This window comes from Tannerella forsythia (assembly GCF_001006485.1).
GTDB lineage: Bacteria > Bacteroidota > Bacteroidia > Bacteroidales > Tannerellaceae > Tannerella > Tannerella forsythia.
Genome location: NZ_JUET01000010.1, coordinates 57,672 through 103,383 on the forward strand (window position 1 = coordinate 57,672; position 45,712 = coordinate 103,383).

The 45,712-nt window shown below is 48.5% G+C and carries 38 protein-coding genes and 1 tRNA gene (1 of these 39 running past the window's edge); 14 read left to right on the plus strand and 25 right to left on the minus strand.

The annotated features are described in order from the left end of the window. The 4 genes in view from Tanf_RS00685 to rfbC are tightly spaced (at most 13 nt apart) and all read right to left on the minus strand, a layout consistent with a single transcriptional unit that may run on beyond the window. On the minus strand, nt 1-705 hold the 5' portion of the coding sequence (locus Tanf_RS00685) for a glycosyltransferase family 2 protein (protein ID WP_046824534.1). It extends 465 nt beyond the left edge of the window; 705 of the gene's 1,170 nt are visible here — the first part of the coding sequence; its start codon is at nt 703-705; its stop codon lies off the left edge, out of view. A 4-nt stretch (nt 706-709) separates the two neighbouring features. After that, nucleotides 710-1,333, minus strand: coding sequence for a recombination mediator RecR (gene recR / locus Tanf_RS00690; protein ID WP_014225441.1), 624 nt, complete (start codon nt 1,331-1,333; stop codon nt 710-712). A gap of 4 nt (nt 1,334-1,337) precedes the next feature. Then, on the minus strand, nt 1,338-2,486 hold the full coding sequence (gene rfbB / locus Tanf_RS00695) for a dTDP-glucose 4,6-dehydratase (protein ID WP_046824535.1): 1,149 nt from the start codon (nt 2,484-2,486) through the stop codon (nt 1,338-1,340). Between the two features lie 13 nt (nt 2,487-2,499). Beyond that, nucleotides 2,500-3,057, minus strand: coding sequence for a dTDP-4-dehydrorhamnose 3,5-epimerase (rfbC, locus tag Tanf_RS00700; protein WP_041591257.1), 558 nt, complete (start codon nt 3,055-3,057; stop codon nt 2,500-2,502). Nucleotides 3,058-3,183: 126 nt separating this feature from the next. Here rfbC and Tanf_RS00705 point away from each other — a divergent pair. Beyond that, nucleotides 3,184-3,254, plus strand: a tRNA-Cys gene (locus Tanf_RS00705). 225 nt (nt 3,255-3,479) lie between these two features. Continuing rightward, complete coding sequence (locus Tanf_RS00710) at nt 3,480-5,099, plus strand: ABC-F family ATP-binding cassette domain-containing protein (protein WP_014225438.1); 1,620 nt, start codon at nt 3,480-3,482, stop codon at nt 5,097-5,099. Here the strand turns inward: Tanf_RS00710 and pncB are convergent. The 6 genes from pncB to Tanf_RS00740 form a co-directional block, all read right to left on the minus strand. After that, the gene (pncB, locus tag Tanf_RS00715) at nt 5,096-6,310 is read right to left on the minus strand and encodes a nicotinate phosphoribosyltransferase (RefSeq protein WP_014225437.1); all 1,215 of its coding nucleotides are present in this window, start codon (nt 6,308-6,310) and stop codon (nt 5,096-5,098) included. The two genes, Tanf_RS00710 and pncB, sit on opposite strands and share 4 nt — an antisense overlap. A gap of 133 nt (nt 6,311-6,443) precedes the next feature. Then, nucleotides 6,444-7,973 carry a ribonuclease Y gene (gene rny, locus Tanf_RS00720; RefSeq protein WP_014225436.1) on the minus strand — a complete coding sequence of 510 codons (1,530 nt, stop codon included), beginning with the start codon at nt 7,971-7,973 and terminating at the stop codon, nt 6,444-6,446. 113 nt (nt 7,974-8,086) lie between these two features. Then, nucleotides 8,087-8,392, minus strand: coding sequence for a cell division protein ZapA (locus Tanf_RS00725; protein ID WP_014225435.1), 306 nt, complete (start codon nt 8,390-8,392; stop codon nt 8,087-8,089). 2 nt (nt 8,393-8,394) lie between these two features. Next, entirely contained in the window at nt 8,395-8,730 is a 336-nt protein-coding gene (locus Tanf_RS00730; RefSeq protein WP_052299267.1) for a coiled-coil domain-containing protein, read from the minus strand. Nucleotides 8,731-8,805: 75 nt separating this feature from the next. Further along, nucleotides 8,806-9,006 carry a winged helix-turn-helix domain-containing protein gene (locus Tanf_RS00735; protein WP_014225433.1) on the minus strand — a complete coding sequence of 67 codons (201 nt, stop codon included), beginning with the start codon at nt 9,004-9,006 and terminating at the stop codon, nt 8,806-8,808. 187 nt (nt 9,007-9,193) lie between these two features. Continuing rightward, nucleotides 9,194-10,714: a bifunctional ADP-dependent NAD(P)H-hydrate dehydratase/NAD(P)H-hydrate epimerase gene (locus tag Tanf_RS00740; protein ID WP_041590840.1), complete on the minus strand. Its 1,521-nt coding sequence runs from the start codon at nt 10,712-10,714 to the stop codon at nt 9,194-9,196. A 196-nt stretch (nt 10,715-10,910) separates the two neighbouring features. Here Tanf_RS00740 and Tanf_RS13725 point away from each other — a divergent pair, with 196 nt between their 5' ends. The 10 genes from Tanf_RS13725 (at nt 10,911) to Tanf_RS00790 (ending at nt 29,909) form a co-directional block, all read left to right on the plus strand. Then, entirely contained in the window at nt 10,911-12,011 is a 1,101-nt protein-coding gene (locus tag Tanf_RS13725) for a hypothetical protein (RefSeq protein WP_140230660.1), read from the plus strand. Nucleotides 12,012-12,100: 89 nt separating this feature from the next. Next, the gene (locus tag Tanf_RS00750) at nt 12,101-14,362 is read left to right on the plus strand and encodes a monovalent cation:proton antiporter family protein (protein ID WP_046824536.1); all 2,262 of its coding nucleotides are present in this window, start codon (nt 12,101-12,103) and stop codon (nt 14,360-14,362) included. 215 nt (nt 14,363-14,577) lie between these two features. After that, nucleotides 14,578-18,423 (plus strand): DEAD/DEAH box helicase family protein, encoded by a 3,846-nt coding sequence (locus Tanf_RS00755; RefSeq protein WP_046824537.1) that lies wholly within the window; start codon nt 14,578-14,580, stop codon nt 18,421-18,423. Next, nucleotides 18,411-19,139, plus strand: coding sequence for a hypothetical protein (locus tag Tanf_RS00760; protein ID WP_014225426.1), 729 nt, complete (start codon nt 18,411-18,413; stop codon nt 19,137-19,139). The genes Tanf_RS00755 and Tanf_RS00760 overlap by 13 nt, the downstream gene beginning before the upstream one ends. 44 nt (nt 19,140-19,183) lie before the next feature. After that, nucleotides 19,184-22,405 (plus strand): carbamoyl-phosphate synthase (glutamine-hydrolyzing) large subunit, encoded by a 3,222-nt coding sequence (gene carB / locus Tanf_RS00765; protein WP_014225425.1) that lies wholly within the window; start codon nt 19,184-19,186, stop codon nt 22,403-22,405. Between the two features lie 422 nt (nt 22,406-22,827). Continuing rightward, on the plus strand, nt 22,828-23,025 hold the full coding sequence (locus tag Tanf_RS14990) for a hypothetical protein (protein ID WP_155642575.1): 198 nt from the start codon (nt 22,828-22,830) through the stop codon (nt 23,023-23,025). An 815-nt stretch (nt 23,026-23,840) separates the two neighbouring features. Beyond that, the gene (locus tag Tanf_RS00770) at nt 23,841-26,906 is read left to right on the plus strand and encodes a SusC/RagA family TonB-linked outer membrane protein (protein WP_140230659.1); all 3,066 of its coding nucleotides are present in this window, start codon (nt 23,841-23,843) and stop codon (nt 26,904-26,906) included. Nucleotides 26,907-26,918: 12 nt separating this feature from the next. Beyond that, the gene (locus tag Tanf_RS00775) at nt 26,919-28,109 is read left to right on the plus strand and encodes a RagB/SusD family nutrient uptake outer membrane protein (RefSeq protein ID WP_046824539.1); all 1,191 of its coding nucleotides are present in this window, start codon (nt 26,919-26,921) and stop codon (nt 28,107-28,109) included. Nucleotides 28,110-28,508: 399 nt separating this feature from the next. Continuing rightward, on the plus strand, nt 28,509-29,408 hold the full coding sequence (locus Tanf_RS00785) for a hypothetical protein (protein ID WP_046824541.1): 900 nt from the start codon (nt 28,509-28,511) through the stop codon (nt 29,406-29,408). Nucleotides 29,409-29,435: 27 nt separating this feature from the next. After that, on the plus strand, nt 29,436-29,909 hold the full coding sequence (locus tag Tanf_RS00790; RefSeq protein ID WP_046824542.1) for a PH domain-containing protein: 474 nt from the start codon (nt 29,436-29,438) through the stop codon (nt 29,907-29,909). Nucleotides 29,910-30,060: 151 nt separating this feature from the next. On the opposite strand, the gene Tanf_RS00795 is transcribed toward Tanf_RS00790, so the two are convergent. From Tanf_RS00795 to rplM, 9 genes are all read right to left on the minus strand, one after another. Beyond that, on the minus strand, nt 30,061-30,585 hold the full coding sequence (locus tag Tanf_RS00795; protein ID WP_236684348.1) for a PepSY-associated TM helix domain-containing protein: 525 nt from the start codon (nt 30,583-30,585) through the stop codon (nt 30,061-30,063). A gap of 47 nt (nt 30,586-30,632) precedes the next feature. Beyond that, a complete protein-coding gene (locus Tanf_RS00800; RefSeq protein WP_014225414.1) occupies nt 30,633-31,178 on the minus strand; it encodes a hypothetical protein in 546 nt (181 codons plus the stop codon). Nucleotides 31,179-31,206: 28 nt separating this feature from the next. Next, entirely contained in the window at nt 31,207-32,430 is a 1,224-nt protein-coding gene (locus Tanf_RS00805) for a DUF4857 domain-containing protein (RefSeq protein ID WP_014225413.1), read from the minus strand. Nucleotides 32,431-32,453: 23 nt separating this feature from the next. Beyond that, the gene (locus Tanf_RS00810; protein ID WP_046824544.1) at nt 32,454-33,128 is read right to left on the minus strand and encodes a hypothetical protein; all 675 of its coding nucleotides are present in this window, start codon (nt 33,126-33,128) and stop codon (nt 32,454-32,456) included. A 6-nt stretch (nt 33,129-33,134) separates the two neighbouring features. Beyond that, nucleotides 33,135-34,010 (minus strand): ABC transporter ATP-binding protein, encoded by an 876-nt coding sequence (locus tag Tanf_RS00815; protein WP_046824545.1) that lies wholly within the window; start codon nt 34,008-34,010, stop codon nt 33,135-33,137. A gap of 134 nt (nt 34,011-34,144) precedes the next feature. Then, the gene (tsf, locus tag Tanf_RS00820) at nt 34,145-34,969 is read right to left on the minus strand and encodes a translation elongation factor Ts (RefSeq protein WP_046824546.1); all 825 of its coding nucleotides are present in this window, start codon (nt 34,967-34,969) and stop codon (nt 34,145-34,147) included. A gap of 17 nt (nt 34,970-34,986) precedes the next feature. Further along, nucleotides 34,987-35,847 (minus strand): 30S ribosomal protein S2, encoded by an 861-nt coding sequence (gene rpsB, locus Tanf_RS00825; protein WP_014225409.1) that lies wholly within the window; start codon nt 35,845-35,847, stop codon nt 34,987-34,989. A 141-nt stretch (nt 35,848-35,988) separates the two neighbouring features. Further along, nucleotides 35,989-36,375, minus strand: coding sequence for a 30S ribosomal protein S9 (gene rpsI / locus Tanf_RS00830; RefSeq protein WP_046824547.1), 387 nt, complete (start codon nt 36,373-36,375; stop codon nt 35,989-35,991). A gap of 5 nt (nt 36,376-36,380) precedes the next feature. After that, nucleotides 36,381-36,836, minus strand: coding sequence for a 50S ribosomal protein L13 (rplM, locus tag Tanf_RS00835; RefSeq protein ID WP_046824548.1), 456 nt, complete (start codon nt 36,834-36,836; stop codon nt 36,381-36,383). 543 nt (nt 36,837-37,379) lie between these two features. On the opposite strand from rplM, the gene Tanf_RS00845 reads away from it, so the two are divergent. After that, complete coding sequence (locus tag Tanf_RS00845) at nt 37,380-38,582, plus strand: exo-beta-N-acetylmuramidase NamZ family protein (protein ID WP_046824549.1); 1,203 nt, start codon at nt 37,380-37,382, stop codon at nt 38,580-38,582. Nucleotides 38,583-38,585: 3 nt separating this feature from the next. On the opposite strand, the gene Tanf_RS00850 is transcribed toward Tanf_RS00845, so the two are convergent. The 6 genes from Tanf_RS00850 to Tanf_RS00875 form a co-directional block, all read right to left on the minus strand. Then, nucleotides 38,586-41,213, minus strand: a complete 2,628-nt coding sequence (locus tag Tanf_RS00850) for a carboxypeptidase regulatory-like domain-containing protein (RefSeq protein WP_046824550.1) — start codon at nt 41,211-41,213, stop codon at nt 38,586-38,588. A 5-nt stretch (nt 41,214-41,218) separates the two neighbouring features. Then, complete coding sequence (locus Tanf_RS00855) at nt 41,219-42,076, minus strand: GLPGLI family protein (protein WP_014225404.1); 858 nt, start codon at nt 42,074-42,076, stop codon at nt 41,219-41,221. Nucleotides 42,077-42,164: 88 nt separating this feature from the next. Further along, a complete protein-coding gene (locus Tanf_RS15215; RefSeq protein ID WP_046824551.1) occupies nt 42,165-42,413 on the minus strand; it encodes a hypothetical protein in 249 nt (82 codons plus the stop codon). 115 nt (nt 42,414-42,528) lie between these two features. Then, on the minus strand, nt 42,529-43,383 hold the full coding sequence (locus tag Tanf_RS00865) for a GLPGLI family protein (RefSeq protein WP_014225403.1): 855 nt from the start codon (nt 43,381-43,383) through the stop codon (nt 42,529-42,531). Between the two features lie 88 nt (nt 43,384-43,471). Beyond that, nucleotides 43,472-43,717 carry a hypothetical protein gene (locus Tanf_RS15220; RefSeq protein WP_046824552.1) on the minus strand — a complete coding sequence of 82 codons (246 nt, stop codon included), beginning with the start codon at nt 43,715-43,717 and terminating at the stop codon, nt 43,472-43,474. A 115-nt stretch (nt 43,718-43,832) separates the two neighbouring features. Continuing rightward, nucleotides 43,833-44,663, minus strand: coding sequence for a GLPGLI family protein (locus tag Tanf_RS00875; protein WP_014225401.1), 831 nt, complete (start codon nt 44,661-44,663; stop codon nt 43,833-43,835). 429 nt (nt 44,664-45,092) lie between these two features. On the opposite strand from Tanf_RS00875, the gene Tanf_RS14645 reads away from it, so the two are divergent. Further along, nucleotides 45,093-45,404 carry a hypothetical protein gene (locus Tanf_RS14645; protein WP_140230657.1) on the plus strand — a complete coding sequence of 104 codons (312 nt, stop codon included), beginning with the start codon at nt 45,093-45,095 and terminating at the stop codon, nt 45,402-45,404. The last annotated feature ends 308 nt before the right edge of the window (nt 45,405-45,712 follow it).

Here is a 45,712-nt window from a genome sequence, read left to right on the forward strand (position 1 = left end):
ATAAGCCGTGCTTTCGCCTTTGTAATGCAAGATACGCTCGGGAATATAATAATTTTTATAACCGCCGAGAATGATTCGGTACGACAGATCAATGTCTTCACCGTACATAAAAAACGACTCGTCGAACAGTCCTATCCGATCGAGCGCCTCGTGACGCAAGAGCATGAACGCCCCTGACAGTACCTCGACTTCATGCTGCTTATCGGGACTAAGATACGGCAAACTGTAAGCCGCATACCGGCGGGAATGCGGAAAGAGTTTCGAGAGACCGAACAACTTGCAGAACGCCACCCACGGCGACGGAAAGCTGCGCTTGCTCTCGGGCAAAAAAACGCCCCGGCCGTTAATCATCTTCACCCCGACCGCACCGGCTTCGGGATGTCCGTCCATAAAATAACACAACGTGCGCAGACTGTCTCCTACGATCGTATCGGGGTTGAGCAGCAACACATATTCGCCCCGGCAAATACGAAGCGCCTGATTATTCGCACGGGCAAAACCGGAATTATCCGTATTTTCGATAAACCGCACATCCGGAAAACGGGGACGCAGGTATTCGATCGAACCGTCGGTCGAAGCATTGTCTACGACCCATATCTCGGCATCGAAACCGTTCGTAGCCACCAGCACCGAACGCAAGCATTGCTCAAGCAAATACTTTACATTATAATTTACGATGACGACCGACAGCTTCGTTTCGTACATAACATTATAATTTGATCGATTCGTTAAAATCCACCCGGTTCAGGATCGAGCGTCCCAACGTCACCTCGTCGGCATATTCAATCTCGTCTCCCACTGAAATGCCGCGGGCGATAACCGTCACCTTCACCGGATAAGCCGACAGTTTGCGGTAGATAAAGAAGTTCGTCGTATCGCCTTCCATCGTTGTGCTGAGGGCAAACATGACCTCTTTCACCTCGCCCGAAGCCACACGCTTCACCAAGCTGTCGATTTCGAGATCGGCCGGCCCGATCCCGTCGATCGGCGAGATGATTCCGCCCAGCACATGGTAGAGACCGTGAAACTGCGACGTGTTCTCTATCGTCATCACGTCTTTGACATTCTCCACCACGCACACCGTCGAACGGTCGCGCAACGGGTCGGCGCAGATCGCGCAGTAGCCCGAATCGCAGATGTTATGACACACCTTGCAATACTTCACGTTACGACGTAAAGCGAGCAGAGCCTTCGAGAAACGCTCCGTATAGTCCGGCTCCCGACGCAACATATGCAAGGCCAATCGCAGAGCCGTCTTCCGCCCGATTCCCGGAAGCGTAGCCAACTCGTTGACGGCATTTTCCAGTAAAGCCGAAGGATATTGCTGATTCATCACGTTATTTCAGCTCCCGTCCGGCATACATCTGTTCATAATACCTGACATAATCGCCTTGGGTGATTTCTCCGATCCAGTCCTGATGCTCCAGATTCCAGCGCACGGTCTTCACGATACCGGCATCGAAACTTGTCTCGGGACTCCATCCCAACTCGCGGGTGATCTTCGACGGGTCGATCGCATAACGCTGATCGTGCCCGAGACGATCCTTGACGAACGTAATCAGGTCGTCGTTGATCCAGTCGACCGACCAGCGCCCGTCGGGGCCCATCTCCTTTTTCTTGAGCACCTCACGATATTCGGGATGCTCGGTCATCAGTTCATGAACCGTCCGAATAATCGTCCGCACAATGTCAATGTTTCTCCGTTCGTTATGTCCGCCGACATTGTACACCTCACCCGCACGGCCACGATGTATCACCGCATCAATCGCCTTGCAATGGTCGGTGACGTAAAGCCAGTCGCGCACGTTCGATCCGTCGCCGTAGACGGGTAGTCGCTTTCCTTCAAGGATATTCTTGATGATGAGCGGAATCAGCTTTTCGGGGAAATGATACGGCCCGTAATTGTTCGAACAGCGCGTAATGCTGACAGGCATCTTATACGTGTCGTGATAAGCCGAGACAAAATGATCGGCGCTTGTTTTCGAGGCGCTGTACGGGCTGCGTGGCGAAAGAGGTGTTTCTTCGGTGAAATACCCCGTTTCACTCAAGCTGCCGTAAACCTCGTCGGTCGAAACCTGATGGAAGCGTACACCGGGCGTCCACGCCGGATAGCCGGCCTCGTCTTTACCCGTCACCCACGCCTTCCGCGCGGCATCGAGCAGGTTCTGCGTTCCGAGAATATTCGTTACGAGAAACAGTTGCGGGTCTTCGATGCTCCGGTCCACATGACTCTCGGCCGCAAAATTGACGACGTAGCGTATCGGATATTTCTCAAACAATCCTTCCACTAAGGCGCGGTCGCCGATATCGCCTTTCACGAAGTGACAGCGACGGCCGTCAATATCATCCTTGATCGTTCCCAGATTGCCCGCATAGGTCAGCATATCAAGCACAATAATCTGCGCCTCGGGATACGTGGCGAGCATATATTTCACAAAATTTGCACCGATAAAACCGGCACCGCCAGTCACTAAATAAGTTCCCATCAATCGCTATGTTTTAATCTTCAAAATTTACCTCGGCATCTCCCAGAAAAGGTAACAGACGGTCTTTCTCCGACGTAACAGCCGGAGCACCCTCTTCCATGTTCCATGCTATGCCGATTTGAGAATCGTCGTATCGTATTCCCCGCTCATGACTCGGCATATAGGGGTTATCGACCTTATACGTAAAGACGGCCGTCTCGCTTTTCACATAAAAACCATGCGCAAATCCTTGCGGGATATACAACTGACGTTTATTCTCGGCCGACAGTTCCACGGCTACATGCCGCCCGAACATCGGAGAGTTGCGACGAAGATCGACCGCCACATCGACGACCGTACCCACGATCACGCGCACCAATTTGGCCTGTGCATAAGGTGCCAGCTGATAATGCAGTCCGCGCAGCACACCCCGCGACGAGCATGATTCGTTCTCCTGTATAAAATCCACTTTTCCGATATACCGCTCGAATTCCTGTTGTTTGTAGGCTTCCATGAAGTATCCTCGTGCATCGGCAAACACGTAAGGCTCTATCATCCACACACCGGGTATATCCGTCTCTATGAAATTCATCTCCTCTTCTCTCGATTTTTTTTTTCGAGAAACAAAGATAAGCACTTTTCCGGCAATCGGGCAAAAGAAATTTCAAAAGATTTTTGTATATCCGAAAAATGCCGTATCTTTGCACCGTGAAATGTTGGTTCCTTGGCCGAGTGGTTAGGCGCCGGTCTGCAAAACCGTTTACGGCAGTTCGATTCTGCCAGGAACCTCACCAACATCACATCGTGATGATGACGGTATAGAAAATGGTCCGTTTCGAAACATAGGGTTCGGCGGACCGTTTTCATGTCGGGCCATAGAGTGAAGCCGCCCCACCTGCTCAACTCTATTTCAGCCAGATAAGTAAGACCTTTTCTGCAGAAAGAGCATTATTGGCTTTGCCGTTCCCATGGCTTTTTACTATCTTTGCTCCCTCAAAAAAAACAGAAGCACTCATGATTACAATTAGCGGTTTGGATGTTCAGTTCGGTAAACGAACATTGTTTCAGGAGGTCAATCTCAAATTTTTGCCGGGCAATTGCTATGGCATCATCGGGGCGAATGGCGCCGGCAAGTCGACCTTTCTGCGTGCCATCAGCGGGGACCTCGATCCTACACGCGGAACCATTTCGCTCGGGCCGGGCGAACGGCTGTCCGTCCTTGCGCAGGATCACTTCGCGTTCGATGATTACACCGTGCTCGACACCGTACTGACGGGGCATACCACGCTTTGGGATATCATGAGCGAGAAGAATGCGATTTACGCCAAAGAAGATTTTTCGGACGAGGACGGTCTCCGCGCCTCGGAGCTGGAAGAAAAGTTTGCCGAGATGGAAGGCTGGAATGCCGAAAGCGATGCGGCAGCGTTGCTCAGCGGACTGGGAATCGAGGAAGCGCTCCACGACAGGATGATGAAAGATCTGAGCGGTAAGCAAAAGGTACGTGTCCTGCTGGCGCGTGCCCTGTTCGGCAAACCTGACAACCTGCTGCTCGACGAACCGACGAACGATCTCGACCTCGAGACCGTGGCATGGCTTGAAAATTACCTCTCCAACTTTGAACATACGGTACTCGTTGTCAGCCATGACCGTCACTTTCTCGACTCCGTCTGTACCCATACGGTCGATATCGACTTCGGCAAACTCAAACTTTTTGCCGGCAATTACAGCTTCTGGTATGAATCGAGCCAGCTTGCCCTGCGCCAACAGCAGCAACAAAACAAGAAAGCGGAAGAAAAGAAGAAAGAACTGGAAGAATTTATCCGCCGTTTCAGTGCGAACGTAGCCAAGTCGAAACAAACGACAAGCCGCAAAAAGATGCTTGAGAAACTAAATATCGAAGAGATTCAACCTTCGTCGCGCCGTTATCCGGGTATCATTTTCACTCCCTCGCGCGAGCCGGGCAACCAGATTCTCGAAGTCAGCGGCCTGACGAAAACACTCGACGGAAAGATACTGTTCAAAGACCTGAATTTCAATGTCGAAAAAGACGATAAAGTTGTTTTCATCAGTCGCGACCCGCGTGCCATGACCGCTCTGTTCCAAATCATCAATGGGGAGGAAGAAGCCGACTCGGGTACATTCAAATGGGGACAGACCATCACGACAGCCTACTTGCCGCTCGACAATGCGAAATATTTCAATTCGGACTACAATCTGCTCGAATGGCTCGGACAGTTTGCCAAAGATACGAACGAAGTTTTCCTGAAAGGATTTCTGGGACGTATGCTTTTCTCGGGCGAGGAACTGATGAAGAAAGTAAGTGTACTCTCGGGAGGGGAAAAGATGCGCTGTATGATCTCACGTATGATGCTCAAAGACGCCAACACGCTCATCCTCGACACACCGACGAATCACCTTGATCTCGAGTCGATTCAGGCCTTCAATAATACCCTGACCAACTTCAAAGGCAATGTACTTTTCGCCAGCCACGACCACGAATTTATTCAAACTGTGGCTAATCGCGTGATCGAACTTACCCCCAATGGCAATATCGACAAGATGATCGAATACGACGATTATATCTCCGACCCGAAGATTGCCGAGATGCGGGCGAAGCTGTATGAGGGAAGCTAAACGATGCCCCCTTTCATATGCAGGGCGGCCATAAACCGTTTGATCACTTCCGGCTTACCCGTATATTTGCCTTTATCTTCACTGATCTTACATGTTTCATTATAAAAATCCCACGATTCCGTAATCTTCACTGCTACTAATTTGATGACGATATTCATCGGCCTGATGCCGGGAAAATCGTTCGTAAAATGTGTACCGATACCGAATGAAGGCTGGCATTTATCTGCGGCATAACGATGTATGGCTATAGCTCGCTCCACATCGAGCGCATTGCTGAACGTCACCTGTTTGGTGTGCGAATCGATGCCGAGAGACTGATATTTTTCGACGATCTTGTCAAGCTGTTCAAAATTATCACCGCTGTCGACACGAAGCCCTTTGAAGAGATTGGCAAAATCTTCCGAGAAATTGAGACTGAAGATATCCCACCCGAAACTGTCATAGAGATAGGTTCCCAATGCCCCTCTGAACGTATGTCTCCAGGCTTCCATTGCCATAAAGTTAGCCATCTGCGGACCATACATCCCTCCGATAGCGCAGACAAATTCATGGGCCATCGTCCCAATAGGTAAAAGATCGTATTTCATCGCAAGATAGACATTGCTTGTACCGACAAATTTGCCGGGGTAATGATGCGCATGTTGGCAATCTCTCATCGCCCGAACCACAACATCTTCGGCCTCGAACGAAGCCCGTCTTCTCGTCCCGAAATCGCTGTAAACGCAACCGGCCGACAGCAACCTTTCGGCCTTCGCATAACTTTTCGTATAATACGTTTCGTAATCGAGCGTCTCAACCTGTCCGGTAAATAAATAGTACAATTCGGAGATGATCGCGAGAAGCTTAACCTCGAGCAGAATCGTATCCGACCAATATCCTTCGATTTCGATATGCAGATGCCCTTCGTCATCCTGCCATGCTTTCACCCATTCGCGGTTGAAACGAAATCCGCGGAGATAACGGTAAAACCAGTCCGGAATGTAATAACATTTACGTTTCATAAACGCCACCTCATCCTCTGTAATCACCACATTCTCCAACAAAGCGATCTGACGGTTCACTTCGTCGGCAAAACCTTCGGGATAGACGGTTTCATTCCGGTCGACAAATACATACTTGACCTGCGCCCTCGGATAGTTATCGATTACGGCACAGCACATCGTCATCTTATAAAGATCGTCATCTGTAAAGTGATTGATTATTTGTTTCATCCTGTTGGTTGAGTACATGAATTAAACATTCTTCCGCAAAAGAGATCGAATTCAAAAAAACACCTCCGAAGGCCGTAGAACGTCCCCCTCGGAGGTATCTAATTACTTATTTTTTTTAAAAGAATCTTTCTGTTTATTTTGCATAGCTGACAGCACGCGTTTCGCGAATCACGGTGATCTTCACCTGACCGGGATACGTCATCTCGTCTTGAATCTTCTTGGCAATCTCGGTCGAGAGGCTTTCCGTATCTTTATCGGTAATCTTATCGGCACCGACAATCACCCGCAACTCGCGACCGGCCTGAATGGCATACGTCTTTAAAACTCCCGGATACGAAAGGGCCAATTGTTCCAAGTCATTGAGGCGTTTGATATATGCTTCCACAATCTCGCGACGTGCTCCCGGACGCGCTCCCGAAATAGCATCACATACCTGAACGATCGGCGCCAACAGGGTCTGCATCTCCATTTCATCGTGATGAGCGCCCACCGCATTACAAATGTCCGGTTTCTCCTTAAATTTCTCACACAATTTCGCACCATAGAGAGCATGCGGCATTTCAGGCTCATCATCAGGCACTTTTCCTATGTCATGTAACAATCCGGCGCGACGTGCTTTTTTCGGGTTCAGTCCCAGTTCCGCCGCCATGACGGCACACAAATTCGCCGTCTCACGCGCATGTTGCAGCAGGTTCTGTCCGTACGACGAACGATACTTCATCTTTCCGATCATCCGTATCAGTTCGGGATGCAACCCGTGGATACCAAGGTCGATCGCTGTTCGCTTTCCGGTTTCCACCACTTCTTCTTCCACTTGTTTGCGCACCTTATTAACAACCTCTTCGATACGTGCCGGATGAATACGTCCGTCCTGTACCAACTGATGCAAAGCCAGACGAGCGACTTCACGACGCACCGGGTCAAAGCCGGAAAGCACGATGGCTTCCGGAGTATCGTCTACGATGATTTCGATGCCGGTAGCCGCTTCGAGAGCGCGAATGTTACGGCCTTCGCGTCCGATGATTCGTCCTTTGATTTCGTCCGAATCGATGTGGAATACCGTTACTGAATTTTCAATCGCCGTCTCGGTCGCCACGCGTTGTATTGTACGGATAACGATTTTTTTCGCTTCCATATTAGCCGTCATCTTGGCTTCTTCCATGATTTCATTCACATAGGAGGAAGCATCCGTTTTAGCCTCATCCTTAAGTGATTCTATCAAGCGTTCTTTGGCCTCATCGGCCGACAGGCCGGAGATTGTTTCCAGATGGACAATTTCCTGCTGGTGCAATTTCTCCATATCCTGTTTTCTTTTCTCAATGACTTGCAGCTGGTTATTCAGGTTTTCCTTGACAATATCGACCTCCGACATCTTCCGCTGCAATTCCTCCTGACGCTGAGTGAGCGCCATTTCGCGCTGTTTTAACTTCGATTCGCCCGACTGTATTTTGGCATTACGTGCCGTGACCTGTTTCTCCAGATCTGTTTTCAATTGCAGGAACTTTTCTTTTACTTCCAGCATTTTGTTTTTCTTCATGACCTCCGCTTCCTTCTCCATCTCTCGGAGGAGTGCTGTGCGGCGAGATTTCGCAAGGAATGTCATTACGATCCAGGCCAACAGCCCCCCCACGAAAAAAGCAATCATCATCCATATCCAATTCATTCCATCTACTGTTTAATTGTTATAAAAAAGCACATTTCCGGCATGTCTCTTCATGCCAACCCTGTGTGCATAGACTTTTATATTCTCGTTTCGAATAACATAGAAGTGAAAAGTCATCTCTCTTTCAGATAATGTTCCAGTCTCTCCGTCCATTGTTGTATCTTTTCTACGAAAGGCTGCGTATCGTTTTTTTCTTCCAGCGGAATCATATCCATCGCCAGCTGGACGGCAACCATCGCCAAGAGGTCTTTATCGTCCAATGATTTGGAGAAATAGGCCTTCCGCTGCAGATACATCTGCTGCACCCGTTTGGCTGCTTCACGGGCCCTTTGTTCCGTCCGTTCATCACCTCGCCTGATCTTCACCGGATATTGTTTCCCCGCAATCTCCAGGTGTATGATAAACTCGTCTCCTTTCACTGTTATCCGTTTAGTAGTGCCAAGCACCTATCTACTTCACGAACTAATTCCGACAACCGTCGCTTCGCCTCTTTTTTCTCTCCTCCATCGGCAAAGGCAATGCTTGTGGCAGTCAGCATGTCCGTATATCTGGCATTCAATATCCGGTATTCTTCTTTCATCTGCCGTATGGTTTCGCTTAAGTCTTTGATTTTTTGATCCTGCTCATCACACAATGTGAGCAAGTCCTGCAACCTGACATCCAATACAGCACACAATTCCATTTCTTTCCCGGCCATCTCGTACCAAAATTGCAACAAAAGTAAAAAGAAGTATTTAAAGATACAACTTTCCGTCATTTTTTTTACCGACAAAATGAAAAAAGGGCTGCCTGACAACCAATCAGACAGCCCTTTTTCTTACATGTTACGGAACTACGACAGCCAGAAGTAAATTTCGGAATCTTTTTCTTCCGATTCCAGCTTTCCTTCCTTAGCCAACCAACCAATGGCGGCAAACAATTCTTTATCCGCTCTCAATTTTGTCTCTTTTTTGAGTTCTTTCACACTCATCCGGCCCGCCTTACTCAAGGCTCTCCATACAAGACCGGCATTCGTTCCAATTAACTTAACCATAGCTGTTTTTTCTATATCTTTATTAATGGGTACAAAAATACAACAAAAAAAGAAATCATCGAATGATCAGATATCTCAAAACAGTATTTTTTAACATTACCGCCCGAAAAACCTTTTATTTTTTTGTATTTTTGAATTATCGACAACTTTTTTAAATAAACAATGCAAACCTTTTTCCGTATTTCGGTTACTCTTCCTCATGTTGCAAACGAAACGCCTTTCCCAACATCCGGATGATGTCGGAAGCGATCAGACTTTCGTCCGACAATCGAGCTACGGCCAAATCTCCGGCCATCCCATGCAGAAAGACTCCGACAACGGCAGCTGTTTCGGGTTCGTATCCCTGAGCCATCAGACCGACAATCACACCGGTCAACACATCTCCGCTGCCGGCCGTTGCCATACCCGGATTACCTGTGGTATTGATGTAAATATTCCCCTGCGGCGTACAGACTGCCGTATAGGCACCTTTGAGGACAATGCATTGCGTATGTTTCATAGCCATTTCGGCAGCTTTATGGAGTCGTTCATATCCGTTGACACTATCCCCGAGCAGCCGGTCCAGCTCTTTCGGGTGAGGCGTCAAAACGGTACGCGGGGGCAACAGAGAGAAGAACTCTTTATGTTGTGCCAGGATATTCAACGCGTCGGCATCAAGGAGCAATGGCTTTCGGAAAGTCTTCAACAGTTGCTCCAGCATCTGCACGGTCTGCTTTTCCGTTCCCAATCCCGGTCCGGCGGCGATAGCGTCATACCCGTCCGTATCGGGGAGCACCGAGACACGGTCTGCATCTGCATCGAGGCTGAGCATAGCTTCGGGAAGGGCTGTCTGAAGCACCGTCTCTCCTCGTTGAGGGAGATGAACCGTCAGCCTTCCGACACCGCTGCGCATGCAGGCTCCGGCAGCCAGCAAGGCCGCACCCATCTTGCCCTTGCTGCCGGAAATCAGCAGGGCATGCCCGAAGTCGCCCTTGTGAGCAAACACATTGCGCGTACGGAGAATACCCGTCATATCTTCATCTTTAATCAGCATATAAGGTGTTTTTGTCCGTGCCATGATATCCGGATGCAATCCGATAGGCAGTACTTTCCATCGGCCGACATACGCAGCATTCTCGGGCAGTACCATGGAGAGCTTCGGAAATTCGAACGTGAATGTCATATCGGCCTGAATAATGCTATCCGGATCATTCTCCCGATTATCTTCTCCAAAAAGTCCCGACGGGATATCGATCGAAACGACCGTCGCATCAGACTGGTTAATATAATCGACGACGGCCGCATATCCGCCGCTCAACGGCCGGTTCAATCCGGAACCGAACAGCCCGTCGATCACCACATCATGTTCAGAAAGTATGGGGGGCGTAAAATCTTCGATCACTTCGTTCAAAAGTATTTTCCCATCCGCAAGTAGACGCTGCTTGTTGGCCTCGCAGTCGGGCGAAAGATGGCGTCCGGGATTAAAAAGATAAACTTCGATCCGGTAATCGTCTTCGGCCAATAGACGGGCGATAGCCAAAGCATCCGCTCCGTTGTTTCCCTGTCCGGCAAAGACAATGACGCGCGACTGTTTGGAGTAGAGACGCCCAAATTCATTGACGAAAGCCGTGGCCGCACGTTCTACCAAATCGACGGAAGCAATCGGTTCGTGATCGACCGTATATTGATCAAGCTCCTTTATTTTCGAGGTTTCAAATATTTTTATCATATCGGTTATAAACTTTTGAGCACCCAAAGATACGGCATTTTTTACGTTGGGGCGATGAAGAATACGCTAAATCGAAAGCGATTTTAACTATTTTTGTGAGTAAACTAATTTATATTTGTCGGGTCTAAGACAACAAGAAAACCGCAGTTTTCTTTAAAAGAACAGGAATATGAATTATTTTAAAAGACAGAACGTCATGAAAAAGTTAATCATTATGGTAGGCTTGGGATGGATGATCGGCCTGTTAAACGTGCATACGGCAGACGCTCAACACGTAACGACAATCATTCATGTTAATGTAGACCGTCAGCCGGCATGGGGACCTGTCGGTTACGATTATGTAGAGTATTATTATATCCCGGAGTTGAATATCTATTTCGATGTGGAGAACGAGCTGTTCTACTATCGTCATGGCAGGGGGTGGATCGAAAGTCCATACTTACCGGCACGCTATGCGAGATACGATTTTTATTCACTGTATAAAGTGGTATTGAACGATGTGATCGATCCGTGGCGATACAACCGCCACCATCGCCGTCGGTACGCGCGCTACCGCTACAATTACGCACAGATTCCGATCTTTTACGTGGACGACTACCGCTACGAGTATGCGCGATATAATGCCTGCGCATGGGTAGAGCCTCGTTACATGGAGAATCGTTCGTATTATGAAAACGTAGAGTTACGGAGCAATCGGAGCACCGAATCGCGTGTATCGTCGGACGAGAGACGCGGAGGAGCAAGCAGTCGCAGTGAAAGCAGCCGGATATCGAGTCATCGCAATTCCGATACGGAACGTTATGAAGAAAGGAGCTCTTCCGGATCAAATCGGAGTATGCGCAGTTCGAGAGAAATCTCGTCGGGTAGCGATCGCGGCCGTTCGTCGGGTGTATCGTCGGAAGGACGTCGTCGTTCCGAGGACGATTTTTCGACCAATACACGCAGCCGAAGCGAACGCAGCTCAGCAACGAGTTCGAGTCGTAGTGATCGATCGGCCGACTGGTCGACCGGTAATGACCGGAGTCGTTCGTCGGAGGCATCGTCCGAGAATCGCAGAAATCGTTCCGGAAACGATGTATCCTCTTCTACACGCTCCAGCAGTAGCCGTAGCAGCAGCAATTCATCCTTAGACAGCCGCAAAGGCCGTTCCGGCGATGATTCGTCAAGTTCCATGCGCAGCAGCAGAAGTGAGTCATCTGTGAGTAGTCGGAGCGACGAAGGCAGCCGGAGTCGTTCATCCGAAAGTCGATCGTCCGAGAACCGGTCGGAACGATCCGGTTCGGGCGGAAGAAGATAAATCGTCTCTCCCGATAAAGATGTGAGGTAGTGCATTGGTAAATCGGTTTTTTTGCTTATTTTTGCATTTCTGAAAAACAGAATAAACATATGCATCTACCTACATTAATATCCGATCTGGTCGTCATCATCATTGCGGCCGGTTTGATGACCCTCCTCTTCAAGCGTCTTAAACAACCTGTGGTACTGGGTTATATCCTTGCCGGCGTATTGGCGGGACCGTCCATCCAATTCATTCCCACTGTGTCCGACACGGTCAATATCAATACATGGGGGGAGATCGGAGTCATTTTTCTGCTGTTCAACCTTGGCCTCGATTTCAGCATCAAGAAACTGATGAAAGTAGGGGGGACGGCTATCGTGAGCGCTATGACGGTGTTAATCGGAATGATGACGACGGGATATTTAGTGGGGACGGCTATCGGGTTAGACCGAATGAACTGTATCTTCCTCGGGGCGATGCTTTCGATGTCGTCCACCACGATTATTTTCAAGGCTTTCGATGAAATGGGATTGCGTAACAAGCAATTTGCCGGCGTAGTGTTCGGTATCCTGATCGTCGAAGACATTTTCGCGGTGCTGATGCTCGTGCTACTCTCTACATTGGCTGTAAGCCAAACTTTTGAGGGCCAAGAGTTATTGCTGAGCATGACGAAACTGGCGCTTTTTCTGGTTGGATGCTTCGTCTTCGGGATCTATTTCATTCCTTCAATGCTGAAAGCGTTGAAAAAAATCCTTAACGATGAGATGCTGCTCATCATCAGTATCGGGCTTTGTCTGGGGTTGGTTTACGTGGCCGACTGGATCGGTTTCTCGTCGGCATTAGGCGCATTCATGATGGGGGCCATCTTAGCTGAAACAATCGAGGCCGAGCATATTGAGAGCCTCGTCAAACCGGTCAAAGATTTGTTTGCGGCCGTCTTTTTCGTATCGGTCGGAATGTTGATCGACCTGAATATCTTGTGGGAATACAAGTGGCATGTAGCTGTACTTACTATCGCGGTGATGATCGGACAGTTATTCTTTGGCAGTTTCGGTGTGTTACTTTCGGGAAAGCCTATCAAGACGGCTATACAGAGTGGTTTCTCGCTCACTCAGATTGGTGAGTTCGCTTTCATCATCGCCTCACAAGGTATCGCGCTCAAGGTTATGGAGCCTCACCTTTATCCGCTCATTGTCGCCGTTTCGGTGGTGACCACCTTTTTCACGCCTTATCTGATCCGGTTAGCCGAACCTGCATATAATGGGATTGAGAGAGCTTTACCACCGTCATGGAAACAATTTCTGGATCAATATACCTCCGGTTCCAACACGATCCGCCACCAGAGCGAATGGCGAAAATACCTGCGCTCCATGAGCCGTATCGTAGGAATTTATCTGGCCGTAACACTCGTTCTGATCTTTGTCTGGTTGCAACTTGTCGCGCCGCTCATCCGTCAATTCCTGCCCGGACAAAACGGTAACATTCTCGCACTCGTCCTGCTCATCGCCCTGATGGCTCCGCTCTTGCGCGCCATCATGATGAAGAAAAACCGCTCGAAAGCCTTCCGCCATCTCTGGAACGATAGCAAATACAATCGCGGTCCCTTAGTCTCGCTCATCGTGTTGCGTATCATCGTGTGCATGGGCCTCGTAGCTATCCCCACTTCGGCACTGCTCAGTACGAAATGGGGCATTGTGCTCGTCGCTTCGCTGAGCGTCATCGCCATTATGATCTTCTCCAAACGCGTCAAGAAACATTCCATCCTTATGGAACGCCACTTCGTCAGTAACCTTTCGGCACGTGAGGCGGAAAGCGAACGACGTGCCCCTATCCGGCGCGACTTCGCCAATCATCTGCTCGAACGCGACCTGCACCTGACCGATATTGAAGTGCGTCCCCATTCACCCAGTATTGGTAAAACACTCAAAGAGCTAAATTTCAGACAGAAGTGTAACGTTAATATCGTTACCATTATACGTGGCGAACGGCGTATCAACATCCCCGGCGGAGACGAATATCTCTATCCGCTCGACAAACTTATCATCGTCGGGTCGGACGATGACATCCTGCACTTCCACGATTACATTGCCGAGCGCTACCATCAGGCCGATCAAGAACGACGCGAAGAGGAAGCCGATGAGATGAATATCGAACAGTTTACGATTTCCGAAGGCTCGCGGCTCATCGGCCTGTCCATCCGCGAGTCGGGCATCCGTGACAAGGCTCAATGCCTCGTCATTGGTATTGAACGCGGAAAGACGTCGATCAAAAACCCGCCGCCCTCCACCGTTTTCGAAGAGGGAGATATCGTGTGGATTGTCGGCGAGCGCCGCAAAGTCATCCATCTGAGCGAAGGAAAAACCCTCTGAAAACAATAAATCTTCGTGTTGAAAAATAATTTCGACTACCGGACGGATAAGCAAAAATATTTGTTTAGCTTTGTCAGCCAAAAAGGGACCGACAGGTCGGAAAAGCCGCCCGAAAACGGCTACCGGTCAAAGACCTCCCGCAAGGGTAATCGGCATACAACCGATTCGCCTTGATGATATACATCGTAGAATTTTCGTCTGATTATTAATATAACATGATGATATCGTATAGAGAAAGTCTGCGCCGGTTGCGCAATCCGTCTTTCGAGAACATACGGGCTATTGCCCGAAACTTTATCCCTGCTGCGGATAAAGACAACGCCATTCCCGCTTCGTCCTCTTTCTCCGCCTCCGACCAGGACATGTTAACAGACCTCTGCGAAAACGGAGTCTTATGGAAAACGAAAATCGATAAAACACTCGAAACCATACCCCGCAAAATCTTTCAGGACGACGTGTTCGAAATCATCGACTGGCAATGCGGCCAAGGGATTCACACGGTTTGTTTTTTCGACTTCCTTAAAAAGAACGGTATCGAAAACCGCGTGCGTAAGATTACCCTTATCGATTCCTCGCGCGAGGCCCTCGAGCGTGCCGTCTGGCACATCAGTCCCTACATGGACGACCCCGACCGGATCAGCTGTGTCTGCAAATCCGTAAGCGAAGTCCGAAAAAAAGAGATCGAAACCCGACAGCCGATTACGTTTCATTTCTTTACCGATGTACTTGAGCAACCGGAACTCGATCTCAAGCGTATCGCCGAGCTTGTCGGGTACGGCATACACGGCAAACATTATTTCTTCTGTACAGGAAACCTCATGCATAACAACCGGCGAATCGATGCATTCTACCATTACTTCGACTCGCCCGAGACCTTAGCCGACGAGGAGCTGTATCCGAATGTCCGACAGTCAAACGGCATCAAGATCAAAGCCTTTAAGCTTGAGAACAGCAACTTCAACCTCAAGTACGTCAATTACTATCCTGCCGTGCAATACCATGCCGCCTACCGGCTGGATGCCGTGAAGAGAGCGCTTCAAACGGCCGATGCGGAAAAGACCGAGGCACTCTACCGAAGCCTCACATGCTTCGAAGTATCGGCTCACTACGATCTTGGAGGAGGCGCACGCGAAAATGTACATCCGCTGTTTGCCGTACTGAACAACCTCGTGACCCGCGGACGGCCCACACAAGCCAGTCCGCTTCTCGAAGAAGCTTTTGCCCCATTAGGTAACCGACGCATCGACCTCGACGGAGACCTTCGTTACGATACACGGGGATTGCATGCCGAAGACGTATTTGACGCTTTGCACATCATCGATCCCCGCCTGAATCTGGACGAATCGAATTACAATAACAAGTTGCTCGAAAGCGATGCCGAAAAGACATTCATCACCCGGATAGTGCCCCAGCCGTTACGTCAGCTGCTGCAACCGCAGCGCAATCTCTATTCACTCACTAAACAAAAGGCATCTCATACGCAACGAATCGATTTTGCATGTGAGTTCCCCTACCCGACCAAAGACGAAAAAGACTTTTGGCATGACGGATGCGCCATCGAAATCCATGAGACACTCTTTCACTCCGGCATGGAGCAAAAACGCGCCGACAAACAACGTGCCGATGACCTCTCGGCGATTCATTGGGATTGCCGGCAAGTGCCGGAAGAGGAATTGGGCGATTCGCATTTCGGGTTTCTCGGAAGCGAATACGTAGCAACCGTTTTCAAGGTCTTCGACCGGCGTTTTGACGACGACTGGGTACGGACACTGCAATATGTCCTTTCACCGATCGCCGTCGCACGTATCCAAAAAGTTGTGCTCGAAGCCATGATCTCCCGACGGCTTGAGATCGCACGCGACATGTGGTCGGTACTCGTCATCGAACGTGATGTACCCTGTGCCGCTCTCGCTCTGGCCGACTTGAAAGAACATTTCAACCATCTCACAGCGATGAGTGCGGAGTATGCGGGACTGACATTCCCTGAGGTGAAACTGACGATCGTCAGCACACCCGAATTTATCGGCTCGCCCCTGCATGGAAACACTGTGCCCCTGGCGGAGGTGACGGATGAACTGCGACGGAAGACATACGATTTGATCATCGATATATCTACGCTGCGACGAACCGACATCGAGAACATTTCGTTTGTCGGCTTTACGGAGTGCCGTAACCAATGTTTCTTCCATATACGCTCATCACACTATGGACGCAGTACACGACACATGTATACCACCGGCCGTATCACCTATCGGCCGTTGACGTTCAAAAACGCACGGCAACAGTACGAAACTTTGCCGGATACCTCACAGCACCTGCGTTACTTCCTGCAGCTGCTCTTCCGCAAGAACGATTTCATACCGGGGATGTTGCCCGTGCTGAGTCGCATCCTTCAGAACCGTTGTACTGTCGGCCTCGTGCCGGCCAATGGCGGCAAAACCGTGATCCGGAAACTGACCGCCATGATGCAGCCCGGTATCACGGTTATCGCCGTACCCGATACGGAGGCCGTACAGGTGTTGCACCGCGAATGGATCGATGCGGGGATCGATTGTGTGACGGCGCTCCACGCCGGCCTCGACCGTACGGAACGCGAACGACGCGAGCGACGGACAGAGTCGTCCGAAACGTTGATTATTGCGCTTTCCTACGACCAGCTCGGTCGATTTCCGCTCTTGCAACGTTTCAGGTATATGCAGCAGACGGGCGTATACTTCGCCACAGGCATCCTCGACGAGGTGCAGGGACTCTCGGAATGGAGTCCCGACTTCCTGCCGGCATCGATGCTCGCAGGTCAAACGCTCTACCGGCACACCTTGCCTCAACAAGGGAAAATAGCCCTTTTGGGGCTGACCGAACGGGCCTCGTTCGACATGCTCTTCGACATCGAACAGGCGCTCTCGCCCGGCGATGCCTGCCCGACAGACCGAGACCGGCTCGTGTTGTGCAAAAGCGCAGGAGTGCCCGAGTCGGCCTATCGGAAAGAACGCTACCTTCGTTATTTTTGTGGTCTCGAAGCCGAAAACGAATGCATCGAACACCTGATCGGTTATGCTCCTGTCTCCTGCCTCGAAGGAGATCGTACGATACCGGCCAAAGGATGCTATTTCCCGCTCACACTCGATAATCTGCCAGACGAACGTATCCTTTTCCTGCCATACCCCGCCACAGAGCGCGACGGACCCAAAGACGACCGTTCCAAGAAAGACCCGCTCATGCTCTACACCAAAGCATTCTATCGCATGAGCACCCTCGGACTGATGAAACAAATCACCTTTGATGAAGCACAACAGCAATACCGCATCGTTCTTCAAAAGCAACCGGCCGGAGGATATTACCGGCAGCTACGTAACTATTTTCTTCGTTACCATACACGGAAACAGGCGGAGCAGGAAATGGTCAGGGCTGAAAATCTTTCGCCGAAAACAACTTTCCACGACGCTCTTCGTGAAGAACTGTGCCGTTGTCTTCTTTACATGAACGAGTTCGTTTACCGGCGCATCGCACTGCAGCAACAGGAAACGACGGAGATTATCGCCGGTAACGGCAATCCCCTCACGTATCATCTGACCGAAGATACGCAGAACGGCAGAGTGTCTTCCCCGGATATTCTGTTCCGCTATATGCATCGGATCAAAGATGACGCGACAGAACAAAACGGATCGCCCAACAGTCGCGTCAGAGAATTACACGAGGCCGTATGCACACTGCGCCGCTCATTCGACGGAAACAACCCCACCCTTTCGCTGCTTAATGCCTTTTGCCTCTTCCATAGCGGCACGGACGGAGAAGAAATGCTCGAATGCGATTTGCATGAAAGTTATGAAAACGGCATGGTCGGCTTTTACCGTTCGATGGCGAATATCGCCGATTTCCGCGAACTCTTTGATGCATATAATTGTTATGTACGAGGCGAGACCGACTATTTCGCCACTACCGGAGACTGGACGGAGGAAGTGCGCATACGTATCGATATCATGCGTGCCGCCGACCTCCTTAACCTCCATCTGGCGCAAACGAAGATGATACAACATAAATATCTGGAAGAATGGAAGCAATAGAAAATATCCATAAAGCGTTGCTGCAACTCCGCGACAGCTTGACTCACCTCAATTCCGCCCGCGAACAGGTATCGCAAGTGACGGCGGAGAGTAAAGAAATCATTGATGCGACAGCTCGTCTGGCCGACGACGTCAGGCTACTGGCCGAAAAAATCAGTGAAGAGACACAAACGGTTATCACCCGGTTTGAGGATCGACTTAATGAGTCGCAGGCGGGACTGACCGGCGTGATCAATGAAGGGAAAGAGTTGTTTGCAGCCGAGATCGCTCAGTCACAACAAGCTACGACACGGTTGAAGACCGAGGTAGAGAAGACCCTGCAGCAGGCTTTGGAAGCGACAGTACGAACATTGGACGATGTCAATGCCTCGGCGCGGAAAACCCTTGAAGAAGCAGCCGCCGCTTCGGCCGCCTCCCTTCAGGAGTTAACGACGGTCTCGACCGACGCTATCGAGGTGCAGCAGGCCGAGATATCCGATGCCCTCGAATCCATGGCGGAATATTACAGCCGTATGCAGACCCTCATCGATAAGTTATCGGAGCTGGATTTGTCCGGTCAGGTACTGTCTATCGAGAAAGAAATCGAGCAGATAGAAAATCAACAAAACACACTGAGTGAAGAGCTTCGCAGCGAAATGAACAAGATCAGAAAGAACCAGTTCGTTACGTGGGCGCTCCTGCTCATTTCCCTGTTCCTGATGTTCGTTCTCAAATAGATTGTCCGTATCAAAAAATGAAACTCAAAATAAAATAACTATTTATGTCAAAGAATACGATCAACAAAGTACTTGTGTTAGGTTCCGGTGCTCTCAAAATCGGACAGGCCGGCGAATTTGATTATTCCGGCTCTCAGGCGCTGAAAGCTTTACGTCAGGACGGCATCCGATCAGTGCTGATCAACCCGAATATTGCTACGATCCAGACATCGGAAGGCATTGCGGACAAGGTTTATTTCCTTCCCGTGACGCCTTTTTTCGTCGAAGAGGTGATCAAGAAAGAACAGCCCGACGGGATCCTGCTGGCTTTCGGCGGGCAAACGGCGCTGAACTGCGGCACGCAACTGTATAATGATGGCACGCTCGACAAGTACGGCGTGAGCGTGTTGGGTACATCGGTCGAAGCGATCATGGACACGGAAGACCGCGACCTGTTCGTCAAGAAACTGGATCAGGCCAACCTGAAAACGCCCGTCAGCCAGGCCGTGGAGACGATGGCCGATGCAGTCCGTGCAGCCGAAGAGATCGGCTACCCGGTAATGATCCGTTCCGCCTATGCATTAGGCGGTCAGGGAAGCGGTATCTGCCGGACAGAAAGCGAACTGCGAACACTGGCCGAAAGCGCTTTTACGTTTGCTTCGCAGATTCTCGTCGAGGAATCGCTGAAAGGCTGGAAAGAAATCGAATTTGAGGTGATTCGCGACAAGAACGACCATTGCTTCACCGTCGTAAGTATGGAGAATGTCGATCCGTTGGGGGTACATACCGGTGAGAGCATCGTGGTGGCGCCAACCTGTTCGCTGCGTGACGACGAGGTAAAGAGGTTGAAAGAAATCTCAGTCAAGACCGTTCGCCATCTGAATATCGTGGGCGAATGCAACATTCAGTATGCCTACAGCTCCGACACGGGCGACTACCGGATCATCGAAGTCAATGCACGTCTGAGTCGCTCATCGGCTTTAGCCTCGAAAGCCAGCGGCTACCCGCTGGCGTTTGTGGCAGCCAAGCTGGCGCTCGGTTACTCGCTCGATGAGATCGGCGAAATGGGTACGGTCAACTCGGCCTACAAAGCTCCTGAGGTCGATTATCTGATCGCCAAGATCCCGCGCTGGGACCTGACGAAGTTTGCGGGTGTGAGCCGCCAGATCGGCTCCAGCATGAAATCGGTCGGCGAAATCATGTCGATCGGTAAATCGTTTGAAGAGATTATGCAGAAAGGCCTGCGTATGATCGGACAAGGCATGCACGGGTTTGTAGGTAACAACAACCTCACGTTCGAGAACCTTGACGACGAGTTGGAAAACCCGACCGATCTGCGTATCTTTGCCGTAGCACAGGCATTGGAAGAAGGATATACGATCGAGCGTATCCACGAACTGACGAAAATCAACCCGTGGTTCCTGAACAAACTGAAAAACATCGTAGATTACAGCCGCGTATTGAAGCAATACGACCGCATCGAAGACTTGCCGGCCGAAGTGCTGCGTGAAGCCAAACGAATCGGATTCTCCGACTTCCAGATTGCCCGCTTCGTCGAACAACCGGACGGCAACATGGAAAAAAACAACCTCCGCGTACGGGCATGGCGTAAAAGACTCGGCATCCTGCCCAGCGTGAAACGTATCCACACCGTTGCCTCGGAACACCCTGAGCTGACGAACTACCTCTATCTGACGTACGACGGTACGGAGCACGATATTCCTTATTATAAGCATGACAAAAGCGTGATCATCCTCGGGTCGGGCGCATACCGCATCGGCTCGTCCGTCGAGTTCGACTGGTGCTCGGTCAATGCGGCACAGACAGCGCGCAACCTCGGCTATAAATCGATTATGATCAATTATAACCCCGAAACGGTTTCGACGGACTATGACATGTGCGACCGGCTGTATTTCGATGAGCTGTCGCTTGAGCGCGTGCTCGACGTGGTCGATCTGGAGCAGCCCCGAGGTGTGATCGTGTCGGTCGGCGGACAGATTCCGAACAACTTGGCCATGAAGTTGTACCGACAACAAGTACCTATTCTCGGCACTTCGCCCGTGTCGATCGACCGTGCCGAAAACCGGCACAAGTTCTCGGCCATGCTCGACACGCTCGGCATCGATCAGCCACGCTGGGCAGAGCTAAGCAGCATGGACGAGATCGATGCATTCATCCGCGAAGCAGGCTTCCCCATTCTGATCCGCCCCTCGTATGTGCTGAGTGGTGCGGCTATGAATGTCTGCCACACAAAAGAGCAGATGATCGAATTTCTGAATATCGCGGCTCAGGTATCGAAAGAATACCCCGTAGTTGTGTCGGAATTTTTGCAGGATGCCAAAGAGATTGAATTCGACGCGGTGGCACAGAACGGCGAGATCGTAGAGTACGCCATTTCGGAACATATCGAGTTTGCCGGCGTCCACTCAGGTGATGCCACACTCGTATTTCCGGCACAGAAAATCTACTTCGAGACGGCACGACGCATCAAGAAAATCAGTCGTAAGATAGCCAAGGAGCTTAATATCAGTGGTCCCTTCAATATCCAGTATCTGGCCAAGAACAACGACGTGAAGGTGATCGAGTGTAACCTCCGCGCCTCACGTAGCTTCCCCTTCGTGTCGAAGGTGCTGAAACAAAACTTTATCGACACGGCAACCCGCATCATGCTCGATGCGCCCTTTAACCGTCCCGACAAGACGGAGTTCGACATCGACTGGATCGGAGTCAAGGCTTCGCAGTTTTCGTTCGGCCGACTCTCAAAAGCCGATCCCGTATTGGGTGTAGACATGAGTTCGACAGGCGAAGTCGGTTGTATCGGCGACGACTTCGACGAGGCGCTGCTCTCGGCCATGATCGCCGTCGGCAATACGATTCCGCAGAAGAACGTCATGGTTTCTTCGGGCGGCGCCAAGAGTAAAGTCGATCTGTTGGAGCCTTGTCTCTTGCTCGAGGCGAAAGGATATACGATCTACGCCACACAAGGGACCGCCCGTTTCCTGAACGACAACGGTATCCGGGCGATACCGGTCTGCTGGCCTGACGAAGGAGGCGGTGAACTGAACATCATCGAAATGTTCAGCCGTCATGCATTCGACTGGGTCATCAATATCCCGAAAAATCACACGAGACGGGAGCTGACCAACGGCTACAAAATCCGCCGTGCGGCGATCGATCATAACATTCCGCTCATTACGAATGCACGTCTGGCAAGCGCATTTATCCGAGCCATTTGTAACCTCTCCGAAAAAGATATCTCGATCAAAAGCTGGCAGGAGTATAAATAAGGCTGTACTCACGGTTAGCACTGCCGAACGTGAAGCCGACCGGCATACGGCGCGAGACGAAGGGAGTTCCCGTTGTTTCGCCGTATGGCCGGTTGGCTTCTTTACAGTCCTCATATAATCTCAAATTACGCGATACACTGTTCGGCGTATACCATTAATAACGGACGTACGAATGTACGACAATGGTTACGTCAGGCTTACAGCCCTTCGCCGAGATGCGATGCCTTTTTCCCCAACGCTTCGCTTCCGCTCTTCCCCCCTTTGAAGGGGGGGGCTGGGGGGATGTTCCTCTGCGTTCGGATACCGTGTATCCGGCATAAAAATTAACAATTGACAATTAATTTGTCATTCAGAGCGAAGCGAAGAATCTCTTTTTTGTCACTTTTGGCTTGACCCAAAAGTAACCAAAAAGTCAAGGCTTCGTGCGCTTCACACGCCTTCGCGACGCTTGCATGCCTGAAAATCAGGAAACTCGCTTCGCTTCGGACAGCCTGATTTTCTTTCGCCCTGCTCGCTGTTCCGTCGGCTCACCGCCCGAGGCCCAAGGGACGGACGCCGAGGGCGTTCGAGGCGAGATTCCTCACTACGTTCGGAATGACAAACGCGGTTATTTGCGTTGATTTGCACCCGTTTGCGAAATTCGCGTTCGGATACCGTATAACACGCATAACCATTACCCGAAAGGGCTGAAAGCCTGATATAATCGTTAGCGGTCAGTATTCAGCGGTCAGCCAACAAATCAACATGTCAACGAATCAACAACTCAACAATTTAACAATTCAACAATTTAACAATTCACCGCCTCTGCGGGGTTTATAAGAGCTGAAGGCCTGAATTAAATTCATTCTTATTGGTTCTATTGCCGAATCCGGGATAATGAATATTTAACAATTATCAACCGGACAATACAAAAAAAATGACTTTTATCCCCAAAAAAAGTTTGTATATGATTTTTTTTATATCTTTGTCATCAAATATATGAAATGACCAAGGGCGTCAATCTCATAAAAACGAGACATGAAAGAGAAGAAGACAAACTTTAATATCTTGATGAACAATATTATAAAAAGTGTTCATTCTCTTCGTGTGCACTATTCTGAAGGAAAGAAAGAGAGCTTGCCATCAATTATCTACCCCCCCCCGTTAATATTATTTAACAAAAACATCTATAGGCGTAGCTGCCTTTTCGTGTGGCAGAGCATCGGAGCACGGAATCGTTGCCTAACGACGCACCGAAGATTCACAAGTATCGACGCGAATGCGGCAAAAGACAACACTCCGTTCAGTGCTTTTTGTGCATCCTTTGTGAAATTTGCAGTTTATCCGACGGCCGATTGCTGAAAACGGACGGTTGATCGCCAATGGTCAAACAAGGATTGAAACGTTATATTACGCAGACAAACCAAAAAAACGAACCATTATAAACAAAAAAAGTATGAAACAGAAAATCATTATGCTAATGACCTTCCTCCTTATCGGAGCAGGGTTTGTGATGGCTCAGACACAAGTGCAGGGCACTGTCGTCGATGAGCAGGGAGAACCGGTTATCGGGGCCTCGGTGGTGCTCAAGAGCGACCGTACGAAAGGAACGGTGACCGATATGGACGGTAAGTTTACCTTTGCGGCACCGACAAACGAGAGATTAGTGATTTCGTACATGGGGATGGCTACTCAGGAAGTGGCTGTGAGTTCAAATGTAAAGGTTGTTATGGTTGCTGACTCAAAGATGCTGGATGAGCTTGTCATTATTGGTTATGGGGTAACGGCGAAGAAAGATTTGACAGGGGCAGTAGCTACCGTTTCTGCAGATAAGATTAAAAGTGTCCCCGTTCTATCCGTAGGACAGGCTCTCCAAGGTAAAACAGCCGGACTCCAAGTCGTAAGTACAGGTGGACGTGCGGGGGATGCTACCCAAATAAGTTTACGAGGGAACGGTTCATTAAGAGCTTCAAACGATGTGCTATATGTCATCGATGGAGTTCCGCAAGACAACATGAAGAATGTTTCTCCTCAAGATATTCGGAGTATCACAGTCTTAAAAGATGCGGCCTCGACAGCCATTTACGGTTCAAGAGCGTCTAACGGTGTTGTGCTCATAGAAACGGTAAAGGGAAATTATAATCAACCGACCGTTGTATCCGTAAATTCCTACTATGGCATTCAAAATCTCGTTCATACTCCGCAGTTATTGAATGCCGCCGAATATAAGCAGGTAATGGATGCATCACGCATAAATTATGAAAACGATATCCAAGCCAAGTTACTTGCAGCGCCGAAAGACCCGAGTATTTTAACTCCTCTTCCGGCCAGTAATATTGATACCGATTGGCTCTCCCTTGTTTTGCGAAAAAATGCAAATATGCAGAATCATCAGATAAGTGTTACAAGCGGAGGCGAAACAACGAAAGCTTATTTCTCGGGCAATCTTTTCATGCAAGATGGCATTGTTAAAAAAGACGCTTATACCGCAGCAAGATTAAGGGCTAATTTGGAGCAGAAGATAAATAAATATGTAAGTGTAGGACTCAACTCTTTCTTTACCTACACAAAAGCGACTCCCGTGGTTGATGATAACAATACCTATCAACCGTATTCCAAAGCATTGGACGCTCGCCCCGATGTGGCTCCGACCGATGAAAACGGAAAAATATTGAGGTATAATTTCGTGAACCCGTTATTCGGGTTTGAACGATACGTTACTGATATATGGCAAAATACAGGAGGGAACGTCTATTTCAACATAACCCCATTCGAAGGCTTGCTGTGGCGTTCTGCTTACAGTGGAAATATTAGAAATAGAAGATACAACCGCTTCGATGCCCCCAACACACGTCGGGGAGAAAACGGAGATGGAGTACCCACAGGATATGGATATTACGAAACAAATAATATCAGGGATTACCAGATTGAGAATACCATCAATTATGATAAGACGTTATTTGAGGATAAATTAAAGCTAAATGTGCTTTTAGGACACTCTTTCCAACGATGGGATTATGAAGATTCATACGTTCAAGGTGAGAAGTTCCCTTCGGATGATTTACGCTGGCTCGTATCTGCTGGAGAAATCAATAAAGGTCGCAGCTATATCAAGTCGATGGCTCTTGAATCTTATTTCACTCGTTTGCAATTGAACTGGGCGGACAAGTACCACCTGATGGCTTCGATACGCCGAGACGCATCATCCAAATTTAATGACAAAAATCGCACAGGCTATTTTCCCGCTATCTCGGCCGGATGGACGGTTTCTAACGAAGAATTTTTTAACGTATCATTTGTCTCCGACTTGAAACTGAGAGCTTCTTACGGATATACAGGAAACCAGTCAGGCGTATCCTACGCTTCGGGACAAAACTTAATCGGAGCCGGACAGAATTACGATCTTCAGCCGGGACTCGCTACAACCGATATTTATAACCCTGATTTAACATGGGAGAAAGGACGATCTGCAAATATCGGTTTCGATATAAATTTATTTAGTCGGGTAAATGTCAGCTTCGATTATTACGATAAGAAGACAGAGTCTTTATTAAACCGTATCAATGTTCCGCAAGAAACCGGTTTCAAAACCATGTTGGCGAACGTGGGGAATATCTCTAACAAAGGATTTGAAATATCGTTTGACGCAAACATCGTGGATCGTCGAGATTTCAAATGGAATGCGGGAGCAAACTTTTCTTATAACAAAAACAAGGTGCTTAGTATCGGAACGGAGGCTGGGAGATATTCTACCGGATTCGTTTCTATCATACAAGAGGGAGAAAGTCTGGGATCATTTTCTCTTTACGAAGCGAAAGGAGTAGCTAAAGAGAAATTTGAATATAAAGATAAGGACGGAAAAGTAACCAAGACGGTGTTACCCGGAGATATGATTTATGTTGATCAGAATCAGGATGGAAAAATTGATGATAAAGACAAAAAGGTTTTTTCGGGAGGAATTGCTCCGGTCTATGGCGGACTCTTCACTCGATTGAATTACAAAGGTTTTGACTTATCGATTAGCGGACATTATTCCATCGGAAAGAAGATTTATGCATTTTATAAAAAAGATGCGTTGAATGGAGGTGCGGTTGGCGCTCCTTCCTATTCAAACAACATGTACAAAGAGATGCTGTCCTATTGGACTCCCGAAAATACCTCAACCATGATTCCACGTCCGCATATGGCAGCTGAGATCAGCGCCTGGAATACGGAACACTCTTCTCGCTTTTTGGAAAATGCCGATTATCTGCGTATCTCAGATATTACATTGGGATATGATTTAAAATCGATTAAAGCATTGAAATTCGGTTTTATCAATTCTCTGAGAGTCTATGTACAGGCGCGCAACTGGTTCACCTTTACAAAATATTCTACGGGAGACCCGGAAACGTCATATGTAGATCAGTCTGCCGAAAACAGTCAAGATAAGAGTGATGGCATGAAAGTGCAAGCCGGTGTTGATTTGGGAGGCATTCCGAATACCAAATCATTTGTTGTAGGATTAAATATTAGTTTTTAAAAATAAATCGTTATGAATAAGGTAAAATATTTGATATACGTTTTTGTTCTGACGCTTGGTTTAGCATCATGCGAAAAAGAACTCGATATTCCTTCCGAGGCTTCATTGAATGCGGAAGCAAACCTCTCGGAGCAGGATGTGGATAGACTTTTAAACGGCTTGTACAAGAAAATGAGGCACCCTAACGGTTATGGATTTTTCGCAATCATGAATACCGAGATCATGGGAGACAACTACAAGCCTGTAAAGTTCCAATGGTTCCAAGTACAAAACTTTTACGAACACAAGGTGCCTGCTTCCGACATTTTGTTGAGTTATTTTTATGCCGATTATTATAACGGTATTGATCGGGCAAATATAATCATCAAAGTGCCTACGGCCAACAAAGACCAGATCGGGAAAGCTCGCTATTGCCGCGCATTGAGCTATTTAAGACTCTTTGACATGTTTGAGCGTCTTCCGCTTGTCGACGAAAACTATGATAAACAACCGATCGCTCCGTCTGCAAAAGAAAAAGTGCTTGAATTTATTATTGAAGACTTGAAGTTTGCAAAAGAGAATTGTAAGGAATTTGATAAAAAGGAGTTGGTCAACTCACAGAAGACTCCCTCCAAAGAAGCCGCTATCGCTCTTTTAGCAAGAGTGTACCGGATTGCAGGAGACATTCAAGCCGCCGGGAAAGAAGCGGAACTCCTTCTATCGGGAGGAAAGTTCTCTTTATCCGCCAACCCTTTAAATCGATCAAGCGAGGTTATCTTTATGTTTATTGGTACCAAAGCAGAGGAAGTCGGCAGTTGGGGATGGATCATGAGTCCTCAGGCAAAAGCGTGGAATTGCTTTGCCGCAGCCGATGATTTAACGGCATTGGTTCAGGGAGACGATACTCGTAAGATATTGTTTGATTTCGAGAATAAGGATAAAAACGATGGATACGTTTATTCGAAAAAATATAAGACAGAAGATAACTCGGATCTATTAGTGTCACGTATCGCAGAAATGTATTTATTATCGGCTGAGGCAGGGAATAATGCCCGATTGAAAGAATTGCAGACAGCAAGAAAATCTTCCTTGTCATTAGAGGATGAGCGTCGTTTGGAAATGTCATTCGAATGGACCAGATGGCAGGATTTGAAACTGAAAGGAGAAACCTATGTTCTTCCTTATCCTGAAAGAGCAGCAGAATCCAATCCACTGCTGAAATAAGTATTCCTGAAAGAAACAGGGTCCATTGATTTCGATCATCTTACAAACTCACCGCGCAGAGGCGTAATTTCCTCTGCGCGGTTTTTTCATTGCTGCCCGGTTGGTCGCATGGTTTGCAGATGAAGAAGACGGACTTTACACCCTTCACATCAAATTCGGGCTGCAAAACAAATATCTTTACGGGAATAAATCTCTACGCCGACTTTCCCCGTTTTGCGCTTAAAAGCCTTTATTTATATGGAATCATCTGCGTTAATTATCCAAAAATATTTTCGTATATCGGCATTATTTTCTAATTTTGATACAACATGTTTGTCTCTAAGCTTAAAAACAGTCTTATGCTTCCCCAAAACAGAGACATAGCGCGTAAAATATAAAGAAGAAAACGAGGAAGACAAAATGACAACAGATCAGATCAAAGAAATTATTGAGCGAAATCAAGAAGACATCGCATTTATCGTAGGTAATGGAGTGAATCGATACCCGAACAATCCCAATGCTCTTTCATGGGACGAATTATTGATACAATTATGGAAAAAGGTTTTACCCGAAAGGGACCTGTCAAGTATACCTGTGGGTATTTCATTGACGGAATTTTATGACGTCTTAGAACTTGAAAATACGCAAGAGATTAATCTTCAGAAAGAGGTGGCAGACCTTATGCGAGAGTGGCAACCGTTGGATCACCATATACAAATTATCCATCGCATGAAAGAATTAGATGCTCCCGTACTGACTACCAATTTCGAGGAAACGCTCGCACGAACCTTCGAATATCAGCAGTATAGAACGGAACAAGAAGGGTTTACGGATTTTTATCCATGGTCTACATACCATGGAACCAAACCATTAAATTTACCGACCGATGGGTTTGGGATATGGTACATAAACGGTATGATCAACTATCACAGAAGCATCAGACTCGGGCTAAGTCATTATATGGGAAGTGTGGAAAGAGCAAGAAACTTATTGCATAAAAGAGAAGATGAAGTGCTTTTTACAGGCAAAAATAATACACAATGGAAGGGGTATAAAACATGGTTACATATTATTTTCAATAAATCGCTTTTTGTTTTCGGCTTAGGACTTGAAGAAAACGAACTCTTTTTACGATGGATACTGATAGAAAGAATCAAGTATTTCAAAAAATTCCCTGATAGAAAACATAAAGGATGGTATATCAATAAACGAAGTAATAACGGGACGGATCAAGGCAAGAAGTTTTTTCTCGAAAGAGTTGGGTTTGAAGTAATCGACGTAGACGATTATGCTGAGATTTATGAGCATATATGGACATAACAAGCTATGAACTAAAGATCGGAAATCATGGAAGATCAATCGGATAAACAAATATTTCGCTCACGGATAAGCATCTTGCTGATCGTATCCGTATTCGTCGCTTTCATATCGGTATCTATACCGCTTCTTCAAAACAAGGCGTACACCGATATCTGTGTACTTGCCTGTTTGTTCTTACTAATCGTATTTCTTTTTACAGGAACACGTTATATCATTTCAGGAAGTACATTGAGTTTAAAAATAGGTTTTATTTGCGGATGGAGTGTAAATATTGCCGATATTCTTTCGGTAGAAATATCCTATAATCCGGTTTCTGCCCCTGCTGCATCTCTCAAGAGACTGCGTATAGATTTCTCGAAAAGAAAGAAATATTCTTACCTGTTAATCTCTCCGGCAAGAGAGCAGGCTTTTATAAAGGCGTTAAAAAAAGTTAATCCGAATCTTTGCGTTCACCTACCCGAAAAAAAGGGGATTTGGCGTATACAAGATTGGGATATTTAATTTCCGGATGCACATCGCCCTGCCACTTTTACGTCTTTAACGATCGTTTTACGGCGGGGCAGTCCTTGAGTTGGTTAGTTGTTTAAATGTTTTTGTTTAGCAATCTCGGTAAACAAAAAAACAACATATCAATCATCGCAGCTCAAGTCTTTTATCCGAATAGCACATACAGCACCGGAATCAGTATACCGGCCAGCAGATACCATTTACCGGTCCCGGCCATGCCTTTCTTCCCTTTGACGATGAATAACCCCGACAGCGCAAAGAAAATCAGCGAAAAGGCAAACAGGTCTGCCATGATATTCCAACCTCGAAGCCGATTGTAATGCAGTCTGTTGATCGCATAAATAAACGTATTCTTTTTATGCAGTTCGTAATCGACCGTGCCTGTTTCCGAGTTGTACACGCCTACGCCACCGTTCAGCATCAGACGAGCATGTTCCTCGTCGATGGTCATGATCTTCTTCAACTCCGGAAGTCCTTTGTCGTTCCAGATCACCGACAGTTCTTCGTGCGATAAACCTTTGTCGAGATGTAATGTTTCTTCCTGCGTTCTGAATGCCGGATCTTTCCCGTCCATGTGATTGAGCAGGAAGCCCGAAATACCGTAGACGAGGCATACACCGACCATCAGGAATCCCAGATCGCGGTGTATGACCCGTAGCCAACGGCTCATTTTGTTTTTGGATCCCCCTTTCGCGGGGCGAAAATCTTCTGCCATGCTTATTCAATCACTTCGTAGCGTTCGCCGTCCATGTAGTAAATCGAGTAGTAATCTTTGTTATGCGCTTTCATCCATTCGCGCATCTCGTTGATGTTGTTCAGTTCGGCCTGGCATGTTTCGGCCGATCCGTCCTCCTTGTGTTTCTTCTCATTGACTTCTTCTTCGTATTGGTCAATGTATTCCTTCGTCAAACGACGTTCACGAACGATGCCCGTTATGGCCAGTTCCGAACCGGTCAGTTCGCGGTTGAATCCGCCGATTTCACCGCCCGCCTCTACACGGAACGACGTGTTGGGATCGTCTCCTACAATAAAACAGCGCTTTCCGGAATGCTTGCACGTATGCGTCACGAAACCTCGTACCGTAACGGTCTGATCAACCATACGGTCAGCCACTTTCAATAAACTGTCGAGCTTATAAACCGGCACTTCGGAAGCATGCGCTTCTACATTTTCCTCTTGACCTGCGCGTTGTTGTTCTGCGCTTTTGTTGTTACATGCTGCCATCGTCAGCAAAGCGGCAGCTAAAAATAAAATCTTTTTCATCGCTTCATGTATTTATTATGTTTATCATTCATCTATTTTTCGGCATCAGCAACCATGCGACGATACCCGCTATACCGGTGAGAGCAACAAAAAGTGCGGCAAAGAGCTTATCACTCCGTCGGGAAGCAATGACTGTGACAAGCAATGCCAGCAGCAGATTGATTGCCCACGCACGATATTCCGTAACATGTAGCCGGGGATAAAGAAAATGACTGTCCGGTTCCTGAAACGTGATATAAAAAGGGAAGAGCCATCCCGACACCTTATCCCAGCGGTTCGGTTCTCTTGCAATGGCATGTTCGGACACTCTCTTCAAGGTCTCGGTCTCCAATCCGTAATACCGGCGTCCCTGCGGCGTGGTGATAATTACCGTCCAGTAGAGTAGGTTACCCATCACCGTTACCTCGTCACAGTCGATGTCGATCGGGTCGAGGTCCAATTTCACCGGCACGTATTGCCCTTCGCGACTCTCTAAGATATACAGCCCCCCCTGCCGGTCGAATAGAAAGCCGTAGAAACGTTTATTCGACGCCTCATACATCGAAAACCAAGCCATATCCATGTCTTTATCGATACGTGTATCCTTAACGAACGGACGATTGTTGACCATTTTGAGGTGATAAAGCCGCCCCTGAGAATCGAGAGTGAAATAGCCTTCGTCATACGGTTTGCGCGGATTCGGATTGCCAACGACCCAACGTGCGGGGAATGTATAGCCGGCTTTTTCGAGCGCCCGTGCAAACAAATCGCTCTTTTCCCGATTAACGGTATTCGTCTGCACGTCGATAAACTCGATCCCGTCTTTCAGGCGAAACACATCATCCGGCATTTCCAACCCGACTCGTTTGGGCATTGATTCGAAGAGGATATACAATCCTTTATCCGGTGTCTTCCGCTCTTTCGGAGTATACCGGAAGACAACTGTTGCAGCCCGTAACAGAGGCGGGCTGATAGCCGTACCGCAAATGCTGTCGGGCAGACGTCCGTCGGCCATAAGCTGACGATAATTGAGGAATGGCATCAATGAGTCGAACTGCGCCGTCGTATATTTATTTCCTTGCAGATCGCTGAGCGGCATCTCCTTGTCTTTATAATCTATGATGCCCCAATCCTTCATCACCGCACTGTAATAGACGAATGGATAGCTGTCCGGCGAATCCGTAGCCATCCGGACGAATGACGGGATGATCCACATCCCCGTAAAAGTGACGAAGAGCAGAATCGTATAGTAAATAAATGGTTTGCGTATCATATACCGTTATTTTTTACGAAATATTATCCGGGCGATCCGTCTTTGAACCGTGCAGCGGAATAGAACGGGAAGCTAAGTCCTGCAATAAGTATAAGAGTCAGGCAGGGCAAAAAAGTCATATAAGCGCCTGATGGGGCATCCATAAAGAAAAGGTATAACCCCGCGGCAGCCACGAGTGTATTGGCCACACGCCTGCGCCATACGGGTTCCACACAAACCCATGCCGTAAAAAGATAGCAGGCAAGCCCTCCCTCGAAATAAGGCAGAAGTTGCCAGGTCATCGCATGCAGCATTTCAACAGCATAATGACGGGAGAGTCCGGCATACAGCGCCACGTACATCGGCAGGAAGGCAGCCGACAGTATGGCCATGCCATACAGCAACGTTACAAAGACAATCTTCGACTCGCGTAACGGCAGATGAAGGGTTAGTTTCAATCGCTTGTCCGTCATCTCCGGGATAAACTGGGCCACTCCGAGCAGCAGACCTGTCAAAAGCGGAAACCATTTCGTGACCTCCGGCACGAGTGACATGTCTTTTAACAAGACAGCCGACCAGGCCTGTACCGCCCCGTTGACGCGAAGCGTCTGCTCCATCTGTACCAACGCGTACACCAGCAAGGCAACAAGCAGCAGAAGTATAAGCCCAACCGTCCGCCGCGTCTTGATCCATTCTTTATAAAAGATTGCACTGAACATAATCGATTAATATTTTCCGGTTAAACCGATAAATGCATCTTCGAGCGAGAGCTGCTCCTCTTTCAACCCGTTCACCCCACAAGGCGACAAGACCTGTTCCACTTCCTCCTTCGGGGCAAAGGAGTATGTCTCCCACCGGTTACCGGTCCTTTCGGTATGCCACAACCTCTCGTCGGCCGGTATCTTCACTCCATCGCAGACAAAGCGGAAACGCCTGAATCGCTCCATGATATATCGAGTCGGTTCATGCAGCAGGATACGTCCGTAATCCATAATCATGCAGTCATCGATGAGCATCTCCATATCCTGAATGATATGGGAGGTCAGGAAAATCGTTTTGTTCCCGGCCGTAGCATACTCCCGGAGGTATTCAACGAACAGACGACGGTAACCGGGATCTAATCCCATCGAGAAATCATCCAGAATGAGCAGATCGGGGTCTTGGGCAAATAACAGACCGAGCGCCACCTGCGAACGTTGTCCGCACGACATGGTACTGATCTTCTGGGTCGGCGTAACCTGTAATTTCCGTAGAAGCTCGTAGTAGGCATCCCTCTTCCAGTTTGGGAAAAAACGACTGTAAAACCGCTCAATCTGTTCAACGTTGAAGTATGTATGCTGGATATGTCCTTCGAGTAGCAGTCCGATACGCGCTTTCGTCGAGGGAGAGAGCGATTCCATCCGCTCGCCGAAGATACGGCAGATGCCCGAACGAGGTTTAAGGTATCCGTTCAAGATATTGATGATCGTCGTTTTGCCGGTCCCGTTCTTACCCAGAAGTCCCAGAATCTTCCCTTGTTTGACTTCAAAGTTCAGATTCTCATAGATTAGCTTCTTGCCGTAGTAATGAGTAATATTTTCGCAGTGAATAATCGTTTCCATTCAAAACCAAGCACACTAAGTGAATAATTTTCAAAGATACGCAAAACATTTATGACTGCATGTATCGTGTAAATAAAAAAAGTCGCCCGAGTATTTTCCCGAACGACCTTTTATTTAAATAACAGGACAAACGATCAGTCTACATTCAGCGTAACGCGTTTAAACGCAGTTACCGTCAATCCCTTGTCTTGTTGTTGGAGATACTGTTCAACCGTGAGTTTCGCATCCTTCACGTATTCTTGTTGCAACAAGGTGTTCTCTTTGTAGAACTTCTGCAAAGCACCTTCAGCAATACGATCCAGCAGGTTTTCCGGTTTTCCTGCTTCGAGGGCTTTGTCGCGGGCAATCTGCTTCTCCGTATCCAGCACGTGCTGAGGTACATCGGCCGGGGTCACGGCCACCGGATTCATGGCGGCTACCTGCATCGCGATCTCGCGGGCAACCTGATGGTCAAGCTCCTGATTGAACGCCACAATAGCAGCCAGCTTATTGCCCGGATGAATATACGATACCGTAGAAGCTCCTTTCACATATTCATATTCTCCAAGTTCCATCTTCTCCCCCGTAACTCCGACACGGTCCGTGATATGGTTCTCGATCGAACGACCGTCACTCAGAGCCATCTTAAGCAACTCTTCTTTTGTGGCCGGCTTGTTACTCATCGCCGCATTGAGAATATCCTGTGTCAAGGCTACAAAATCTGCATTTTTAGCCACAAAATCCGTTTCACATTTCAGGGCTACGACTGCCGCAAAGTCACCGTTTTCGGTTGCCAATACACAACCTTCGGACGCCTCGCGATCGGAACGCTTCGCTGCTACGGCCTGTCCTTTTTTGCGAATAATCTCCATAGCTTTGTCGAAGTCGTTGTTTGCTTCTTCCAAAGCCTTCTTGCAATCCATCATACCCGCTCCGCTCATCTTGCGCAAGTGGGTGATATCTGCCATTGTTACTGCCATAATATAGTTCTTTATGATTAAATTTCGTCTTCTTCTCCCTCTTCATTCGAAGCGGCAGTTGCTCTCGGAGTCTCCTCCTCTTCTTCTTTTTTCGCACGTCTGGCTCCCGTTTTTGCCCGACGTTCGCGTCTCGGTGTCTCTTCACCGTCTTCGCTTACGGTCTTTTCCGACTCCTCTTTATCTCTGGCCGCTTTACCTTCCTGAAGACCTTCGTTAATCGCTTCGCAAAGCACGCCCAAAATCAAGTCGACCGATTTCGTCGCATCGTCGTTAGCCGGAATAACGAAGTCTATATTCGTCGGGTCGGAGTTCGTATCGACCATGGCAAACACCGGAATACCGAGGCGATTGGCTTCACGCACAGCAATGTGCTCCTTCATTACGTCTACCACGAACAGGGCTGCCGGCAAACGATTCAGGTCGGCAATCGAACCGAGCATCTTTTCCAGCTTGGCACGCTGACGGGTAATTTGTAATTTCTCACGTTTGGATAGATTATCAAAAGTGCCGTCCTTGCTCATCCTGTCGATCGTCGACATTTTCTTGATGGCTTTACGGATGGTCGGGAAGTTAGTCAACATACCGCCCGGCCAGCGTTCGATCACGTAGGGCATACCCACCGACGTTGCTTTATCGGCTACGATCTGCTTGGCTTGTTTCTTAGTCGCCACAAACAGGATCTTCCGTCCGGAACAGGCGATGTTCTTCAGCGCTTCCGCCGCTTCGTCTACTTTCGCAGCGGTTTTATACAAATCAATGATGTGAATACCATTGCGCTCCATAAAAATGTAAGGAGCCATTGCAGGATTCCATTTTCTTTTCAAGTGTCCGAAATGAACGCCTGCTTCCAATAACTGATCAAAATTTAATCTTGACATTTCTTTCTTTTGTTGTTAAATCGTTTACATTCTGTTTCATTCAACCGTCCGGTAGTTCTCCGACATTTCTCCATGCAGAAAAAATCCGGACAATTTAGATACTAAACGCCTTTTCTACTTGCAAGCAACTCACAAATGACATTAACGTTTACTGAACTGGAACCGTTTACGCGCTTTCGGACGTCCCGGTTTCTTACGTTCTACCGCACGCGGGTCGCGTGTTACGAAACCTTCGGCCTTAAGTGTCGGCTTCGACTCGGGATTGATCTTAATCAATGCGCGTGTGATCGCCAGACGAGCCGCTTCCGACTGTCCCTTAAATCCGCCGCCGACCAAATTCACCTTGATATCGTATTGGCCGTCCACACTCAACACGCTGAGGGGTTGCTTCACTACGAATTGCAGGATCGGGGAGGGAAAATAATCGGACAATTCACGGCGGTTCACCGTAATTTTTCCATTTCCTTCGCTAACGTATACACGGGCAATGGCCGCCTTACGTCTTCCTATTGCATTTACTACTTCCATGAAATTTAGTTAAGTGAGTTTATATCTATCGACTTCGGCTGCTGGGCTTCGTGCTTATGCTCCGAACCTGCATAGACATACAGATTATTGAGCAATTTATCTCCCAGACGGTTCTTGGGAAGCATGCCTTTTACCACCTTACGGAACAGACGGTCTTCTCCTTTCGCCATTAATTGGGCGGGAGTGATTTCACGCTGGCCGCCGGGATATCCGGTATGCTTAAAATAAATACGGCCGTTCCACTTATTTCCCGTCAGAACGACTTTGTCTGCATTAATAATAATCACATTGTCACCACAGTCAACGTGCGGGGTGAAATTCGGTTTGTACTTGCCGCGTAATAATTTGGCGACTTTCGTACAAATGCGTCCCAACGATTGGCCGGTTGCATCGACAACCACCCACTCCTTGTTTACAGTTGCTTTGTTTGCAGAAATGGTCTTAAAACTTAACGTATCCACTGTTATTTCTTTATAAATTAATACTAAAAAACGCGCCTTCACTCCCTTTCTACTCTTCGGACACAGAAGAATTTAGCAAGGTGTTAAGAACGAACTGTTTGAACACTTTAGATAATAATCGGGTGGCAAAGGTACGACTTTTATCCGAATACACAACACAAGCTCAGGACTTTTTTCTTAGAGACGACATATTAAAAGACGATTTCTATCGTTTGTTGAGGTCTCAATCCGGCTGGTTTCTTCTGAATTCGGGGAATAAAAGAGTTCAAAAAAGTCTTGAGCCACTCGATAATGAAGGAGTTGATCTTTTGAATAATGTATATAATTTGTGCTGTTTGTCCGGTCCACTTTGACACAAGGCGCATAATGCCTGCTTTTTTCAACGATTTGTTCAATAATGCCGTCGGCGTACCTATGACATCAATGCGAATAATCGCATCCTCCAAACTCAAGTATTGAATCAGTTGTTTAATGCGTCAGCCCTGGGATTTCTCCCCTTTTTCAACTACTTTTACACCCCGAAAAAGAAACATATTATTTGCAATGAAACGAAATATCCTGTCATTATTTCTGCTCCTGATGCTTTGGGTTTCAGCAACAGGGACTATCTCCGCGCAACAGCGGAACAAGCGTGTCGTACCGGGTAACGAACGGATGGATAGCATTTGCACCCGGTTGAAAGATAAACGGGTGGCGCTGGCCGTGAATCATACCTCGATCCTCGGAACCGGTTTTACGCACCTGTTAGATACGTTGCTGGCACAAAAGATCGATATCAGAAAGGTTTTTGCTCCCGAGCACGGCTTTCGCGGTACGGCCGATGCCGGTGCGACCGTTCACGACAGCCGCGACCCGAAAACGGGTGTCCTCATCGTTTCGGTTTACGGAAAAAATAAAAAACCGAGCGCCGAACAGTTGGCCGACGTCGATATCATTGTCTTCGACATTCAAGACGTGGGGGCGCGTTTCTTTACCTACATCAGTACGATGCATTACCTGATGGAGGCTTGTGCGGAACACGGCAAGGAGCTGATGGTGTTAAACCGCCCGAACCCGAACGACTATGTAGACGGCCCGGTGCGTCAGCCGGGATTCGAGTCGTTTGTCGGCGTCCATCCGATCCCCGTTTTGCACGGGCTGACCGTCGGCGAACTGGCGCAAATGATCAACGGCGAAGGGTGGTTGCCCTCGGCCGCTACCTGCAAACTGACTGTCATTAAAATGTTGAACTGGCAACATGGCGACGCTTACCAGCCGACCGTCCGACCTTCTCCGAATCTCCCGAACGATCAGGCCGTCCGCCTCTATCCTTCGCTCTGTTTCTTTGAAGGGACGTGCATGAGTGTCGGGCGGGGAACGCATTTCCCGTTCCAGATCGTCGGGTATACCCTGCCGCAGACCGGCTCGTTCACCTTCGTCCCCACGGCTATTCCCGGCATGGATACTGCTCCGCTTTATAAAGACAAAACCTGCTACGGCGACGACCTGCGTTATTACCCCTTCGCAGGAGGCCTTACGCTCTCTTTCGTCATCGACTTCTTTGCTCGCACCGGCCGAAACGAAAAGCTGTTTTTCAACCGCCCGCGCTGGTTCGACCTGCTGGCCGGAACGGATGCGCTGCGCAAACAAATCCTTGACGGAGTACCCGAAGCCGAAATCCGCGCTACATGGCAATCCGGTCTCGACGAATACAAACAGATACGCAAAAAATACCTCCTCTACCCGGACTACCCCGAAGCAGAGTGAGGGTTAAAACGAATATTTCAGGCTGACGATGCCCGAGGCCGGACGCAGGCCGAACGTGGTCACGAACATGTCCGTGTCGCGGTAACGGATATCGGTGTAGGTGTCGGCATCGGTCAGATTCTGTAGCTTTAGTTCCAGCTCAATGACACGAGAAGGCTGGTAGCGAATGCCCACATCGACGAGCCAACGTTGTGTGCGGCGATTATCTTCCGAAGGATGATTCCGGTAATTCGTTTGGCCGAACAACTCGACATTGCGCAAGGGTAGGAGGGTCAGGTCCGCATCCAGGCCCCAGCTCTGTATCACTGATTCGGTATTGATCGTGCCGGTGCGTACCGTTTGTGTAAACCGATCGAACATCCCTCTGATTCTTACTATCATCCAATCGAAAGCCCGTACGTTGAGGGACGGGTTAAGCGACATGATCCGATTGACATGCTGCACGCGCAGCCCTTGCCGCGACCGTTCGCCCGACGTTTGGGTATAGCTGCTTGTCAGCGCGATAGTCGTATTTTGATCATGAAAGTTTTTAGCGATATAGAACGTGCCTGTTACCATGTCGGCATCGTTTGTCGTTCCTGTCGTGCGTGAAGTGATCGAGCCGTCGGATGCGACCGTTTCTCCTTTCAATATATTGTGGTGGGTACGTCCGACGGCAACGTTGAGCGTGGAAAAAAATCCTTCCATCGTGTTACGGAAAAGGTATCCTGCGGTGAGGCTGCTCGTCCGCCGATAAGCCAACCGCCCCGATTCACCGCCGGATAGCTTGTTATAGCTGTGCTGCACGGGGTGGATGAGGAACGACAGCATGTCGCCCGTTGTATGGGTGATACCGGCACCGGCCGTTACCGAGAAGCCGGGACTGATGGTGTAGCGGGTGTTTATGCGCGCGCCGACGTAGGGACGGTCGTACCGGAATGTTTCGGCCGACTGGCGGTCGCGATAACGGATGTGGACGTATCGAACCGGTATGTCGAGTTTGATGCGCACACGATCGCGGTCGAAGACGTACGATGGCGTAACGACAGGCTGCAACCGGTATCCGCCGTTCAGGTTACGCGCCTGTAGAGGCATCGTGCGATTGTCCAGATCGGTATCGACGCGATCGTGCTCAGTCTCCATCGTCACGTCGAACCACAGGTTATGGTAAGCGTTCAGTCCTTTTACGAACGAGGTGCTGTGATTCGTGTAGAGCGATTGTCCGAGTACGCGCTGTGTCACGAGTCGCGCATGGTTGCTACCGTCTACCGTGAGCCGGTTGCCCGGCACGACGCTGCCACGGATATGCGACTGCAATCGGTAAACGTTCGTTCCCCGGCGCCACATCAGCGACAGTCGGTTGTTGAGCGCTGCCTGTCGTTGCGTAAAACGTTGCCGAAGTTCGGCGGGAAGTTGCAGGCGGGTATCTGCCTCGCCGAAACCGAACCGGAAGTCGGCCGTGTTGGAAACAAATTCCTGTTCGGCATTTTTTTCATAGACGACGCTGGCCGTCAGGTCATGGTCGGCGGCGTCGGTGCTCAGTGATTCGCGGGCTATGATGGCGCTGTCGGTAGCGACGAAATACGTGCTGACCGATTCGCGTTCGTAACGGCGGCGAGCTTCGGCATAGCCCAGATTGAATGTCAGCGTGGAGTACGATCCGGTACGACGGATCGTGTTCAGTGAGGCAGATGCTCCGGACGAACGGCGTGTGCGTGTCTTGACATCGCCGGGCACCGTGAAAGGCAGATCGGGAATCAGTCCGTCAGCCTTGTTTTCGCCGCCTCTGCCGAAATGGTCGGTTAACTCATAGCCGGCTTCGGCGCTGCAATTATCACCTTTCAGCGTGGCCAACATTTGTCCTTTCGTGTGGGCTATAAAACCAAATAATTCGGCACGATAAAGCATGCCCGGACGATAACCGATACCGCCCAGTACGTTGCCTGCGGGGCGTGTCATACCCTTATTTTTCAGTTTGATATTCAATGCGGCATTTTCGCTGAAATCAATATTTTTGAGCAGGCGAACGGGTTGATGGTTTTCGTAGACCTGAACACTGGTGATCTGGTCGGCACCGATATTACGGGTAGCCAGCGTGTAGCGTCCGCCGAGCATGTCGAGTCCTTCGATATAGAATTTGTTGATCGCCTTACCCTGGTATTCGATTCCTCCACCGGGCTTGACGGTGATGCCGGGCAGCTTGCGCAGAATATCTTCTACGGTGCGATCGGTAGGAGCGATGAACGAAGCCACGTTGTAGTTAAGCGTATCGCCGTGCGAACTGATGGGCGCGGCTTTGACCGTTACTTCTTTCAGTTTGAAAGCAGACGGAGCAAGCGTCTGGTCGATCGTGGCCGATTGCGCCGCTACACGCCGGCTGACGGTGCGATAGCCCAATACGGCGAACTCCAGCTCAATCGGCTGCTGTTGCTCTGCCAGCGATAACCGGTAACGTCCTTCCGTGTCGGTGATCGTATAGGCCAATACTGCTCGTGTCGTGTCGGCTTTTATCGCTTTTACGATGGCATCGGGGATGGCATGACCGGTCTCAACATCGGTCAGCCGACCGGTAATCACCGTTTGAGACAAGGCGGCTACCACCGTAAGGAGGTTGGCCGACAGGATGTAAAACAGTATCCGCCGGATGGACATACGCGTTATTCCAATTCGATCGGGTTATGGAACAGTTGTCGTTTGGGAACAGGCATTTCTTTTCCATCGACGGTTTTACCCGCAAGCGGACTGCCGGACATGATTTTGCCGGGATCGGAACGATAGTCGTTCAACTGTTTGTTGAAACGTTTACGGGTGGTTTTGAACGGTTCGGATCGTTTTCGCATCGAGATATTTTCTGTAGGGGTGCGGATGGAAATAGCCGTGAAATGCTGATCGCCCGTGGCATCTTCGATTTGCAGGATGAGTCCCGGCAATCCTCCGAACTTCCAGGGACCGTCGCTTACCGGAATGTCGGTTGCATACCAGGCTGTCCACGCGCGTCCGCGGAAGGTGGCAGTGGCTTTCCGGCACGCATATCCGCAGACGGTTTTCGTTCCGTCGCTCAACTTCCAACCGATGACAATCGTATCGGGATAGACGTACCGGTCGGTAAATACGCGATCGTAATACGAAAGAGTTTTTGTACGATGGTCTTTGACGATGGTGTATTTGGATGCTTTCCAGCCTTCATATTGATTGGATATGGCCGTGAATTGTCCGAATGTGACTTTGGTGATATCCTCCATCCGGCACATGACGGAGTCGATGCGATAATCCGGATAAGCTGCATATTTGGAAACGCGCTTTCCGACCTGCAGGATATCGTAATAGATTTCGGTCTTTTGCAGGCGCGGGTCTTTTACGGTATATTCGTAAATACATTCCAGTGTTGCTTGGTCGAGATGTTCTAACGGCTCAAATCCGGCATACTGGTTAGCTGCTGCTCCCTTTACGGTTATTTGCCCATAGATGACGATGTTTACAAGGCTTGTCAATAGTAATGTGATAAATATTTTCATCGAAAATCGGGGTATGTAATATAAAACCTGATTTGACAGTGATAGGTCGTCAAATCAGGTGTAATTGTTTTTAAGTCTCATCTAATGTTTACAAGGAAAAATCTAATTCAACGGCACGATCCGAGACCCAATCTATTTTACCTCTTTGTCCGTCACAATATGCTTCGTTAAGTTCTTGAAGATATTCCCCGAAATCATATCCATTTTTAAAACATTCGGGCCCTACAGTCATACCTTCCACGCCGCACCAAGTCTTAAAATAGATTCCGGCGAAAACTTCTGTGGAAAAAAAGATCCCCACTACAACAGCTAAAACACAAAAAAATTTTCTTTTCATAATTTTTATCCATATAAAAAATGATGTGACAAAATTGTCATTTGCAAATTTCTATGGCTTTTTTTATATGGCCAAATAATAAATGTTAATATATGCAATGGGTTTTGTTTTTTCATTATTCCAGCTCGATCGGATTATGGAACAATTGCCGTTTGGGAACGGGTATTTCTTTTCCATCGACGGTTTTACCTGCAAGCGGATTGCCGGACATGATTTTGCCGGGATCGGAACGATAGTCGTTCAATTGTTTGTTGAAACGTTTACGGGTGGTTTTGAACGGTTCGGATCGTTTTTGCATCGAGATGTTTTCCGTCGGGGTGCGGATGGAGATGGCCGTGAAATGCTGATCGCCCGTGGCATCTTCGATTTGCAGGATGAGTCCCGGCAATCCTCCGAACTTCCATGGACCGTCGTTTACCGGAATGTCCGTTGCATACCAGGCTGTCCACGTGCGTCCGCGAAAGGTGGCTGTAGCTTTCCGGCAGGTATATCCGCAGACGGTTTTCGTTTCGCCGCTCAACTTCCAACCGATGTCAATCGTATCCGGATAGACGTACCGGTCCGTAAACACACGATCGTAATACGAAAGAGTTTTTGTACGATGGTCTTTGACGATGGTGTATTTGGATGCTTTCCATCCTTCATATTGATTAGATATGGCCGTCGCTTGGCCGATGGTAATTTTCGTAATATCCATCCGGTAAATGACCGAGTCAACGCGATAAGCCGGATAAGCTGCATATTTGGAAACGCGCTTTCCGACCTGCAGGATATCGTAATAGATTTCGGTCTTTTGCAGGCGCGGGTCTTTTACGGTATATTCGTAAATACATTCCAGTGTTGCTTGGTCGAGATGTTCTAACGGAGAAAATTTGGCATACTGGTCAGCTGCTGATCCTTTTACAGTTATTTGCCCGTAGGTAATTGGGCTTATCAGGCTTATCAACAGTAGAGCGATTAATGTCTTCATCGAAAATCGGGGTATGTAATATAAAACCTGATTTGACAGTGATAGGTCGTCAAATCAGGTGTAAATGTTTTTAAGTCTCATCTAATGTTTACAAGGAAAAATCTAATTCAACGGCACGATCCGAGACCCAATCTATTTTACCTCTTTGTCCGTCACAATATGCTTCGTTAAGTTCTTGAAGATATTCATTGAAGTCGCATCCATTTTCGAAACATTCGGGCCCTACAGTCATACCTTCCACGCCGCACCAAGTCTTAAAATACATTCCGGCGAAAACTTCTGTGGAAAAAAAGATCCCCACTACAGCTAAAACACAAAAAAATTTTCTTTTCATAATTTTTATCCATATAAAAAATGATGTGACAAAATTGTCATTTGCAAATTTCTATGGCTTTTTTTATATGGCCAAATAATAAATGTTAATATATGCAATGGGTTTTGTTTTTTCATTATTCCAGCTCGATCGGATTATGGAACAATTGCCGTTTGGGAACGGGTATTTCTTTTCCGTCGACGGTTTTACCCGCAAGCGGACTGCCGGACATGATTTTGCCGGGATCGGAACGATAGTCGTTCAATTGTTTGTTGAAACGTTTACGGGTGGTTTTGAACGGTTCGGATCGTTTTTGCATCGAGATGTTTTCCGTCGGGGTGCGGATGGAGATGGCCGTGAAATGCTGATCGCCCGTGGCATCTTCGATTTGCAGGATGAGCCCCGGCAGTCCTCCGTACTTCCATGGACCGTCGTTTACCGGAATGTCCGTTGCATACCAGGCTGTCCACGCGCGTCCGCGAAAGGTGGCTGTGGCTTTCCGGCACGCATATCCGCAGACGGTTTTCGTTCCGCCGCTCAACTTCCAACCGATGTTAATCGTATCCGGATAGACGTACCGGTCCGTAAACACACGATCGTAATACGAAAGAGTTTTTGTACGATGGTCTTTGACGATGGTGTATTTGGATGCTTTCCATCCTTCATATTGATTAGATATGGCCGTCGCTTGGCCGATGGTAATCTTCGTAATATCCATCCGGTAAATGACGGAGTCGATACGATAATCCGGATATGCCGCGTATTTTGAAACGCGCTTTCCGACCTGCAGGATATCGTAATAGATTTCGACCTTTTGCAGGCGCGGATCTTTTACGGTATATTCGTAAATACATTCCAGTGTTGCTTGGTCGAGCGGTTCTAACGGAGAAAATTTGGCGTATCGGTTGACTGCCGCTCCTTTTACGGTTATTTGCCCATAGATGACGATGTTTACAAGGCTTGTCAATAGTAATGTGATAAACCCGGATTCCGCGATAGAAAAAATAAGAATGAATTTAATTCAGGCCTTCAGCCCTTGTGCTCCGTGCGGGCTAACCCCTTCGGGGCGTTGAGGGGTTGAGGGGTTGAAATGTTTAGTTGTTGATCTGTTTACTGACCACTGTAAAAGCCCTGAAAGGGCGCATTAATTCAGCCCAATGCGAAGCGTTGGGGAAAAAGGCATCGCATCTCGGCGAAGGGCTGTAAGCCTGACGTAATTCAATTGTTAATTGTCAATTGTTATGCAGGGTTATCCGAACGCGAATTTCACAAATGGGCGCGAATCAACGCAAATAACCGCGTTTGTCATTCCGAACGTAGTGAGGAATCTCGCCTCGAACGCCCTCGGCGTTCGTCCATGGGCCTCGGGCGGTGAGCCGACGGAGCAGCGAGCAGGGTGAAAGAAAATCAGGCTGTCCGAAGCGAAGCGAGTTACCTGATTTTCCGACCTGCGAGCGTCGCGACGACGTGCGAAGCGCACGAAGCCTTGATCTTTTGGTTACTTTTGGATCAAGCCAAAAGTAACGGAAAAGAGATTCATCGCTTCGCTCTGAATGACAAATTAATGGTTAATTGTTATGCCGGGTACACGGTATCCGAACGCAGAGGGACATCCCCCCAGCTCCCCTTCAAAGGGGGGAAAGAGCGGAAGCGAAGCGTTGGGGAAAAAGGCATCGCATCTCGGCGAAGGGCTGTAAGCCTGACGTAACCATTGTCGTACATTCGTACGTCCGTTATTAATGGTAAACGCCCAACAGTGAATCGCATAATTTGGGATAAACCTCTATCAGGAGCTTACGGGTAGCTCAAGATTGATACCTGGCTTAGGTCGAACTCACGTTAGTTATTCTCACAACAAAGAGGTCTCTTTTATCGGACAGCAAGAATCGTTTTTACGCAAAAACGGCTGCCGTTTTCGATACTGAAAAGGGCAGCCGTTTTTGAATAATTTACGCCTCACCAAGAGGATCAACTCTCCGGATTACCGAAGAATCACCTTATAGCTTCGATCGGCGA

What these genes read in the sequence shown, in the direction of transcription:
- recR (WP_014225441.1), bottom strand. Translation starts at nt 1,333, where the DNA reads ATGAATCAGCAATATCCTTCGGCTTTACTGGAAAATGCCGTCAACGAG.
- rfbB (WP_046824535.1), bottom strand. Translation starts at nt 2,486, where the DNA reads ATGGGAACTTATTTAGTGACTGGCGGTGCCGGTTTTATCGGTGCAAAT.
- rfbC (WP_041591257.1), bottom strand. Translation starts at nt 3,057, where the DNA reads ATGAATTTCATAGAGACGGATATACCCGGTGTGTGGATGATAGAGCCT.
- Tanf_RS00710 (WP_014225438.1), top strand. Translation starts at nt 3,480, where the DNA reads ATGATTACAATTAGCGGTTTGGATGTTCAGTTCGGTAAACGAACATTG.
- pncB (WP_014225437.1), bottom strand. Translation starts at nt 6,310, where the DNA reads ATGAAACAAATAATCAATCACTTTACAGATGACGATCTTTATAAGATG.
- rny (WP_014225436.1), bottom strand. Translation starts at nt 7,973, where the DNA reads ATGAATTGGATATGGATGATGATTGCTTTTTTCGTGGGGGGGCTGTTG.
- Tanf_RS00730 (WP_052299267.1), bottom strand. Translation starts at nt 8,730, where the DNA reads ATGACGGAAAGTTGTATCTTTAAATACTTCTTTTTACTTTTGTTGCAA.
- Tanf_RS00735 (WP_014225433.1), bottom strand. Translation starts at nt 9,006, where the DNA reads ATGGTTAAGTTAATTGGAACGAATGCCGGTCTTGTATGGAGAGCCTTG.
- Tanf_RS00740 (WP_041590840.1), bottom strand. Translation starts at nt 10,714, where the DNA reads ATGATAAAAATATTTGAAACCTCGAAAATAAAGGAGCTTGATCAATAT.
- Tanf_RS13725 (WP_140230660.1), top strand. Translation starts at nt 10,911, where the DNA reads ATGAAAAAGTTAATCATTATGGTAGGCTTGGGATGGATGATCGGCCTG.
- Tanf_RS00750 (WP_046824536.1), top strand. Translation starts at nt 12,101, where the DNA reads ATGCATCTACCTACATTAATATCCGATCTGGTCGTCATCATCATTGCG.
- Tanf_RS00755 (WP_046824537.1), top strand. Translation starts at nt 14,578, where the DNA reads ATGATGATATCGTATAGAGAAAGTCTGCGCCGGTTGCGCAATCCGTCT.
- Tanf_RS00760 (WP_014225426.1), top strand. Translation starts at nt 18,411, where the DNA reads ATGGAAGCAATAGAAAATATCCATAAAGCGTTGCTGCAACTCCGCGAC.
- carB (WP_014225425.1), top strand. Translation starts at nt 19,184, where the DNA reads ATGTCAAAGAATACGATCAACAAAGTACTTGTGTTAGGTTCCGGTGCT.
- Tanf_RS00770 (WP_140230659.1), top strand. Translation starts at nt 23,841, where the DNA reads ATGAAACAGAAAATCATTATGCTAATGACCTTCCTCCTTATCGGAGCA.
- Tanf_RS00775 (WP_046824539.1), top strand. Translation starts at nt 26,919, where the DNA reads ATGAATAAGGTAAAATATTTGATATACGTTTTTGTTCTGACGCTTGGT.
- Tanf_RS00785 (WP_046824541.1), top strand. Translation starts at nt 28,509, where the DNA reads ATGACAACAGATCAGATCAAAGAAATTATTGAGCGAAATCAAGAAGAC.
- Tanf_RS00790 (WP_046824542.1), top strand. Translation starts at nt 29,436, where the DNA reads ATGGAAGATCAATCGGATAAACAAATATTTCGCTCACGGATAAGCATC.
- Tanf_RS00795 (WP_236684348.1), bottom strand. Translation starts at nt 30,585, where the DNA reads ATGAGCCGTTGGCTACGGGTCATACACCGCGATCTGGGATTCCTGATG.
- Tanf_RS00800 (WP_014225414.1), bottom strand. Translation starts at nt 31,178, where the DNA reads ATGAAAAAGATTTTATTTTTAGCTGCCGCTTTGCTGACGATGGCAGCA.
- Tanf_RS00805 (WP_014225413.1), bottom strand. Translation starts at nt 32,430, where the DNA reads ATGATACGCAAACCATTTATTTACTATACGATTCTGCTCTTCGTCACT.
- Tanf_RS00810 (WP_046824544.1), bottom strand. Translation starts at nt 33,128, where the DNA reads ATGTTCAGTGCAATCTTTTATAAAGAATGGATCAAGACGCGGCGGACG.
- Tanf_RS00815 (WP_046824545.1), bottom strand. Translation starts at nt 34,010, where the DNA reads ATGGAAACGATTATTCACTGCGAAAATATTACTCATTACTACGGCAAG.
- tsf (WP_046824546.1), bottom strand. Translation starts at nt 34,969, where the DNA reads ATGGCAGTAACAATGGCAGATATCACCCACTTGCGCAAGATGAGCGGA.
- rpsB (WP_014225409.1), bottom strand. Translation starts at nt 35,847, where the DNA reads ATGTCAAGATTAAATTTTGATCAGTTATTGGAAGCAGGCGTTCATTTC.
- rpsI (WP_046824547.1), bottom strand. Translation starts at nt 36,375, where the DNA reads ATGGAAGTAGTAAATGCAATAGGAAGACGTAAGGCGGCCATTGCCCGT.
- Tanf_RS00845 (WP_046824549.1), top strand. Translation starts at nt 37,380, where the DNA reads ATGAAACGAAATATCCTGTCATTATTTCTGCTCCTGATGCTTTGGGTT.
- Tanf_RS00850 (WP_046824550.1), bottom strand. Translation starts at nt 41,213, where the DNA reads ATGTCCATCCGGCGGATACTGTTTTACATCCTGTCGGCCAACCTCCTT.
- Tanf_RS00855 (WP_014225404.1), bottom strand. Translation starts at nt 42,076, where the DNA reads ATGAAAATATTTATCACATTACTATTGACAAGCCTTGTAAACATCGTC.
- Tanf_RS15215 (WP_046824551.1), bottom strand. Translation starts at nt 42,413, where the DNA reads ATGAAAAGAAAATTTTTTTGTGTTTTAGCTGTTGTAGTGGGGATCTTT.
- Tanf_RS00865 (WP_014225403.1), bottom strand. Translation starts at nt 43,383, where the DNA reads ATGAAGACATTAATCGCTCTACTGTTGATAAGCCTGATAAGCCCAATT.
- Tanf_RS15220 (WP_046824552.1), bottom strand. Translation starts at nt 43,717, where the DNA reads ATGAAAAGAAAATTTTTTTGTGTTTTAGCTGTAGTGGGGATCTTTTTT.